Source organism: Sideroxydans lithotrophicus ES-1, from assembly GCF_000025705.1.
Classification (GTDB): domain Bacteria; phylum Pseudomonadota; class Gammaproteobacteria; order Burkholderiales; family Gallionellaceae; genus Sideroxyarcus; species Sideroxyarcus lithotrophicus.
On sequence record NC_013959.1, the window covers coordinates 473,362 to 529,181 of the forward strand.

General features: G+C 59.4%; 59 protein-coding genes, 2 tRNA genes and 1 pseudogene (2 of these 62 only partly in view). 30 read left to right on the top strand and 32 right to left on the bottom strand.

All coding sequences use genetic code 11. The features are described 5' to 3' along the window. From lnt to SLIT_RS02345, 7 genes are all read left to right on the top strand, one after another. Positions 1-275: the 3' end of an apolipoprotein N-acyltransferase gene (lnt, locus tag SLIT_RS02315; RefSeq protein WP_013028606.1), read on the top strand. Its footprint begins 1,216 nt before the window's first position; only the last 275 of its 1,491 coding nucleotides appear in the window; the start codon falls outside the window, past its left edge; the stop codon is at positions 273-275. A 95-nt stretch (positions 276-370) separates the two neighbouring features. After that, the gene (locus SLIT_RS02320; RefSeq protein ID WP_013028607.1) at positions 371-634 is read left to right on the top strand and encodes a GIY-YIG nuclease family protein; all 264 of its coding nucleotides are present in this window, start codon (positions 371-373) and stop codon (positions 632-634) included. Positions 635-689: 55 nt separating this feature from the next. Beyond that, the gene (gene glyQ / locus SLIT_RS02325) at positions 690-1,652 is read left to right on the top strand and encodes a glycine--tRNA ligase subunit alpha (protein WP_013028608.1); all 963 of its coding nucleotides are present in this window, start codon (positions 690-692) and stop codon (positions 1,650-1,652) included. Continuing rightward, a complete protein-coding gene (gene glyS, locus SLIT_RS02330) occupies positions 1,649-3,799 on the top strand; it encodes a glycine--tRNA ligase subunit beta (protein ID WP_013028609.1) in 2,151 nt (716 codons plus the stop codon). The genes glyQ and glyS overlap by 4 nt, the downstream gene beginning before the upstream one ends. 15 nt (positions 3,800-3,814) lie before the next feature. Then, entirely contained in the window at positions 3,815-4,348 is a 534-nt protein-coding gene (gene gmhB, locus SLIT_RS02335) for a D-glycero-beta-D-manno-heptose 1,7-bisphosphate 7-phosphatase (protein ID WP_013028610.1), read from the top strand. Continuing rightward, entirely contained in the window at positions 4,345-5,049 is a 705-nt protein-coding gene (locus tag SLIT_RS02340) for a lysophospholipid acyltransferase family protein (protein WP_013028611.1), read from the top strand. Before gmhB ends, SLIT_RS02340 begins: the two co-directional genes overlap by 4 nt. Before the next feature lie 144 nt (positions 5,050-5,193). Beyond that, the gene (locus SLIT_RS02345) at positions 5,194-5,931 is read left to right on the top strand and encodes a M48 family metallopeptidase (RefSeq protein WP_013028612.1); all 738 of its coding nucleotides are present in this window, start codon (positions 5,194-5,196) and stop codon (positions 5,929-5,931) included. A 244-nt stretch (positions 5,932-6,175) separates the two neighbouring features. Here SLIT_RS02345 and cyaY read toward each other — a convergent pair whose 3' ends face one another. Next, the gene (cyaY, locus tag SLIT_RS02350; RefSeq protein WP_013028613.1) at positions 6,176-6,487 is read right to left on the bottom strand and encodes an iron donor protein CyaY; all 312 of its coding nucleotides are present in this window, start codon (positions 6,485-6,487) and stop codon (positions 6,176-6,178) included. Further along, positions 6,474-7,799 carry an aspartyl protease family protein gene (locus tag SLIT_RS15770; RefSeq protein ID WP_013028614.1) on the bottom strand — a complete coding sequence of 442 codons (1,326 nt, stop codon included), beginning with the start codon at positions 7,797-7,799 and terminating at the stop codon, positions 6,474-6,476. The genes cyaY and SLIT_RS15770 overlap by 14 nt, the downstream gene beginning before the upstream one ends. Positions 7,800-7,829: 30 nt before the next feature. On the opposite strand from SLIT_RS15770, the gene lptM reads away from it, so the two are divergent. The 3 genes from lptM (at position 7,830) to SLIT_RS02365 (ending at position 9,770) form a co-directional block, all read left to right on the top strand. After that, the gene (lptM, locus tag SLIT_RS15775) at positions 7,830-7,994 is read left to right on the top strand and encodes an LPS translocon maturation chaperone LptM (RefSeq protein ID WP_223293812.1); all 165 of its coding nucleotides are present in this window, start codon (positions 7,830-7,832) and stop codon (positions 7,992-7,994) included. A 2-nt stretch (positions 7,995-7,996) separates the two neighbouring features. Next, a complete protein-coding gene (lysA, locus tag SLIT_RS02360) occupies positions 7,997-9,298 on the top strand; it encodes a diaminopimelate decarboxylase (protein ID WP_013028615.1) in 1,302 nt (433 codons plus the stop codon). A gap of 166 nt (positions 9,299-9,464) precedes the next feature. Next, positions 9,465-9,770, top strand: coding sequence for a histone H1-like repetitive region-containing protein (locus tag SLIT_RS02365; protein ID WP_049870946.1), 306 nt, complete (start codon positions 9,465-9,467; stop codon positions 9,768-9,770). A 356-nt stretch (positions 9,771-10,126) separates the two neighbouring features. Here SLIT_RS02365 and SLIT_RS02370 read toward each other — a convergent pair whose 3' ends face one another. Then, a complete protein-coding gene (locus SLIT_RS02370) occupies positions 10,127-10,999 on the bottom strand; it encodes an HDOD domain-containing protein (protein WP_013028617.1) in 873 nt (290 codons plus the stop codon). Positions 11,000-11,208: 209 nt separating this feature from the next. Between SLIT_RS02370 and SLIT_RS15025 the strand changes: the two genes are divergently transcribed. Beyond that, complete coding sequence (locus SLIT_RS15025) at positions 11,209-13,464, top strand: putative bifunctional diguanylate cyclase/phosphodiesterase (RefSeq protein ID WP_013028618.1); 2,256 nt, start codon at positions 11,209-11,211, stop codon at positions 13,462-13,464. An 11-nt stretch (positions 13,465-13,475) separates the two neighbouring features. Here SLIT_RS15025 and mgtE read toward each other — a convergent pair whose 3' ends face one another. Continuing rightward, on the bottom strand, positions 13,476-14,930 hold the full coding sequence (gene mgtE / locus SLIT_RS02380; RefSeq protein WP_013028619.1) for a magnesium transporter: 1,455 nt from the start codon (positions 14,928-14,930) through the stop codon (positions 13,476-13,478). A gap of 121 nt (positions 14,931-15,051) precedes the next feature. On the opposite strand from mgtE, the gene SLIT_RS02385 reads away from it, so the two are divergent. Next, positions 15,052-16,383: a CorA family divalent cation transporter gene (locus SLIT_RS02385; RefSeq protein WP_013028620.1), complete on the top strand. Its 1,332-nt coding sequence runs from the start codon at positions 15,052-15,054 to the stop codon at positions 16,381-16,383. A gap of 96 nt (positions 16,384-16,479) precedes the next feature. On the opposite strand, the gene mtgA is transcribed toward SLIT_RS02385, so the two are convergent. The 4 genes from mtgA to SLIT_RS02405 form a co-directional block, all read right to left on the bottom strand. Next, entirely contained in the window at positions 16,480-17,175 is a 696-nt protein-coding gene (gene mtgA / locus SLIT_RS02390; RefSeq protein ID WP_013028621.1) for a monofunctional biosynthetic peptidoglycan transglycosylase, read from the bottom strand. Then, on the bottom strand, positions 17,172-17,978 hold the full coding sequence (gene aroE, locus SLIT_RS02395; protein WP_013028622.1) for a shikimate dehydrogenase: 807 nt from the start codon (positions 17,976-17,978) through the stop codon (positions 17,172-17,174). The genes mtgA and aroE overlap by 4 nt, the downstream gene beginning before the upstream one ends. Before the next feature lie 94 nt (positions 17,979-18,072). Next, positions 18,073-19,410 (bottom strand): ATP-binding protein, encoded by a 1,338-nt coding sequence (locus SLIT_RS02400; RefSeq protein ID WP_013028623.1) that lies wholly within the window; start codon positions 19,408-19,410, stop codon positions 18,073-18,075. A gap of 1 nt (position 19,411) precedes the next feature. Then, on the bottom strand, positions 19,412-20,140 hold the full coding sequence (locus tag SLIT_RS02405; protein ID WP_013028624.1) for a response regulator: 729 nt from the start codon (positions 20,138-20,140) through the stop codon (positions 19,412-19,414). 150 nt (positions 20,141-20,290) lie between these two features. Between SLIT_RS02405 and SLIT_RS02410 the strand changes: the two genes are divergently transcribed. Then, positions 20,291-20,758: a Spy/CpxP family protein refolding chaperone gene (locus tag SLIT_RS02410; RefSeq protein WP_083774992.1), complete on the top strand. Its 468-nt coding sequence runs from the start codon at positions 20,291-20,293 to the stop codon at positions 20,756-20,758. A gap of 154 nt (positions 20,759-20,912) precedes the next feature. Here SLIT_RS02410 and SLIT_RS02415 read toward each other — a convergent pair. From SLIT_RS02415 to SLIT_RS02515, 22 genes and pseudogenes are all read right to left on the bottom strand, one after another. Further along, a pseudogene (locus SLIT_RS02415) lies at positions 20,913-21,932 on the bottom strand (IS630 family transposase). A gap of 102 nt (positions 21,933-22,034) precedes the next feature. Beyond that, positions 22,035-23,126, bottom strand: coding sequence for a hypothetical protein (locus tag SLIT_RS02420; RefSeq protein WP_013028626.1), 1,092 nt, complete (start codon positions 23,124-23,126; stop codon positions 22,035-22,037). Between the two features lie 2 nt (positions 23,127-23,128). Continuing rightward, positions 23,129-24,367 (bottom strand): DUF3869 domain-containing protein, encoded by a 1,239-nt coding sequence (locus SLIT_RS15780; RefSeq protein ID WP_150102921.1) that lies wholly within the window; start codon positions 24,365-24,367, stop codon positions 23,129-23,131. A gap of 225 nt (positions 24,368-24,592) precedes the next feature. Then, a complete protein-coding gene (gspN, locus tag SLIT_RS02430) occupies positions 24,593-25,333 on the bottom strand; it encodes a type II secretion system protein N (RefSeq protein WP_013028628.1) in 741 nt (246 codons plus the stop codon). Continuing rightward, on the bottom strand, positions 25,330-25,833 hold the full coding sequence (locus tag SLIT_RS02435; RefSeq protein ID WP_013028629.1) for a type II secretion system protein M: 504 nt from the start codon (positions 25,831-25,833) through the stop codon (positions 25,330-25,332). The genes gspN and SLIT_RS02435 overlap by 4 nt, the downstream gene beginning before the upstream one ends. After that, positions 25,830-27,038 carry a type II secretion system protein GspL gene (gspL, locus tag SLIT_RS02440; RefSeq protein ID WP_013028630.1) on the bottom strand — a complete coding sequence of 403 codons (1,209 nt, stop codon included), beginning with the start codon at positions 27,036-27,038 and terminating at the stop codon, positions 25,830-25,832. Before gspL ends, SLIT_RS02435 begins: the two co-directional genes overlap by 4 nt. Beyond that, entirely contained in the window at positions 27,035-27,952 is a 918-nt protein-coding gene (gspK, locus tag SLIT_RS02445; RefSeq protein ID WP_013028631.1) for a type II secretion system minor pseudopilin GspK, read from the bottom strand. Before gspK ends, gspL begins: the two co-directional genes overlap by 4 nt. Beyond that, the gene (gspJ, locus tag SLIT_RS02450; RefSeq protein WP_013028632.1) at positions 27,949-28,554 is read right to left on the bottom strand and encodes a type II secretion system minor pseudopilin GspJ; all 606 of its coding nucleotides are present in this window, start codon (positions 28,552-28,554) and stop codon (positions 27,949-27,951) included. The genes gspK and gspJ overlap by 4 nt, the downstream gene beginning before the upstream one ends. Continuing rightward, complete coding sequence (gene gspI / locus SLIT_RS02455) at positions 28,551-28,925, bottom strand: type II secretion system minor pseudopilin GspI (RefSeq protein ID WP_013028633.1); 375 nt, start codon at positions 28,923-28,925, stop codon at positions 28,551-28,553. Before gspI ends, gspJ begins: the two co-directional genes overlap by 4 nt. Next, complete coding sequence (locus SLIT_RS02460) at positions 28,922-29,527, bottom strand: prepilin-type N-terminal cleavage/methylation domain-containing protein (RefSeq protein ID WP_083774994.1); 606 nt, start codon at positions 29,525-29,527, stop codon at positions 28,922-28,924. The genes gspI and SLIT_RS02460 overlap by 4 nt, the downstream gene beginning before the upstream one ends. An 8-nt stretch (positions 29,528-29,535) precedes the next feature. Next, on the bottom strand, positions 29,536-29,976 hold the full coding sequence (gene gspG, locus SLIT_RS02465; protein ID WP_013028635.1) for a type II secretion system major pseudopilin GspG: 441 nt from the start codon (positions 29,974-29,976) through the stop codon (positions 29,536-29,538). Positions 29,977-30,144: 168 nt separating this feature from the next. Next, positions 30,145-31,368, bottom strand: a complete 1,224-nt coding sequence (gene gspF / locus SLIT_RS02470; RefSeq protein WP_013028636.1) for a type II secretion system inner membrane protein GspF — start codon at positions 31,366-31,368, stop codon at positions 30,145-30,147. Between the two features lie 269 nt (positions 31,369-31,637). Next, a complete protein-coding gene (gene gspE, locus SLIT_RS02475; protein ID WP_013028637.1) occupies positions 31,638-33,128 on the bottom strand; it encodes a type II secretion system ATPase GspE in 1,491 nt (496 codons plus the stop codon). Then, positions 33,125-35,197: a type II secretion system secretin GspD gene (gspD, locus tag SLIT_RS02480; protein WP_013028638.1), complete on the bottom strand. Its 2,073-nt coding sequence runs from the start codon at positions 35,195-35,197 to the stop codon at positions 33,125-33,127. The genes gspE and gspD overlap by 4 nt, the downstream gene beginning before the upstream one ends. Continuing rightward, on the bottom strand, positions 35,194-35,769 hold the full coding sequence (locus tag SLIT_RS15035) for a hypothetical protein (protein WP_013028639.1): 576 nt from the start codon (positions 35,767-35,769) through the stop codon (positions 35,194-35,196). The genes gspD and SLIT_RS15035 overlap by 4 nt, the downstream gene beginning before the upstream one ends. Before the next feature lie 79 nt (positions 35,770-35,848). Next, positions 35,849-36,595: a metal ABC transporter permease gene (locus tag SLIT_RS02490; protein WP_013028640.1), complete on the bottom strand. Its 747-nt coding sequence runs from the start codon at positions 36,593-36,595 to the stop codon at positions 35,849-35,851. A 2-nt stretch (positions 36,596-36,597) separates the two neighbouring features. Next, the gene (locus SLIT_RS02495) at positions 36,598-37,500 is read right to left on the bottom strand and encodes a metal ABC transporter substrate-binding protein (RefSeq protein WP_013028641.1); all 903 of its coding nucleotides are present in this window, start codon (positions 37,498-37,500) and stop codon (positions 36,598-36,600) included. Between the two features lie 25 nt (positions 37,501-37,525). Continuing rightward, entirely contained in the window at positions 37,526-38,737 is a 1,212-nt protein-coding gene (locus SLIT_RS02500) for a TonB-dependent receptor (RefSeq protein ID WP_013028642.1), read from the bottom strand. A gap of 61 nt (positions 38,738-38,798) precedes the next feature. After that, a complete protein-coding gene (locus SLIT_RS15785) occupies positions 38,799-39,104 on the bottom strand; it encodes a hypothetical protein (protein WP_150102922.1) in 306 nt (101 codons plus the stop codon). Between the two features lie 108 nt (positions 39,105-39,212). Next, complete coding sequence (locus SLIT_RS02505) at positions 39,213-40,370, bottom strand: NHL domain-containing protein (protein WP_013028645.1); 1,158 nt, start codon at positions 40,368-40,370, stop codon at positions 39,213-39,215. 476 nt (positions 40,371-40,846) lie between these two features. After that, positions 40,847-41,719 carry an energy transducer TonB gene (locus SLIT_RS02510; RefSeq protein ID WP_013028646.1) on the bottom strand — a complete coding sequence of 291 codons (873 nt, stop codon included), beginning with the start codon at positions 41,717-41,719 and terminating at the stop codon, positions 40,847-40,849. After that, on the bottom strand, positions 41,716-43,566 hold the full coding sequence (locus SLIT_RS02515) for a ribonuclease catalytic domain-containing protein (RefSeq protein WP_013028647.1): 1,851 nt from the start codon (positions 43,564-43,566) through the stop codon (positions 41,716-41,718). Before SLIT_RS02515 ends, SLIT_RS02510 begins: the two co-directional genes overlap by 4 nt. 320 nt (positions 43,567-43,886) lie before the next feature. Between SLIT_RS02515 and SLIT_RS02520 the strand changes: the two genes are divergently transcribed. Continuing rightward, the gene (locus SLIT_RS02520) at positions 43,887-44,375 is read left to right on the top strand and encodes an EF-hand domain-containing protein (protein WP_013028648.1); all 489 of its coding nucleotides are present in this window, start codon (positions 43,887-43,889) and stop codon (positions 44,373-44,375) included. A gap of 34 nt (positions 44,376-44,409) precedes the next feature. Here the strand turns inward: SLIT_RS02520 and SLIT_RS02525 are convergent, their stop codons facing one another. Continuing rightward, positions 44,410-44,721 carry a c-type cytochrome gene (locus SLIT_RS02525; RefSeq protein WP_013028649.1) on the bottom strand — a complete coding sequence of 104 codons (312 nt, stop codon included), beginning with the start codon at positions 44,719-44,721 and terminating at the stop codon, positions 44,410-44,412. Positions 44,722-44,872: 151 nt separating this feature from the next. Here SLIT_RS02525 and SLIT_RS02530 point away from each other — a divergent pair, with 151 nt between their 5' ends. The 16 genes from SLIT_RS02530 to SLIT_RS02605 all read left to right on the top strand — a co-directional run bounded on the left by SLIT_RS02530 (position 44,873) and on the right by SLIT_RS02605 (position 55,436). Continuing rightward, positions 44,873-45,604 (top strand): YebC/PmpR family DNA-binding transcriptional regulator, encoded by a 732-nt coding sequence (locus SLIT_RS02530; RefSeq protein ID WP_013028650.1) that lies wholly within the window; start codon positions 44,873-44,875, stop codon positions 45,602-45,604. Positions 45,605-45,649: 45 nt separating this feature from the next. Then, a complete protein-coding gene (gene ruvC / locus SLIT_RS02535; protein WP_013028651.1) occupies positions 45,650-46,201 on the top strand; it encodes a crossover junction endodeoxyribonuclease RuvC in 552 nt (183 codons plus the stop codon). Beyond that, complete coding sequence (locus tag SLIT_RS02540; RefSeq protein ID WP_013028652.1) at positions 46,198-47,139, top strand: prenyltransferase; 942 nt, start codon at positions 46,198-46,200, stop codon at positions 47,137-47,139. Before ruvC ends, SLIT_RS02540 begins: the two co-directional genes overlap by 4 nt. Positions 47,140-47,308: 169 nt before the next feature. Then, positions 47,309-47,887: a Holliday junction branch migration protein RuvA gene (ruvA, locus tag SLIT_RS02545; protein WP_013028653.1), complete on the top strand. Its 579-nt coding sequence runs from the start codon at positions 47,309-47,311 to the stop codon at positions 47,885-47,887. A gap of 25 nt (positions 47,888-47,912) precedes the next feature. Beyond that, complete coding sequence (ruvB, locus tag SLIT_RS02550; protein ID WP_013028654.1) at positions 47,913-48,968, top strand: Holliday junction branch migration DNA helicase RuvB; 1,056 nt, start codon at positions 47,913-47,915, stop codon at positions 48,966-48,968. Continuing rightward, on the top strand, positions 48,961-49,365 hold the full coding sequence (ybgC, locus tag SLIT_RS02555) for a tol-pal system-associated acyl-CoA thioesterase (protein WP_013028655.1): 405 nt from the start codon (positions 48,961-48,963) through the stop codon (positions 49,363-49,365). Before ruvB ends, ybgC begins: the two co-directional genes overlap by 8 nt. 4 nt (positions 49,366-49,369) lie before the next feature. Next, positions 49,370-50,047 carry a protein TolQ gene (gene tolQ, locus SLIT_RS02560; protein WP_013028656.1) on the top strand — a complete coding sequence of 226 codons (678 nt, stop codon included), beginning with the start codon at positions 49,370-49,372 and terminating at the stop codon, positions 50,045-50,047. Positions 50,048-50,158: 111 nt separating this feature from the next. After that, positions 50,159-50,545 carry a protein TolR gene (gene tolR, locus SLIT_RS02565; RefSeq protein ID WP_223293813.1) on the top strand — a complete coding sequence of 129 codons (387 nt, stop codon included), beginning with the start codon at positions 50,159-50,161 and terminating at the stop codon, positions 50,543-50,545. Beyond that, the gene (gene tolA / locus SLIT_RS02570) at positions 50,542-51,276 is read left to right on the top strand and encodes a cell envelope integrity protein TolA (RefSeq protein WP_013028658.1); all 735 of its coding nucleotides are present in this window, start codon (positions 50,542-50,544) and stop codon (positions 51,274-51,276) included. Before tolR ends, tolA begins: the two co-directional genes overlap by 4 nt. A 12-nt stretch (positions 51,277-51,288) precedes the next feature. Further along, positions 51,289-52,548 carry a Tol-Pal system beta propeller repeat protein TolB gene (gene tolB / locus SLIT_RS02575; protein ID WP_013028659.1) on the top strand — a complete coding sequence of 420 codons (1,260 nt, stop codon included), beginning with the start codon at positions 51,289-51,291 and terminating at the stop codon, positions 52,546-52,548. Between the two features lie 15 nt (positions 52,549-52,563). Continuing rightward, the gene (gene pal, locus SLIT_RS02580; protein ID WP_013028660.1) at positions 52,564-53,091 is read left to right on the top strand and encodes a peptidoglycan-associated lipoprotein Pal; all 528 of its coding nucleotides are present in this window, start codon (positions 52,564-52,566) and stop codon (positions 53,089-53,091) included. Positions 53,092-53,102: 11 nt separating this feature from the next. Continuing rightward, positions 53,103-53,858, top strand: coding sequence for a tol-pal system protein YbgF (gene ybgF, locus SLIT_RS02585; protein WP_013028661.1), 756 nt, complete (start codon positions 53,103-53,105; stop codon positions 53,856-53,858). Positions 53,859-53,872: 14 nt separating this feature from the next. Then, positions 53,873-54,529, top strand: coding sequence for a 7-carboxy-7-deazaguanine synthase QueE (gene queE, locus SLIT_RS02590; protein WP_013028662.1), 657 nt, complete (start codon positions 53,873-53,875; stop codon positions 54,527-54,529). Next, on the top strand, positions 54,529-55,206 hold the full coding sequence (queC, locus tag SLIT_RS02595; protein ID WP_013028663.1) for a 7-cyano-7-deazaguanine synthase QueC: 678 nt from the start codon (positions 54,529-54,531) through the stop codon (positions 55,204-55,206). Before queE ends, queC begins: the two co-directional genes overlap by 1 nt. A gap of 64 nt (positions 55,207-55,270) precedes the next feature. Continuing rightward, positions 55,271-55,346 (top strand) — tRNA-Lys (locus SLIT_RS02600). A gap of 14 nt (positions 55,347-55,360) precedes the next feature. Then, positions 55,361-55,436, top strand: a tRNA-Thr gene (locus tag SLIT_RS02605). 55 nt (positions 55,437-55,491) lie between these two features. On the opposite strand, the gene SLIT_RS02610 is transcribed toward SLIT_RS02605, so the two are convergent. Then, positions 55,492-55,820 carry the 3' portion of an NAD(P)-binding domain-containing protein gene (locus SLIT_RS02610; protein WP_013028664.1) on the bottom strand. The gene runs 967 nt beyond the window's last position, so 329 of the gene's 1,296 nt are visible here — the last part of the coding sequence; the start codon falls outside the window, past its right edge; the stop codon is at positions 55,492-55,494.

Sequence of the window (55,820 nt, forward strand, 5' to 3'; positions counted from 1 at the left end):
CGCATGCCGCGATGCAGCATGCCCAGCTGTCGCAGATGCGCGCGCTGGAAACCGGGCGCATGATGCTGCGCGCCACCAATACCGGGGTGACTGCCGTGATCGGCGCGGATGGGCGTATCCAGGCCATGCTGCCGCAACATGAGGAGGGGGTGTTGACTGCCCAAGTGCAAGGCTATGTTGGGAGTACGCCGTATGCGGTGTGGGGGAATGGGGGGATGCTGGCGTTGATCGGGTTGATGCTTGGGTTTGTGTGGAAGCAAGGTCGGCGGAGGTAGCCCGATAGCCAGACCGCTCGGTTTTGATCCCCTCGCCCTCCGGGAGAGGGGATAAGCGATGCTCAGCACGAACGGCCATCAGGTAATCCACACAAATGAAATCACAGAACAACAACACCTGGACCTGCTACCTCCTCCAATGCGCCGACAACACCCTCTACTGCGGCATCACCAACGACCTCACCAAGCGCCTGGCTGCCCATAACGCCGGCGAAGGCGCCAAATACACACGCGGCCGGACACCGGTAAGGCTCCTCTATTCCGAACCCTGTGCAGACAAATCCGCTGCCTTGAAGCGCGAACTGGAGATCAAGGCCTTGCCGCGCACCGGCAAACTGGCGCTATGCGGCGTGACGTAACAGGCGGGAACCCGTAAAATGCGGCCTTTCGCAAATTCGGGCGGTTACTGAGCATATGCAAACCATTGGTTCCGACATAACCTCCGCAAGCGGAGGTAAGTCTTCACCGAAAGTCGGCCAAGGTCCGACTTTTCAGCAAGTCATCCTGACGCTGCAGCAATTCTGGGACAAGCAGGGCTGCGCGCTGCTGCAACCCTACGACATCGAGGTCGGCGCGGGCACCTTCCACACCGCCACTTTCCTGCGCGCGATCGGCCCAGAGCCCTGGCGCGCGGCCTACGTGCAGCCCTCGCGCCGTCCGAAAGACGGGCGCTACGGCGAGAATCCCAACCGCTTGCAGCACTACTACCAATACCAGGTGGTGCTGAAGCCTTCTCCCGACAATATCCAGGAACTCTATCTCGACAGCTTGCGCGCGCTGGGCATCGACACTGGCGAGCACGACATCCGTTTCGTCGAGGACGATTGGGAATCGCCGACTTTGGGTGCCTGGGGGCTGGGCTGGGAAGTGTGGCTGGACGGCATGGAAGTGACGCAGTTCACTTATTTCCAGGAAGTCGGTTCGCTCACCTGCAAGCCGGTGCTGGGCGAGATCACTTACGGGCTGGAACGCCTGGCCATGTACCTGCAGGGCGTCGAGAACGTATTCGACTTGGTGTGGGCGAAGAACGGCGATACGGTCATCACCTACGGTGATGTGTATCACCAGAACGAAGTGGAACAGTCGAAGTACAACTTCGAGCATTCCAACGTCGAGATGCTGTTCCGCCATTTCAACGAGTATGAGGGCGAAGCCAAGCGGCTGATGGACGCTGGCCTGCCGCTGCCCGGTTTCGAGATGGTGATGAAGTGCTCGCATACCTTCAATCTGCTGGATGCACGCGGTGCGATCTCGGTGACCGAGCGCGCGGCCTACATCGGCAGGGTGCGCGCCCTGGCGCGGCAGGTGGCGCAGGCCTATTACGATTCGCGCGAAGCGTTGGGTTTCCCGATGGCTAAAGTCGGGGGCAAGAAATGAAACAGACCTTATTGATCGAATTGCTGACCGAAGAGTTGCCGCCGAAGGCGCTGGAGAAACTCTCCACCACGTTCGCCAATGAAGTGTTCGCCAGCCTGAAAGAGCAGGCGTTGCTCAATGAGAACAGCGTGTGCACACCTTATGCGACGCCGCGCCGACTGGCGATGAGCATCACCGAAGTCGAACAGCAACAACCCGACCGGGTGATCGAGCGCAAGGGCCCGGCTGTTGCGGCGGGACTGGATGCCGAAGGCAAGCCGACCAAGGCGCTGGAAGGTTTCATGCGCTCGGCCAATGTCACGCTGGGGCAATTGCAACGCGTGGGCGAGGGCAAGGCCGAATACTTCGTGGCGCGCATCGAACAGAAGGGCAAATCGCTGGACGAGCATCTGCCGGAGATGGTGACGCAGGCGCTGAAGAAACTGCCGGTGCCCAAGCTGATGCGCTGGGGCGATTTCGAGCATCAGTTCGTGCGCCCGGTACATGGCCTGACCATCCTGCATGGCAAGCGCATCGTGCCGGCCGAGGTGCTGGGGCTGAGCAGCGGCAACGTCACCAGCGGACACCGCTTCCTCAGCAGCGAGCGGGTCACCATCGAACATGCGGACGACTACGAAGCGACACTGGCGCGCGATGGGCGTGTGGTCGCCAGTTTCACGCAGCGGCGCGAAAGCATCGTGGCGCGGCTGGACGACCTGGCGGAGCAGAACAAGGCGATCTGGGTGGGGCATGCCAATTTCGACCTGGAGAAACTGCTGTCCATGTCCAACGACGAGCGCGGCGTGCTGAGCAACCTGCTGGACGAAGTGACGGGGCTGGTCGAGTGGCCGGAAGTCTATGTCGGCCAGTTCGAGGCGGAATTCCTCGATGTGCCGCAGGAATGCCTGATCCTCACCATGCAGCAGAACCAGAAATACTTCCCGCTGCTGGATGCGAGTTCCGGCAAGCTGCTGAACAAGTTCCTCATCGTCTCCAACATGCAGGTGAGCGATCCGCACCACATCATCGAAGGCAACCAGCGCGTGGTGCGACCGCGCCTGGCCGATGCGCGTTTCTTCTTCAACCAGGATCGCAAGCAGAAGCTGGAGTCTCGCGTCGAGAAACTCGGCAATGTCGTGTACCACAACAAGCTGGGTTCGCAACTGCAACGCGTCGAGCGCATCACCACGCTGGCGGGCACCATCGCGCGGCTGCTGGAGGCGGACAAGGCCCAGGCGGAATTGGCGGCGCGCCTGTGCAAGGCCGACCTGCTCACCGACATGGTTGGAGAATTCCCCGAGCTGCAGGGCATCATCGGGCGCTATTACGCTTTCCACGACGGCGAGGATCTGGAAGTGGCGAACGCCATCGAAGCGCACTACCATCCGCGCTTTGCCGGAGACTCCATCCCCATGGGTGCTGTGGCATGCTCGGTGGCGCTGGCGGACAAGCTGGAAACCGTCGTCGGCATCTATGGCATCGGACAGGTGCCGACCGGCGACAAGGATCCGTTCGGTTTGCGCCGTCAGGCACTGGGCATCTTGCGCATATTGATCGAGACACCACTCGACTTGCCGTTGCCGGCGTTGCTCAAGGCGACAGCGGACAATTTCCCGGCCGGGATGCTGAGTGCGACGGTGGCTGCCGATGTGGAAGGTTTCATGATGGACCGCCTGCGCGGCTATCTGCGCGATCGCAGCTTCGACGTGTCGCATATCGAGGCGGTGCTGGCCGTGCTGAACGGACGCTTGCACGAGGTGCTGCCGCGCCTGCAGGGCGTGCGCGCTTTTGCCGCGATGACTGTGGCGAAAGATCTGGCTGCCGCCAACAAGCGCGTGCAGAACATCATGCGCAAGAATCATGAAGAACTGGGCGCCGCGATGGCGAACGCGGTGTTCGATGCCAAACTGATGACGGACGAAGCCGAACGCAACCTGCACCAGGCGATGACAGACATCGCGCCGTTCGCGCAGGGTTATTTCAGCCGCGGTGAATACGGCCAGAACCTGAAAACGCTGGTCACGCTCAAGCCCTTCATCGACGACTTTTTCGATCAGGTGATGGTGATGGCGGACGACCAGAAACTGCGCATCAACCGCGCGTTGCTGCTCAGGCAGCTTGCGAACCTGATGAACCAGGTTGCGGACATTTCCAAGCTGGCGGCCTGAGGATAGCCGGTTTCCATGAACAAACTCATCATTCTCGATCGCGACGGCGTCATCAATTTCGATTCCGACCAGTTCATCAAGAACCCGGAAGAGTGGAAGCCTATCCCCGGCAGCCTGGAGGCCATCGCGCGCCTGACCCAGGCGGATTACCGTGTGGTGGTGGCGACCAATCAGTCCGGCATCGGGCGCGGCCTGTTCGACATGCCGACGCTGAACGCCATCCATGACAAGATGCACAAGGCCTGCGCGCTGGTCGGCGGGCGCATCGATGCGGTGTTCTTTTGTCCCCATACCAACGACGCCAACTGCGGTTGCCGCAAACCGAAGAGCGGCATGCTGGAAGATATCGCCATGCGTTACGGCGTCAGCCTGAAAGGTGTGCCGGCGGTGGGCGATTCCCTGCGCGATCTGGAAGTGGCGGCACGCGTGGGTGCGCAACCCATCCTCGTGCTCACCGGTAAAGGCGTGAGAACGCAAGAAAAAGGCGGTTTGCCCGAAGGCACCCTGACCTATCCAGATCTGGCCACGGTGGTTGCGACACTGGTATGACATTCATCCGCTCGCTGGTCTTTTTCCTGGTGCAACTGGTCTGGACGCCGATCTATGCCACCGTATTCCTCTTTACCTTTCCGCTCAAGCCGCACTTGCGCTATCGCGCGGCCACCGGTCTTGCCTGGAGCACGATGTGGCTGTTGCGCGCCATCTGCGGCATCCGCATGGAAGTGCGCGGTAGGGAGAACATCCCGCAAGAACCCTGCATCGTGATGTGCAAGCACCAGTCGGCCTGGGAGACCTTCTCGCTGCAGACGGTCTTTCCCCCGCAGGTGTGGGTGCTCAAGCGCGAATTGCTGTGGCTGCCGTTCTTCGGCTGGGGACTGGCGCTTACCAGCCCCATTGCCATCGACCGCAGCAAGGGCAAACAGGCGATGCGGCAGTTGCTGGAGCAGGGCCGCGACAGGTTGAAGCAGGGGTTCTGCGTGGTGATCTTCCCGGAGGGTACGCGCATGCCTTATGGAGTGCGCGGCAAGTACAAGATCGGCGGTGCCCTGCTGAGCGAGAACTCCGGCGCCTCCGTGGTACCGGTGGCGCACAATGCCGGGAAATTCTGGGGACGCAATTCCTTCCTGAAACATCCCGGCACCATCGTCATGAGTATCGGCCGGCCTATCGGTCCGGGAGGACTCAAAGCGGAAGAGATCAGCCGCCGCGTGGAGGACTGGATAGAAGGCGAGATGGAGCGCCTCGGCTGATGGATACTTCTAAAATCCCAAATTTCGTCGCAATACGGCGTTGCTCACAAAGAAATTCTCCTCACATATTACATATATGCGTCGTCGAATTTTTTTGCTCACGCCTTGTCTTGCTTGGAACTTTGAGTTTTTAGAAGCACCCACATGCTCAAGCTGCGCCGCACCGTCCCCGCACCCGCTGTCGAACAACGCAACATCCATCTTTCCGGCAAGGAAATCAGTTATACCCTCAAGCGCAGCGGCAAACGCCGCAGCATCGGTCTGCGCATCGACGAGCGCGGACTTACCGTCAATGTCCCGCTGCGGGCATCCGAAAAATGGCTGCACAGCGTATTGCAGGACAAGGCCGACTGGGTATTGAAACAACTCGATAGCTGGCAATCGAAAAAGGTCGCACCGATCTTCTGGGCCGAAGGGGCGCGCATCCCGTTTCGCGGCGAGGAGTTCATTTTGACGCTGACACCACGAACGCGCGGCGCTGTGTCGCAATTGCATGGCGAGATATTGCATGTGCCTGTCGGCATGGAGGCTGAAACTGTGCAGATCGCAAAGGCGGTGACCGAGTGGTACCGGGCCGAGGCGTTGCGCGTGTTCGGGGAATGCGTGGAACACTTCGCACCGCTGCTGCAGGTTGCGCCGCGCGAGGTCAGGCTGTCCGCTGCACGCACCCAATGGGGGAGCTGCACCGTGCACGGTGTGGTGCGGCTGAACTGGCAACTGGTGAAGATGCCGCTGCATCTGATTGACTATGTGGTGGTGCATGAGCTGGCGCACCTGGTCGAGATGAATCATTCAGCAGCTTTCTGGCGTGTGGTGGAAAACGCATGCCCGGACTATAAGCAGTGCCGGACCGAATTGCGGAGTTACGGGGTTGCCGAGTAAAGCAGGAAGGACTTGCACGGGCTTTGCGGTGAATGCTCATATCCTGCTTCAGCCGAATGTGAGGCCGGAGCCACAATATGCCTCTATGCATCCGCAGACCGCAAGGCCTGCGACAATATGCCGCATTCCCAAACTGAAGGATAGCAATTAGAGTTCGTCCTGCCAGGTGGACGAGGACGCGATTCCCAGTGGTCTCCTCCCCCAGATAACTGAATATTGGACCTTCTCCGCCTGGCCCCTTCGCTTAAAAGTCCAGTTTCTTTCCCGAGCCGAGCTGGACCAGCTCACCCAGTTTGTCAAAGAGTTCACTGCCATCGCGCTGGCTGAGCCAGCTGCCATCCTGCAGGGCGTAATGGAATCCGCCAGATTTCGCGGCGAGCCAGATCTCCCGATTCGGCACATGGCGATTGACGATGACCTTGCTGCCATCCGCAAACTCCATTTCCAGCACGGTGCCGTTGCTGTCGTAATCGATGCCTGCATCGCTGTCGTCGATCGCCAGTTCGATGCGCTGGAATACGGCATCGGCCACCTCATTGAACTCACTTTCTGTCATGTTTCGTCCCTGATTGATGTCTTCCGATCAGCATGCTGCTGCCGTTCTGTTTCACCTGAAAATTACGCAGTGCGTTGGCACCGAGCAGGTTGGCCTCCAGGTTCGGTATCACCGCGACGGTGATGTTCTCCAATTTGAAATCACCCAGCGTCATGTGCGGCACCAGGGCGATACAGCCGGCAGCCGCACCGTTGGCGGTCAGGGATTGTACCTCCTTGCAATTGCGTATATCCGCGTGGAGCGCAAGGTCGCTGGAAATGGAAGTGACCGGGGTATCGGGGTCCACCTTGAACATGGCGGGTACGCTTTCTACCGTACCCGGCAGATAGAAATGTCCGTCAGTTTGCCGTTTGATCTCCATGTTGCCGTCACTGTTCAGGATCGGGGGCGGCGGCATCTCGGTGGCCGCTTTGGCGAACAACTGAAAATCCTCCATGCCCGTCCCGGATGTGCGCATGGCGAGCTGCACGGGTTTGCCTATTTGCACCGTCAGCGGTTTGCCGAACTTCAGCAAATGACCTTCCGAGAAACCGCTGCGCGGATTGCACCATGTGTTGCCGACGCTGAACATCATGTCGTATTTGCCGGGTGGCAGGTGCAGGGTGGAGCTTTGCCCGGCATGAACCAGGATCGATGCCGAGGGAGTTGTACCGTGCAGTACGGAGAAGATCAGCAGCACGGGATGGGTATGTTCGTTCTGCAGGATGACCTCGGGATCGTCCGGATCGTCAGTACGCAGGTTGCTTCCGGGAAAGAGCGCGATGCTGCCATTGGTCGGGAGTGCTCCCTGGCAGGGGTAGTGCAATTTGTTGAGTGACAATGTGGGCATCTGCGCCGGGGCGGTGCCGGATTCATGCGGTTGCATCAGTCGCAGCACGATCCAGAAAACGATCGCGGCAGCCGGCAGCAGGATGAGCATGATGCGCAACAGGCGGTCATTCCGGGTTGCACGCGAGGCGGCGGGAGAGGGGGGCAAGGCGGCTTGCCTTGGGCTGGGCGCACGCGCATTGAGCGGGTTGCTGGCGATGGTTTGTTCGATCAACTCGCGCAATCTGACCATGAGTTCACCCTGGTCGTGTGCGTGCCAGGTGCCATCGCGGTGGGCGAATTCGGTACCGCCGGAACGTGCAGCCAGCCACACGTTGTGTGTGCGCGGATCGATATTGACGAGGATGCGCTGCCCGTCGGCAAACTCCAGGCGCAACGCATTGCCGTTCTGTATCTGGCGGATGTCCACGCCGTGCTCGTCCACCATCTGCCGGATACGGGCGAACAGCACGCCGCCCGGTTCGTTGCCTGGACTTTCCGTCATATAATCGCGCCCGTTCCGATTCCAAACATTGTGAAAGATAAAGACATGCGCATCCTTGGCATTATGTTGCTGTTGACCGTCATCCTGCAAGGCTGCGGACGCAAAGGCCCGCTGTTCCTGCCGGCCGCGCCGACTGCGAATCCGCAAGCCGCACCTGCGCAACCCTCGCTCGAAAAACCTGAAAGCAAGAAGTGACCATGACTGAATACTTCCATTACCAGCAAGACCAGCTGTATGCCGAGAAAGTTGCGTTGAGCGAGATCGCCCAGCGCTTCGGCACGCCATGTTACGTCTACTCGCGTGCGGCATTGACCGATAGCTATCGCCAGTTCGCCGAGGCGCTCAAGAGCCGGGATCACCTTATCTGCTATGCGGTGAAGGCCAATTCCAATCTCGCCATCCTCAATCTGTTCGCCCGCCTGGGGGCCGGCTTCGACATCGTCTCCGGCGGCGAACTGCAGCGTGTGCTGGCTGCGGGCGGGGCGGCCAGCAAGGTGGTGTTCTCCGGCGTCGGCAAGAGCGAGGCCGAGATGCGCCAGGCGCTGGAGGCGGAGATCCTCTGCTTCAACGTCGAGTCGGCGCCCGAACTGGACCGGTTGAATGCGCTGGCAGGCAGCATGGGCAAAGTGGCGCCGGTCAGCCTGCGCGTGAATCCCGATGTGGATGCCAAGACTCATCCATATATCTCCACCGGGCTGAAACAGAACAAGTTCGGTGTGGCTTATACCGAAGCGCTGGAGCTGTATCGCAAGGCTGCGGCGATGCCGAACCTGCGCGTCACCGGCATGGATTGCCATATCGGTTCGCAGCTCACCGAGACCAGCCCGTTCATCGCGGCGGCGGAGAAAGTGCTGGCGCTGGTGGATAAACTGGCTGCGGCGGGCATCACGCTGGAACATCTCGATCTGGGCGGAGGCCTCGGTATCCGCTACGACGACGAGACGCCCCCTTCCATCGCCGAGTACGGTAAAGCCCTGCTGGCAGTGCTGCAAGGCCGTTCCGAGAAGCTCATCGTCGAGCCGGGTCGAGTACTGGTCGGCAATGCAGGGGTGCTGCTGACGCGCATCGAATACCTCAAGCATGGCGAAGAAAAGAACTTCGCCATCGTCGATGCGGCGATGAACGACCTCATGCGCCCGGCACTTTATGATGCCTGGCACGCGATTTTGCCGGTTCAGCGCAGGCAAAATGCCCCTCTCTCTAACTCTCTCCCGCAAGCGGGAGAAAGGACAAGCGAGAAAAGCAATTCTCAAATTTATGAGGTGGTCGGGCCGATCTGTGAGACCGGGGATTTCATCGGTCATGCCCGCGAGATGGCCGTGGATAAAGGAGATGCGCTGGCCGTAATGTCAGCCGGAGCATACGGAATGAGCATGAGTTCCAACTACAATACGCGTCCGCGGGCTGCCGAAGTGATGGTCGACGGAGCGGTCGTGCACCTGGTGCGGGAGCGCGAAACGGTGCGCCAGCTCTACGCTTCAGAGAAAATCGTCGCGTGAAAATATTTCGCAAATAATGCATAAAAGTGTTGCGCAATTTTTTTAATCGCGCATAGAATGCCGTCACCGTGCGTGTTGGGAGATTTCGAGCAGTGGAAAGACGCATCGGGAGTGCAGTTGGTGCACGCAATGTTGTAACTGGTTAGTCCATCAATTTTTATAAGGAATGAAAATGGCTGCAACAACCAAAGCAAAGAGCACCACTACCAAGAAGGCTGCTGCTAAGAAGCCGGCTGCGAAGAAGGCGGTAGCTGCCAAGAAACCGGCAGCGAAAAAAGTAGCCGCCAAGAAACCGGCAGCGAAAAAAGTAGCCGCCAAGAAACCGGCAGCGAAAAAAGTAGCCGCCAAGAAACCAGCAGCGAAAAAAGTAGCCGCCAAGAAACCGGCAGCGAAAAAGACTGTAGCGAAAAAACCTGCCAAGAAAGCAGCAGCGAAACCAGCTGCAGCAGGCAAAGGCATCCTCGGCGCCTAAGCTTCGTAGATTGGGGCGGGCGCCGGGCCGTTGCGTTTCGCCCTTTCTGCGGACTCCGTTTTTCGGAGTGCAGTATGTTTCACCTTGTGTTTGTTGATCTGTTCAGCGAACCGTCGTAGCTTACCCTCTAAAAAACCTGCCTCCTTCGAATGCGCATGCATATCGTTTGCATCGTTCTGTCATCTGTTTCGGAAGTTGATCCGGAAGGGCGTAAGCGCCAGCGATCGTGAGTGACAGCTCTTTCTGGTACTACCAGCGGGTACATCCTCCGGCAGTGTATTCTTTGTGCTGGATTTATCGGGGTGTGACGAGGCGCAGGCCGAATGGCCTGGTCGCACTGCGACGATAGATACGCCTCAATCTGGTGTGGCGACGACCTGCCTGGCCTCGGAATACAGGAATTCCATATCGTCTTCATCGATCTGAAGCATCTCCAGCGAAGCGGTGCTGAATTTTGGCCATTCCTGCGTGGTATCCATGCCGAGCAGTTGCTGCGTGAAATGCTCGGCCAGATTCGCAGTGGCGATGAAGCGGCGGGAAGATATGGGCAGGGGCGAATCCGGATCCAATGCCGTCAGGTCGTGATGATGACGGATGGCCAGCCACATGTCTTTCGCCAGCCACCAGCTTTGAGCCAGTGCGCTGCCGACTATGGCGTGGTTGGTATGCAGCAGGGAATCCTCCAATGCGGTGAATTCGTTTTTTTCGTCGAGGTTCGCCTGCCCCAACACATCCTTGTAGTCAGGAATGCGCACCATCAGCACCGGAATGCCGCAATCGTGGAACAGGCCGAATGTGTAGGCGTCGTCGGCGTTGAGGCCGGGGGTATCCAGCTTATGGGCGAGCCAGGCGCAAAGTCGTGCTGTGCGAGCCGATGCATCCCAGAAACGGACCATGTTCGGCGTGCTGGGGAAGAGGTTGCGCAGGATGATGCCCGCGATGGTATGGCTAGCGACCCTGAGGCCAAGTATCGATAGTGCATCATGGACCGTGCGGGCTCTTTGTTGGCGGGCAAAATATGGCGAATTGGTCGTCTTGACCAGACCTGCGGCAAGCGCGACATCGGCGCTGATGATGTTGCTCAGCCGATGATAATCGGGCTCTTCCTTGTGCATCTCGTCCATGATGCGTATCAGAATCTCCGGACAAGGCGGAATCTCGATATCCAGCAAAGACCGTTCGAGATGTGGGTCGATTTTCGGGGGCGGACTGGATGTGCTATCGGTCATTTCATTGTCGAGTGCATGATAAGATTGCTGCCAATGATGCGTATGTTCGCTGGGTCACCATGGATGCAAAATAACACACGTCAGGTTTTGCTGGCTATGGATTTCTGGCAAAAAGCAGGCATCAGTGTACCGGACAATAATCATTGCATTTGCAGGCGACCCGATGGCAGGCAACCTGTCACCGTTCGGGCAGGAGAGATTCGCAATCTATGGAAAACTACGGGTCATTCAATTTGAATCTCTCCAAAAGCGAACGGGGTGAAAGATACAAAGTCGCCTTCCTGAACAGCGTGTTCCTGCTCGCCGGTATCGTGGCTTTTGGGATGGGCTTCATCCGTTGGCAAACCAGCGTGGCCATGGGCGAGATCGATTTCGGGTTTGCCGGACTATGCTTTGTGTTGCTGGCCTATCTGCGCCGGCACCGGAGTCAGGCCGATATGTTCGCTTCGATCGTCCTGGTGCTTTGCTATGGCCTGTTCCTGTCGATCTATATTTCCGCGTCGTACAACACGATGCGTCTGTCGCTCTTTTTCCTCCTGGCAGCAGCAGCTTTCTTTCTCAAAGGACGAATCGCCGGGCGCATCTGGCTGGCATTCATCCTGCTGACCATCGTGATTGTCCATGTGTTGCCATATTTCGAGACCGGCTACTCGCACATCGACATCTTCACTACCTGCCTGTACCTGCTGGCGCTGTTCATCATCTTCGAGAACTACGAGACGTTCAAGGAATCGCAGCATACGAGCGAAGAAGAACAGGCACTGCTGCGCCTGACCGAGGAGCGCTGGCGACACGCACTGGAAGGGACGGGAGATGCAGTCTGGGACTGGCGACCGGAAACGGGGGAGTTCCATTATTCCAGGCGCTTCAGCGAGATGCTGGGGTATGCGGAGGGTGAGCTGGGGAAGCACGCAGAACATATCTTCAATATCATCCATCCCGACGACGAGCCGAGGGTTCGGGATGAATTGCATGACTTTATTCAGCGCCGTGCCGGCAACTATGTTTCGGAGATGAGGTTGTCAGCCAGGGACGGCAGCTGGAAGTGGATGCTGTGCCGGGGCAAGGTCGCACAACGTGACGACGAACATTCTGCTGGATTGATGGTGGGCACCTTTTCGGACATCACCCTGCTCAAGCAGCACGAGAGACAACTGGAGCATATTGCCCACTACGATGCTTTGACTGGCATACCCAATCGGGTGTTGCTGGCCGATCGCCTGCAACAGGCTTTGGCGCACAGCAAGCGCGAAGGAACGATCCTTGCGGTCTGTTACCTCGATCTGGACGGTTTCAAGCTGGTCAACGACACGATGGGCCACGAGGCCGGCGACAAGGTGCTGATCGAAGTGACCCAGCGCATCAAGAAATCGATTCGCGGCGACGACACCGTCGCGCGCCTGGGCGGAGACGAATTCGCGGTATTGCTGCTCGGCTTGCACGCCCCCGAAGAGTGTTCCGCCAGCCTGAACCGACTGCTGGAGGAGATCAGCCAGCCGATCGAGATCAAGAACCGGTTGTTCGAAGTCAGTGCCAGTATCGGCGTCTCCATCTATCCCGGCGACGATCACGATGCCGATACCCTGTTGCGGCATGCTGACCAGGCGATGTATACCGCCAAGCAATCCGGCAAGAACCGTTATTACCTCTACGATACCGAGAACGACCAGCGCGCCCGTTCCCATCACGAATTCCTGCGGCGGCTTGCCCTCGCATTGGGCAGGAACGAATTCGAGCTCTATTACCAGCCCAAAGTCGACATGCGCACGCTCCAGCTGGTTGGCGCGGAAGCGCTGATCCGCTGGCACCACCCGGAACGCGGATTGCTTGCCCCGGGCGACTTCCTGCACGCGATCGAAGGGACGACGCTGGAAGTCGAGCTGGGAGACTGGGTCGTGGCGACAGCCCTTGCCCAACTGGAAGCGTGGCATGAGGCTGGCTTGCCGATGGAGCTGAGTATCAACATTTCGGTGCGCCATCTGCAGGCGAACGATTTCGCCTGGAAATTGAAACGCAAGATGTTGCGCTATTCGCATCTGCCGAAAGGCTGTTTGCAGGTGGAGGTGCTGGAAACCGCGGCGCTGGAAGACATTCCCAGGGTGAGCGACACCATCGAACGTTGCCGCAAGATCGGTATCAGCTTCGCCCTGGACGATTTCGGTACCGGGTATTCGTCACTGTCATACCTGGGGCGCTTGCCGGTCGATGCGCTCAAGATCGACCAGTCCTTCATCCGCGATATGCTGAAAGACAAGGGCGACAGGGCCATCGTGCAGGGCGTCATCGCGCTGGCCAAGGTGTTCAATCGCAAGATCGTGGCCGAGGGGGTGGAATCGGAAGAGTTGTTCCGCGACCTGGTGGAGATGGGGTGCGAATACGGGCAAGGTTATGGCATCGCCCGGCCCATGCCGGCCAGTGAACTGCCCGCATGGCTGGAGAAGTGGAACAGCAAACCTTTCAGCTGAGCACCGCCAACCTAGCGGATCAGGAAGATCGTCGCCAATCCCAGAAAGATGAAGAAGCCGCCGCTGTCGGTGATGGCGGTAAGCAGGACGCTGGAGCCGATGGCCGGGTCGCGGCCCAGTTTCTGCATGATCATCGGGATGCCGATGCCGACCAGAGCCCCCAACGTCAGATTGAGCAGCATCGCGCTGGTCATCACCAGACCGAGTGCAACATTGTGATAAAGGAAATAAGCGAACAATCCGGCGATGCCGCCCCATACCAGGCCGTTCAGGCCGCTGATCGCCAGTTCCTTGATCATCAGCCGGCGCGCATTGGCCTGCGAGACCTGGCCGAGGGCGATGGAGCGGATGATGATGGTGGTGGTCTGGTTCGCCGAGTTGCCGGCGATGCCCGCGACGATGGGCATCAGCGTCGCGAGCGCGACGAACTTCTCGATCGTGTTCTCGAAACTGCCGATCACGCGTGAAGCGAAGAATGCCGTGCACAGGTTCAGCGCCAGCCAGGTCCAGCGGTTCTGCGCCGACTTCCACACCGAGGCGAAAATGTCCTCCTCTTCGCGCAGACCGGCCTGGTTCAGCAGATCTGTTTCCGATTCGGCGCGGATGAAGTCCAGCACCACGTTCACCGTCACCCGTCCCACCAGTTTGCCTTCCTCATCGACCACCGGCGCAGACACGAGGTCGTAGCGTTCGAACGACTGGGCTGCCTGAACGGCTTTCTCATCAGGGTTGAGCCGAATGGTGTCGGTCAGCATCAGTTTGCCGACCACCGTCTCGGGCTCGTTGACCACGATCAGGTTGATCGGCAACACACCCTTGAAGCGGTCGTCGCGGTCCACCACGAACACCTGGTCGGTGTGGTCGGGCAGTTCCTCGAAACGGCGCAAATAGCGCGATACCACCTCCAGCGTCACGTCCTCGCGCACATGCACCATGTTGAAATCCATCAGCGCGCCGACCGAATCCTTCGAATACGACATGGCGGCGCGCAACTGTTCGCGCTCATCGATGGAAAGCGACTTGAACACGTCGCGCATCACGTTCTGCGGCAGGTCGGGGGCGAGATCGGCGATCTCGTCGGTGTCGAGCTTTTCCGTCGCCTCGCGCAACTCTTCGCGGCTCATGGTCGCGATCAGCGATTCGCGCACCGCATCGGAAACCTCGATCAGGATATCGCCGTCGCGATCCGCCTTCACCTGATCCCAGACCATCAGGCGCTGATCGATGGGCAACGCTTCCAGGATAAAGGCGATATCGGCAGGATGCAGCTCTTCCAGCTTTTCGCGCAGCTCCGCCAGGTGGCGCTTGTGCAGCATCTTGTCCAGCAGCTCGTGGCGCTCGTCGCGCGGCAACTCCTGCCGATGGGTCACCGTTTCCACCAATGCATGCTTTTCCAGCAAGTGGAGCACCTGCTGCAGGTGGTCCTGCACATTCTCGGTGTAGTGATGCTCGTTGCGTTCGGTCATGGCGTCTACCCAGTATGGCTTTGACTATTGTAAACAAATCGGCAAAATTTCTGGCACTAAAAAGCCGCTAAACGGCCAAATGAACATGATCCGGCAACATTTGTGAGGCTATAATCCGCCCATGTCGAACGAGCCCAGCCTCCAATTCCAGAACCACCGTCAAGCCGTGCTGACTCTGCTGGAAAAGCGCAGAGTGACCGAGGAGATGGTCAAGAAACAGGATATTCCCCATCATGACCTGGTGGAGACCCTGGTGCGTAAACAGAACCTGGCGCGTATCCAGCAATTGCTGAGCGAGATGCCGCCGGTCGAGATCGCCGCACTCCTCGAGGTGTTGCCTGAAGCAGACCAGTTGTTCATCTGGGACCAGGTCGAAGAGCGGCGCAAGGAACAGGTGCTGCCGGATGTCTCTGTTTCCATCCTGAATGCCCTGGGCAAGCGGGCGTTCAAGAACGATCGCGCCCGCATCAAGGCATTTGAGCTGTTCGAAGGACGCTTGCGCGAGATACTCATCAATACCCAGGAAGACCTGACGAACGCCAAGCCGATCTGGATCGACCTGGTCGACCCTTCATTCGAGGAGCGCGCCTGGGTCGGCGATGCATATGATATCGAACTGCCCGACCCCGACCGGGCGAGCGATCTTGAAACCAGCGCCCGTTTCTACATGGAGGAGAACGGCGAGATCCACCTGCGCTCCGATTTCCTGCTCGACAAGGAAGACATATCGCACAACGTCGGGGTGAGCTTTACGCTGCACCAGGACATCCTGTTCTCGGTGCGCAAGGAAGAGTTGCCGGTGTTCCGGCTGCAGCGGCTGCGTGCGCTGTCGCAACCGAACTACGTTTCCGATGCGCGCGACGTGCTGCTGGATCTCTACGCGGCTGATGTGGAATATTCCGCCGATGCGCTGGAAGACATCTATCAGGGGCTGGAAAGGGTCGGCAGCCATGTGCTGAGCAAACAGATGACCGACGAGGAGGCCGCCAAGATGCTGGCTGACATCGGCCAGGAGGAAGACCTGAACGGGCGCATCCGCCGCAATGTGCTGGACACGCGCCGTGCCGTCTCCTTTCTCATGCGCAGCAGGGTCATCGAACGCCACCAGCTGGATGATGCGCAGCAGATCCTGCGCGACATCGAATCGATGGACGGGCACACCACTTTCCTGTTTGGCAAGATCAACTTCCTGATGGATGCCACCGTTGGCTTCATCAACATCAACCAGAACAAGGTCATCAAGCGGCTGACCGTGCTCAGCGTCGTGTTCATGCCGCTCAATGTGATCGCCGGCATCGGCGGCATGTCCGAATTCTCGATGATGACACAGGGCATTCCATGGCCGATCTCCTACACGGCCTTCACCATCGGCATGGTCTTTGTCGCCTGGATCACCTACGAACTGCTGCGCCTTGCCGAGAAGCGCGAGAAGCTCAGGATGACGAAGAGTTGATCCAGACGTGCGGCGCGCTTTAAGTTAAAGCGGTCAAACCCAAGACGGTTTTCTGCGGTAATTGCGAGTCCGGGCACTTATCGTGCCGGAAGCGGCTCAAGGTATGTCCGCGTCCGGCATGCGATCGAGGATGACGATGGTCTTGGCCAGCATGCCGTGCGCTTCGCGGTGACGGTCGTAGTAGCGCGGGTTGGGCACCATGGCGGCCAGTTTGGCTGCCTGTTCCGGGCTGAGTTGCGCGGCGCTGACGCCGAAATAATGCTGTGCCGCCGCTTCGGCGCCGAACACGCCGTCGCCCCATTCGATCACGTTCAGATAGATCTCGAAGATGCGCTGCTTATCCATCACCGTTTCCAGCATCAGGGTGATGATGGCCTCTTCGCCTTTGCGCCAGGGCGTGCGTTTGGTGGAAAGGAACAGGTTCTTTGCCAGCTGCTGGCTGATGGTCGAGCCGCCGGCGACGATCTTGCCCTTCTTCAGGTTCTTCTCGTATGCCTTGGCGATGCCTTCCCAGTCGAAGCCCTCATGATCGACGAACTTCGCATCCTCGGCGGCGATCAGTGCGCGCTTGAGGTTGTCGGAGATCCTGTTGTAAGGGACCCACTTGTACTTCAGTCCGGCTTTCGGGTTCTTGTCCTGCATCACTTCCAGACGGTCTTCCATGAAGGCGCTGGTCGCCGGATTGAACTTGATCCACCAGCACACATGGGCGAACAACCAGAGCTGATAAAGCACCAGCAGCAGCAGCAGCGCCATCACCATGCGCCAGAACAGGTGTTTCACTTTTTTCATTTGCGCAACTTGTCGAGTACAGCCCGGGTATCCGGGCGCACGTCGCGCCACAGGCAGAACGCCTCTGCGGCCTGCTCAACCAGCATGCCGAGTCCGTCTGCGACCACCGCCGCACCTTGTCTGCGGGCGAACGCCATGAACGGGGTCTCGCGTCCGTACACCATGTCGTAAGCCAGCGCACCGGGTTTGAACAGGCCATCCGGCAGCGGCGGCAGCTCGTCCGACAAGCCGCTGGAAGTCGCGTTGATGACCAGGTCGTACTTCCTTCCGGCCAGCTCTTCGTAGCTGCGCGCATATACGGTTCCGGCTCCCTTGAATTCATCGGCCAATGCCTGTGCCTTATCCACGGTGCGATTGGCGATATCCACACCCGCTCCGGCATTGAACAGCGGCCACAGTACGCCTGCCGCGGCACCGCCCGCGCCGAGCAACAGCGCGTCCTTCCACATCAGCTTGAAGCCGAGGTTGTTCTCGATGTCGGCGAGCAGGCCGACACCATCGGTGTTGGTGCCGAGGATCTCGCCGTCCCGGAAGATCAGGGTATTGACCGCCTTCGCTTCGCGCGCCCGGCTGCTGAGCTGGTCGCACATGGCATAGGCCTCGAATTTGAACGGCACGGTCACGTTGCAGCCTTTGTAACCCTCGGTGCGCAGACGCTGCACGGTGGCAGCGAAGCCGTCCAGCGGCGCTTCGATGGCTTCATAGCTCATGTCCTGTCTGGTCTGTTCGGCGAACAGTCCATGGATCAGCGGCGATTTGCTATGCGAGATGGGATTGCCGATAACGGCGTAACGGTCGGTCATTTAAATAGTTCAGGGTGCTGAGTATCCAGTACTGAGTCTGGGCGGCGAATTATAACTTCATGCAGCACTTCGCACTCAGTCCTCGGCATTGAAATTAAAGCGGCAATATTACATGGACTTGCAGCCCGCCATCCGCATGGTTGCTCAGCGTCAGTTCGCCGTTGTGGCGCAGCACGATGTTGCGCGCGATGCTCAAGCCCAGGCCGGTTCCGCCGCTCTCGCGCGAGCGCGAATGCTCGATGCGGTAGAACGGGGTGAACACGGTCTCCAGCAGTTCCGGCGGGATGCCGGGACCGAAATCGCGGATGCGGACATGGCACTGCCGTGCATCCCGGCGCAGCGAGACTTCGGCGCGCTGGCCGTATTTCACGGCATTGTCCAGCAGGTTGGAGAATGCCCGGCGCAGGGCCAGCGGCTGCGCCTTCAACTGCACGGCAGTACGCTCCCGGTAATATATCTGCTGCCCGGCCTCGACCGCATCGCTGCACAGGCTGTCCAGCAGCGAATCGAGATCGAGCAACTGCATGGCCTCGCTGGAATCGAGGCTGCGCGACAGTTCCAGCCCTTCCTGCAGCATCTGCTGCATGGCCTGCATGTCGCCCACCAGTTTGTTGCGCAGAGCCTCGTCCGGCAGTTTTTCCAGGCGCAGCCGCAGCCGCGTCAGCGGGGTCTGCAGGTCATGGGTGATCGCGGCCAGCATGCCGGTGCGTTCGCGCACGTCTTCGTAGATGCGTTTCTGCATACGGTTGAAGGCGCGTGTGGCCATGCGCACCTCGCTGCTGCCCTGTTCCGGCAGCGGCTCGCCGGCGCGGGAGATATCGAGCTTGTCGGCGGCATCGGCCAATTGCCGCAACGGGCGGGTCGCGATGCGCGCCACCACCCAGGCCAGCAGGCCGATACATACTGCGAACAACAGCATGGCGCTCCAGACCGGCGGCGGGTAGGACTGGTCGCGCATCGGCGGCATGGGAATGACCAGCAGGAGTCCGCTGCCGTCCGGCAATGCGATATGGATACGCTGGCACTGCAACGGCTGATGCAGGCGCCGCGACCATCTGATGAATTCATCGCCGCACGCCGCATAGTTTGGTGATTCCGCCGCGATACTCGCCACATTCAGGCGCTGCTTCAGTGCATCCTCCATGACACGGTCCCTGGCGGCGAAAGGCGGTACGATGACTTCGCTCAGGTGTCCGTGTATGCCCATGCCGTGCGGTTCATGCAAAAAATCGTCGCGCAACGGCAGGGGCGTGATCTCGAGCGTCTCCACCAGTTCGGTGATGTCGGTGGCCAGGTGCTGGGCGCGTACCCGCTCGTACAGTTCCTGCTGCCGGGAATGGGTGAGCAGTACGGTGCCGATGGAGGTCACGATCATGCCCACCAGCAGGATCAGGAACAGGCGGCCATGCATGGAATGGAAGATGGCGAACATGTCATTGTCCCCGCTTCACTGTGGCCGCCAGCAGATAACCTTCGTTGCGCAGCGTCTTGATCAGCCGCGGCGCGCGCGCATCGTCGCCCAGTTTCTGGCGCAGGCGGCTGATGTGCAGGTCGATGGAACGGTCGAGCGGGTCGGTCTCGCGGCCCTGGGTCAGGGTCAGCAACTGGTCGCGGTTGAGCGCGCGGTTCGGGCGTTCCAGCAAGGCCTGCAGCAGGCGGTATTCGCCGCCCGACAGCATCACCACCAGGCCGGCACTGTTCTGCAATTGCCGCGTGTTCTCGTCCAGCGTCCAGTCGGCAAAGTGCCAGAGCGTCGATGTGCCGGGAACCACCCTTGCCGCCGAACCGCTGCGGCGCAACACGTTGCGGATGCGCACTAGCAGTTCGCGCGGCTCGAACGGCTTGCACAGATAGTCGTCCGCACCCATCTCCAGACCGAGGATGCGATCCAGCGGCGCACTGCGCGCGGTCAGCATGATGACCGGTATGGCGGAACGCGCGCGCAGGTCGCGGCACAGCGTCAGGCCGTCGCTGCCCGGCAGGGTGAGATCCAGCACGATCAGGTCGATCGGCGTGCTGTCGAGCACCTGCTGCATGGCGGTGCCATCCTGTGCGGTGCTGATCAGCCAGCCCTGTTCGCCGAGATAGTCGGCCAGCAGGTTGCGGATGTCTTCATCGTCGTCGACGATCAGTATGCGCGGCGATGTGGCGGGTGTCGTCATGGTGCCGACATTACAACGAAAACGGCGATTGCGGGCAACCGATACAAATCTGTACAAAATATCCGCCGGCTGACATATGCCGGATACACGACTCGGGTTAAATGGGCACCGTGCTTCAGGCACTTCATACAACCAACGTGATGGAGAACGATGATGAGCAAGACAGTGAACAAATCGGTGAGCATGCTGTTGGCGGGGGTGGCGATCGTAGCCATGTCCGCGAGTGCATTTGCGCGCGGCGGCGAGGATTGCGAATACCGCGAGCATGGCCGCATGGGCATGAACCCCGAACGCATGGAGCAATATCGCGAACAACACCTGACCAAGCTGCATGACAAGCTGAAGCTGACCCCGCAGCAGGAGACGGCATGGAAGAAATACGCCGCCCAGCAGCCGGTGCTGGACAAATCGATGCGCCCCGATCCCGACGAAATGGCAAAACTGAATGCGCCGCAGCGTCTGGAAAAAGGCCTGGAGCGCATGCGCGCGATGGAAGCGAGAATGTCCGATCATCTGGCCGCATTGAAAGAGTTCTATGCGGTACTGACACCCGAGCAGCAAAAGACATTCGACGACCAGATGCCGAGGTTCGGGGCGCGCTGGGAGCGTCGCGGCTGATATTCTGTGACGCAGCCTTGACTGGCTACGCTCTTTCGCTTGGAAGAAAAAAAGTCCGCTATCCATTGCAGAGCGGACTGTTATTTTGAATAGCGGAGAAGGGCAGAAGTTAACCTAAATCGGATTTATTGATCCGGCCACTTTTATCCGTGAATCATGCAGCATATTTCACGCGTGAATCCTGGAAGAATTTTTTGACGCGTTCAGGTGACTTTTCCAGCACCTGCATGTGTTCGGTAGCGGCGGTCTTCAGCTTGGCTTTCGTGCGTGCCGGAACTTGGTAGAGATGGCATGCTTCAAATCAGCATTCAGCCGTTCTTCCGGATTCAGTTCTGGGCTGTAGCTGGGTAAATAGAACAACTCAATTTTGTCCTTACGTTCTTCGACAGGCTTGCTGTGATGCACTCGTAGGTTGTCGAGAATCAGGAACACTTTCTTCCCCGCATCTTTGATCAGCGCTTCCAGAAATTCGATCAGTTTGTCCGAGTTGAGCGCCTCATCAATAATCATCCAGCGGGTCTTGCCCTGGTTGGTGACGGTGGCAATCATCGATAGTTTCTGGCGCGTGCCGCCTACCGCATAGGTCACTGGTGTTTTACCAGCAGGGGCGTAGCTTCGACCTCGCACATCGGTATTCACGACCGCTGTTTCATCTCCCCAGTGAATTTCGGCTCCTTCTGCCTTGGCGCGCTACTCAATCGCCGGGTAGTCTTTGTTCAACCATTCCTGTACCGCTTCAGGGCGCTGCTCATACGCCTTCTTTATCGGCTTTTGCGGGGTGAAGCCCCAGCGTTTCAGATAGTTGCCAACGCCGCGCACTGAGAGACTGATTCCACATTCGCGTTCGATCAGTTGCGCGACCGCAGAACGATTCCACAGCGCAAATTCCATCTTCAGTTGCTCCGGTCGCTTGTCGCAGATGATCTGCCGAACCGCCGCTTCTTGCGCTTCGCTCAACACTCGACCGCTGCCAGGCTTTTTGCTTCGCGCATCAGGCTTAAGCGCCGATGCTCCTGCTTCCGAATATCGCCGGATCGCGGCATTCACCGCGTACCAGCTGAGCCCGCTATGCTCAACTATTTGCATCACCGGCATCCCCTTCCGGTGCATGCGAATAACTTGCTTGCGCCGTTCGTGAAGTGCCTCCCTTGTTTCTTGCGTCTTCTTTTTCCATGCGCAATCGGACACATCAACCTCAGCAAAGTTCACGGATAATTCGTGCCGCGTCTATAGTGGTTTTTCCATACCGGACATCCAAACTAATTATCAATTAAAACTATCTTTCTTTCCTTTTCTCGCTATTTTCGTGTTCATACTCGGTGCGTTTAAGCACATACCTCAAATCGAAATCCAAAACCCGTGCTGCAAGACGGTCAATAGTTAAGCGCGTAACCGTTTTGTGTTCGGTCGTGTCCTCGTTATCCTCATCATCGTGGTCGAGGTATTTGTGTTCCCGCCCCAGCATGTTACGCATCGTTTCGATCTGTTCTTTGCCCGCCTTGCTATTGTTAAGACGAAAGGCGTTGGTGGCGGATACGAGGTGGCGATCCAATTGCGCTGCGAATGCAGGGTCTAGAAGCTGTTTGGCCGGCCAGGTTGCTACCTGGCTGCGGATGCGGTCGAGAAGGATCGCGGTGTCGAAGGGTTCAGGAACCGCGATGGTTGGGACAGCGGCGTTTCGAGGGACGAAATTGTTATGCGTTAGCTTGTCCAATTGATCTGAGATTTCCCCAGAGGGGCCTTCATCGACAAAACCAAACACAGGAGTGTTTCCCTGAAATTGAACAATTCCAATACCCGGAATATCTTTACTGGAAAAGCCAAATCCATCTTGTGTTGATCCTGCTATTAATCCAGCGTTAGGTGCTTCCAATGAAGCAAACATCCAACCAATGCGTAGTCCCACTGTATCACTTATCCAGACACTACCAACCCAATTTCTAGGTGTATAAATTGCGGCCAGAGCAATTTTATTGAACGGATCAAGATCGCTGACAGTAATACTTTGTCGGAGCTTTGGCAAAGGGGAGGAAGAATTAATATCGCTGACAGGGTCGATAACGAAATTAGCCAAAGACTGTCGGCTGTTTGTGCTGTTTTTCACTCGATATGAATAGGCAACAATATCCATTCCGCGTAGCCGGAAAGTCGAACCTATAACAGGATTAATCTTGGTTGCAGGTACAAATATAGCCTGTCTCAAGGGTTTGTTTTTCTTGTTTCCCGGACTGCCCTCACCAAAGTAAGTAATCTGATAGTTGCCAGTATTGGGGTCGAGGACGATGCTTTCTCCGGGAAATCCATAAGCTTCGGAGAAAATAGCCAAGGTCACAATAACGGCACCAGTCGCCTGAAATAGAAAATTCATGGTTATTCCTTTCTGTTAAGCAATCGCGTATGAAAATGTTGATTAACGGGGTCGCCAATGTTTTCCAATCTTGCGTCTATACCCATGTTTGCTGCAATTTTTATGAAATTTTTAATAAGACTTGATGGAATCGCTCCTGGATTGGAATTGGCACGTATGTCAATAACCGAGCCTCGCCTATGCTCTTTATGTGGAGTATCCCAGTCGCCATCTTTGTCAAACAGGCCACCCCACTTAAGGCTCGCATCATTCAAATGCAACAGTGTCGGGCTCGCCAAGCCTGTTAGCACCTGATAGTCGTAGAAACCTTTCGCCAATTGCCAAAGCTGTAATTGGGCTTCGCTGACTACATAATGGTTGCTGCTATGTTCGGACGTGCTTCCGATAAACGCGTAATACGTGGAAGCAGCTATCGGCCATAAATTCGGCACCTTCACATCCACATTCACCGTTGCCGTATTGCTGCACCCGTCGCAGGTGGCCGTGATGGTATGCGTGCCAGAAGCGACGGTTGGGTTGAAGTTGAACGCTACTGTGCCGTTCACGGTTGGATTCGACCAACATTCTGCGTCAGAGGAGCAACTCTCCACGTTGGCAATACCACCTCGTGGCCGCGTGCTGTCGCCGTGATCATGCCCGCCACTGGTAGGATCAACCTTAAGGCTGACGTGTACTTGGACGGGGTTCGTAGGCGGTTGTCCGGTATTTTGATCAATAACGGTGGCGATGAATGGCAGAGTGTTTATCGTCGAGCCGCTGGATGGTTCGACTTCGTTGCCGCCTAAGAGGGTGATAACTAAACTGTCTTGCACATTTCGTGAACACGCATAAGGGTGGTTAAGGTCACTGTTTGACCAAGCAAGGCCATACGGAATTGACGGATTTACAATTGGAACAGGGCAGTTATAGTGGATTCTTATAGCCCAAAAATTTCCAGTTTGTACACTCCCATCTGGGTGTGTGGCCGTTCCACTGCACATAGCATCACCATTGATATCCATTCCTGGTTCACAAGAAGTAACTGCCCATTTTATGGAGGAGTACACAACATTAAATGCGGCAGCTGAAGCTTCAGCTGCCGCTAACTTGGTGGGGTATACACAAGTTTTTAATCCTATATAGCTAACCCAGTCACTAGCACACCAAGATTCGACATAAGGAACAATTTCCTTCGCGGCTTGTGCACCAAAGGATGCAACTAGGGAAAATATGATAAACAGCCGTCCTAACCATCTTGTCATTCGATGTAGCAGTCTCCTCGCATCCATTATTTTGCACTCCTTGAGTCGTGAACAATGCGAGTGACTATACCCATGAACATTGCATGGTCAATATGCCATTTGGTCTAGATAGTGGCCTATGCTGCTAAAAGATAGTCACAAATAGCAAGTAGTTAAAACGCAATTTCAATGATGTTTGTTAACAAACGGGGAGTTAATAATTCGTCAACAGAGCCCGGCTACGGACTAAGGCATCAGTGCCAGTGCGAACACGCCGGGGCTGACCTCGGGGCCGATGTGATGCAGCAGTTCGTTCAGTTCCATGGCGCTGTCGCCGGGTGCGGCCTGTGCTGTGCCATTGAGGCGCAGGCCGCTAGCGCTGTCATAAGTGCCATTCGCAGATAATTGCAGCTTGCCGGAGAGTGTGGTGAGTTGCCCGTCCACAGTCGAACCTTTGCCTTGCAGCACGATGCGGTAATCGCCCAACGGGCGTATCTCGGACAAGGCAGAAGCGGCATGCGCCCATTCCACGGTGAGCTGTCCGTCCATTCCTGAGATGTCCAATGTCAGGTGTTGGCCATGCACGTCAAGCATGCCTTGCAGTTGATAGGGGCCTAACTGCGGTGCGGCAATTTCCAGCATGGATGCGGGCAGGTCGAGCTGGATATCGTCGATGGCGATCTTCCGGGAAAAGGGCAGATAGCGCATCGACATCGGAGGATGTTCTTCTGCCTGTACTTGCAATGATGCATCCGCCAATCGCAGTTGCCAGCGATAGTTACCCAGCGTCTGGAATCGCGCGTGTTGTCGCAACAGCACTACGCCCGAGCCTTGCCACAAGCTGCCCGTGGTTTGCGCAAGAGACAGCGTTTTTCCGGAGGCGCGTTCGAGCGCATAGCCCATCAGCGAGGCTGGAGCGAAGACGAGCAATCCGAGGAAGAACACGCCGCCGAATATGAGCGCCAGCAGCGCACGGCGATATGTCACTGATCAGCTCCATTGGTCAGCGTGGCCTGCACTTTGACCATTCCGGTTTCAGTCGTCGCAACCAGCATCGCGGACGATACGCGGATGTGATGCGTCTGCTCCAGTGAACGTTGCCATTGCAGCCATTGCGCGAAGGCGATGCTGTCGGCGCTGATGCGCACGCTGTTCGGTTCGCCTGGCACGATCTGCAGCGGCAGGTTGGCCTCACTCGCCGCCTTTTCCACGGCGATCTTCAGTGCGTCACTGTCGAGCACGGCAGGTTGTGCCTGTTGGCGCAGCGATTGCACCTGCCCGGCGAGCGACTGCATCTGTGCAGCTTGCGCGCGCAGTTGCGGCAAAGCGGTTTGCAGTTTGGGCAGCGCCTGATGTGCGGGTTGCCAGAGCAGGCCATACATCAGCAGCGGCAGCAGTATCCATGCGCCGCGAATCACGGTCTTCTGCTCCGTGGCACCGAGAACATCCCAGTGGCGTGCTTTCAGTCGGGCAAGCAGGGCCTTCATTGCGCACCTCCGGTCGAGATGCGCAGCTGGATGTTGAGCACACCACCACTATCGCGCTTGTCCAGCACTTGTGCGGTCAGACCGGTTGCGGCGATGCGCTGCAGCAAAGTGTCGAGCGCAGAAGCGCTGGCGAGCGCCATCTCGATATCCAGTTTGCCTTCGCCATAGCGCAGTGTACGCAGGGTGCTGCCGGGTACGGCATCCAGGACGCCGGAAAGTTTTTCCAGCAACGGCGAAAAATCCGCGTCGTCGCCGACTCCGGCTGCATGGCGCAAGCGTGCCACGTTGCGGCGCATCTGCAAAGGTGCATCGACGATGACGGCATCGGCGCCGAATGTCTCCCTGAATGTTTCCGTCATGCCGTTCATCAACTGGCGTTTCTCATGTGCGAGCATTGCCCATTCCACATTGCTCACCGCGACTTCCACACCGAACAGCAGCAGTGCTGCCATCAGCGCCGGGCGCAACCACGGCCATAATTCGCTGATGCGCGGCGGCGGGGCGAATTTTCCCCACAGCAGGTTGGGTGCATCGGCAGGGATGTCTGCTTTGCGCCAATCGAAGCTTTGCTTCTCGTAAATGACGGGAACCTTGATGCCCCAGTCCGGCTGGCGTATCTCGCTGCCGAGGGCGAACAGGCGCAATGCGGCAGGGGCACCCTGTTGCAAACGCAATTGCAACGCGGCGGGTGCACGCACTTCGCTGCCGCTATCCAGCATGCCGCCAAGGTGGTCCGCGGTCGCCAGGAAACCCTGCGCGCCATCCCACGCCAGGCTCCATTCGTTGGTGCGTGTTGGCAACAAGCAGAACTCGGGCACGATGCGGCGCACGCGTATCCTGGCGGCAGTGCTTGCGGCGAGGAAGCGCGACAGCCAATCTTTGTTCACTGCGTATAGCACGCTGCGTCCGTCCGGCAATTTCGTGCCGGGGGTGACGTGCGCCTCGCTCGCATCGTCGATCAGGATGTCTTCCAGTGCGAAGGGCAGCGCGGTCTCCAGTTTGCTGCGCTTGATCCTGGGCAGTGCGGCAGCAGTCGCCAGCACTCGATCGGCTGCGACGATGACAGTGGCGTCGTCGCACTGCGGCATCGCAGCCAGGTTGCCGTTGCCCGATTCGCGTACGTTGCCGGTATCGTCCAGCACTGACCAATCGCATGGCGAGGCGGCATCCTGCCAGTGTGCGGTGAGATGGATGCGCAGATTCATTGCAGACTCTTCCTCACTTGCGTCGCCCAGATGCCGCTGCGGTGCAGCAGCGCATGCACCGACGAGGCACCGTCACCCTGGGTGGCATACCCAGTCACCATAAAATACTGGCTGCTGACGCTAAGGCTCATGGTGCTGTCCTGTGACACGCTCTTGGGTAATTGTTGCAAAAAATCCGCCATGGTCTTGTAGGGTGTCGTCCTGATTTTTGTAGCCATCTGCCGGGCATTCTGCAGTGTCAATCCTGGCAATATTGCCACCAACACTTCCGGCGGGGCAAAGTTCACATTCACCGCCGTGTTCGATTCCGGCAGTACGCTCACGAACGGCTGCAGCCGCTTGATGATGCCGGCATCGAATCCTTTCACCCATGCCAGCTCGCCGATGTCGGAGAGCGGACGGTTGGCACAGCGGTAGGGCTTGGCGAGGCTCAGGTAATAGCCGTCCTCAGCGCCGTTCTCTGCAGTCTCGCTGTCCGCATCCATCCAGTCAGCCAGCGCACTGCCCAGCTCCTGCGGCAATCCCAGCGCCGACAGCAGGCGCTGGAAACGGGCCAGGCTGGCCACGCTCGTCACGCCGTTGTTCACCAGGTTGTTCAAATTGAACACCCCCTGCTGGTCGACGATGGTGCCTTGCACCTCGCCGCCTTCCACCGGGATGGCGGGCAACTTCATCGCCCACATCTCGTGACCATGGTCGAACTGGTTTGCCGCCGCATCGTCCGCCAGCACCGCACGTGCCCAGTCTATTCCGGCTTCGGCGATGCGCCGCGCCTGGGCACGGTCGCGTCCGTTCTCCACCGCGCGCTGCCAGAAGCCCTGCTGTTGCGCCATGAATGCGGCGATGGTCGTCGCCATGGCCACGATCAGCAGCACCAGCACCAGCGCTACACCTTGTTGCGTTCTGATCTTCATCGCAGTGAAAAGAACCGGGTCAATTTTTCGCCGCTCTTCAGCACCAGTTCCACTTCCACTTCTCTGGGCAGTGCGGCATCGGCGACTGCGGGCGGCCATTGTTTCTCCCAGGTCAGGCGGCTGTTCAGGTAACGCAGGTTGAATTCGCTGACATCTTCCAGCAGGGTGTCCACCGACGGCACATTGTACGGGGCGCTATCCAGCGCAGTCCAGCGCAGCAGTTCCAGCCTGTTTTGCCGCAGGCGATAACCGATGCGCTGCGGCGGTAGCGGCACACCATCGGCGTCGATGCCGCCGCTGCGTGTGAATGCCAGTTGCACATCTTCCAGACTTCCTGTGGCGAATTGCGTGCCAGCAAAGGCAGGGGCTTCCGCGCCGTTCGCCGTTCGCACCGGACGTTGCAGCACCTGCGCCGTCTCTCCATCCAGTCGCGCAAAGAAACGATCGAGTGATTGCCACTTGCGCGTCTCCTGCCCGGTACGGTCACGCGTCTGCGACACCGCGTTCAGGCCGCGATAAGCGGTGACGGCCAGGATGGCGAATACGAACAGTGCGACGAGCAGTTCGATGAGGGTGAAGCCCCTGATGGTACGAACCGTCATCGCGGATACTCCGCCAGAAAACCGGTCAGTTCGCGCAACACATGCTTCGCGTCATCCGGTGCGTACACGCTGACGACGATGCGGCGCATGGTGGGGTTGGGGGTGGCGATGACTTCTTCCTTCCATGGGTAGCTCAGGCCAGCCTGTTTTTCTTCACCGCTCTGGATGCCGGGTGCGGGCCAGTCGTTGCGCGCCTGATGCAGTGCCAGCCGGTTCTGGGCGACCCATCCGGCGATCACGCGGGTGCGCAATGCCTCGACATGCTGGATGCTGGAACTGGCGGTACGCGATACGGCGGCCATGGCGATGGCGAGGATGGCGAGGGCGACGAGGACTTCGAGCAGGGTGAAGCCTTGAGAACGTTTGCTCATGGCGCCTTCCCTGCCACGACTTCGACCTTGCCCAGTCCATTGCCGACGACATCGGACACCAGATCGTCACTGAGCAGGCTTATCCGGAAATCCTTCGCCGCCAGTTCCGGGCTAAGCATGACCAGTGCACCGGGTTCGATGCGGCGTCCGTTGAAGCTCACTTCGCCGATGCGCACTGCTTGCGGCAAAACGCGCGGATGCAGCAGGTTGTCATGATCGATGCGCACCCATTCGCCTTCCCTGGTGCGCGTCCAGAAGCGGTAGCTGTTGCCGGTGCCGGACCATGCCAGCGGCTGGCCGCCTGCCTGCGAACTCGTCGCGCCGCCTTCCATCAGCAGGGCGAGCCGCTGCGATTCCTCGTGCAACACCGTCTGCGGATTCGGCATCAGTTGCAGCGTCGCTACCGTGAGCATGATGCTGGCGATGACCAGCGCAACGAGCATCTCCAGTAGCGTGAAGCCGCATACTCGATCAAAAGGATTTGTTGAGGGTGTAGGAACTCGCCAAACAGCCGTTCTTGTCGAGCCTGTCGAAACATGAATGGCCTTTTGGCCTTCGACAAGCTCAGGCCGAACGGAGTCAAGGTTCGTTCCGTTGCGCATCGATCTCTTCAGTCCTGCCACGATCCGATGTCGGCGTCGTTGCCTTCACCGCCGCTGGTCTTGTCCGCACCCAGGCTGAACACGTCGATCGCGCCGTGCACGCCCGGCTGCAGGTACTGGTAAGGTGTGCCCCACGGATCTTTCGGTACGCGGTCGAGGTAGCCTTCGCTTTTCCAGTTGGCCGGAATGGGCGAGATGGTGGGTTTCTTCACCAGGGCGGTCAGCCCCTGTTCCGTGGTGGGATAGCGCTGGTTGTCGAGTTTGTAGAGGTTGAGCGCCTGGGTGATGGTGGCGATGTCCTGCTTGGCGGCGGTGATGCGCGCCTCGTCCGGACGGCTCATCACCTTGGGTACGATCAGCGCTGCCAGCACGCCGATGATGAGGACGACGACCATGATCTCGATCAGGGTGAAGCCTTGCGCAAGGCGGGTTGAGAAACGAGTTTTCATTACTTTCCTTTCTTTAGAAACAAAGTTTCATCCCCTCTCCCGCGGGCGGGAGAGGGTTAGGGAGAGGGGCGTTGCGAACAAGCAAAATGGCTTCAATGTAACGACCCTCATCCCCAGCCCTTTCCCCGCCTGCGGGGGAAGGGAGCAAGTCGGTTAAGGCTTTCATCATCACTTCACCATCTGGTTCATCTGGATGATGGGCAGCAGGATCGCCAGCACGATCAGCAACACCACCGCCCCCATGAACAGGATGAGCACAGGTTCGAGGATGGAAGCGAGCGTACTGGTGAAACCGGAAACTTCCTGCGTCTGCTGCTTGGCGACGCGGTCCAGCATGGTGTCGAGGCGGCCGCTTTGCTCGCCGCTGGCGATGAGGTGGACCAGCACCGGCGGGAACAGACCGGAGGCGGCAAGTGCGCGGCTCAGCGTCGCACCTTCGCGTACTTTCGCTGCGGCATCTTCCAGCGCTCGGCGCATCGGCAGATTGCTGACCACGCCGCAGGCGGCGTTGAGTGCGGTGAGCAGGCCGACGCCGCTGCCGACCAGGATCGACAGCGTGCTGGCCATGCGCGCGGTGTTGTTGCCGCGGATCAGCTTGCCGACGATGGGCAGGCGCAGCAGCTTGAGATGCAGCTGGAAGCGCAATGTCTCCTGCTGCAAGGCACGCTGCACACCGAAGCCGCCGAGAACGAAAAAGACGATCAGGTAAAGCCAGGTGGCGGAGAGCAGATCGCTCAATCCGATCAGTGCGCGGGTGAGGAATGGCAGCGCCTGATGCGTCTGCTGGAACACTTCCACTACGGGCGGCACGACGAAGATCAGCAAGCCGCCGACCACGAGCACGGCGACTGTGACGACGATGGCGGGGTAGATCATCGCCAGGCCGATCTTTTGCTGCAATGCCTGCTGTCCCTCGGAATAGGTGGCGAGCCTGTCCATCACCGTGGCGAGTTCGCCGGACTCTTCACCCGCATTGATGAGTGCGCGGTGGATCTCGGGGAAGGTGTCGCGATGCTTTTCCATGGCGCGCGCCAACGTGTTACCGGCGAGCACTTCCGAACGCATGGTGGCGAGCACTTGGCGCATGGCGGGGTTGTCGCCCTGCTCGATCAGTACCGCCAGCGCCTGCTCCAGCGGCAAGCCCGCTTCGAGCAGTGTGGCGAACTGGCGCAGCATGAGGCTGACTTCGGACAGCGAGATGCGTTTGCGGAACGGCAGGTTCCAGCTGCGCGTACCGCTCGGGGCGAGAGATTCGGACAGAGATTGCAGCTCGACCACGAACAGGCCTTTGTCGCGCAACTGGGTGCGCGCGAGGCGGGCCGAGTCGGCTTCGATCATGCCGGTGCTGGTTTTGCCTGCTGCGTCTAGCGCGTTGTAGTGGAAGGCGGCCATGGGTTGGATATTGTAAAAATCAAAAACAAAAATTAGCCACAGAGTACACAGAGTACACAGAGAAAGTATGTACCGTCATTCCGGCGCAGGCCGGAATCCAGCTTGTCAAAAACCGGCGCGCTTTGCGCGCCACTGGATGTCGGCTTGGCCGAAGGTCAGTTTATCCTGAGCCTGTCGAAGGGTCGGTATGACGGGGTTCGCAGTGTTAGTTCAGGTTTTCTCTGTGATCTCAGTGTCCTCTGTGGCAAACAGGTTCTGGGTTTTACGAATCAATCCCGCGTCACGCGGATCACTTCTTCCAGCGAGGTATCCCCCGAAACCACCCAGCGCATGCCATCGTCACGCAGGTTCAGCATCCCATTCTTCATCGCATAGTCGCGCAAGTGCTGCTCGCTTGCGCGCGAGTGGATCATGCTGCGCAGCGAGTCATCCACTTCCAGCAACTCATAGATGCCGGTGCGGCCGCGATAGCCGGTCTGGTTGCAATTGGCGCAGCCGGCCGGGCGGTAGATCACTGTCGGCTTACCGTAGCGTGCGAGCAACGCCAGTTCCGCTTCGTCCGGTGCATAAGCCTCGCGACAATCCGGGCACAGGCGGCGCACCAGCCGTTGCGCTAGCACGCCGACGATGCTGGAAGAGAGCAGGAAGGGTTCCACGCCCATGTCGGTGAGGCGGGTGACGGCACTGACGGTATCGTTGGTGTGCAACGTGGCGAGTACCAGGTGGCCGGTGAGGCTGGACTGCACTGCGATCTGCGCGGTCTCGAGGTCGCGGATCTCGCCGATCATGATCACGTCCGGGTCCTGGCGCAGGATGGCGCGCAGGGCTCGCGCAAAGCTCATGTCGATGCGCGGGTTCACCTGGGTCTGGCTGATGCCGTCGAGGTCGTATTCCACCGGGTCTTCCACCGTCATCACGTTGGTGACGGTCGCGTCGATGCACGACAACGCCGCATACAGGGTAGTGGTCTTGCCTGAACCGGTCGGCCCGGTGACCAGCACGATGCCGTGCGGCTGGTTGGTGAGCCGCATCATGGCTTCAAGAGCGGCCGCACTCATGCCTAGTCTGGTGAGGTCGAGGCGTCCCGCTTCCTTGTCGAGGAGCCTCATGACTACGCGCTCGCCATGCCCTGTGGGCAACGTCGAGACGCGCACATCTACGGGGCGACCTGCCAGACGCAAGGCGATGCGGCCGTCCTGCGGCAGGCGCTTTTCGGCGATGTCGAGATCGGCCATGACCTTGATGCGCGACACCAACGCGGCATGCAGTGCGCGGTGCGGCTCGGCGATATCCTTCAGGGTGCCGTCGAGACGGAAGCGCACCACCGAGCGTGTCTCGAATGGCTCGATGTGGATGTCGGAAGCGTTGTCGCGCACGGCCTGGGCCAGCAGCGCATTGATCATGCGGATGACCGGCGCGTCGTTCTCCGATTCGAGCAGGTCGGCGGATCTGGGCAGGTCGTGCAGCAGCATGGACAGGTCCATGTCCTGCTCGGCATCGTCGAGCAGCGTGGCGGTGGATTCATCGGCCTGCGAATAGGCACCGCTCAGGATGCGCTCGAACTCTTCCGTATCGACCAGCGTGGCGTCGAGCGGCAACGCGAGCTGGCGCATCACTTCGGCAATGGCTTCCGGCTTCGCATCGCGGCGCACGGCAAGTACCGCGCGTTCATCGCAATCGGTCAGCACCACGCCTTGCGTCCTGGCGAAGGTGTAGGGCAGGCGGCGCGCAGCGCGGCGATTGATCGCGGTCTGGCTCACGGCTGCGGGAGTCGATCGGGGGGAGACGCTGCGACCGGTGCGCTGGCGGATTGGGTCGGTGCGGCTGCAGGTGCGCTCGCGGCTTCGGTAGAACTTGCAGCAGAGACCGGCTTTTCCGGCAGGGGCGGCAGCGATTTGTCCTTGTCGTCGTTCGGTAATATCCAGTGGTCTGGCATGCGCGCGTCCTCGCGCTTCTTGTTCATCTGTTCGTAAAAGTTGTCGGTGAGCTGCTGGTAGCTGTTCTGCTGATACATGATGTAGGGGCGGATGAACACCATCAGGTTGGTCTTGGTGTGCTGCCGTGTGTCGTAGCGGAACAGGCTGCCGAGAATGGGAATGTCGCCGAGCAGCGGTGTCTTGCTCTGCACATCGTTGACCGAGTCCTGGATCAAACCGCCCAGCACCACGATCTGGTTGTCGTCCACCAGGATGTTGGATTCGATGGAGCGTTTGTTCGTGATCAGGCCCGAGGTCGAGGAGGATGAGGAAGGAAGCACGCTCGACACTTCCTGGTAGATCTGCAGCTTCACCGTGCCGCCCTGCATGATCTGCGGCTTGATCTTCAGCGTCAGGCCGACGTCCTTGCGTTCGATGGTCTGGAACGGTGTGGCGGTGGTGGCAGAACCAGTCTGCGCGTACTGGCCGGTGATGAAGGGGACGTTCTGGCCGACCACGATCTTGGCCTCTTCGTTGTCCAGGGTCATCAGATTGGGTTCGGACAGGATGTTGGCGTTGGTGTCCGTTTCTAGCGCACGCGCCAGCATGCCGAGATTGAGCACGGTACCGACACCGGGGATGGTGGTGGTGCCGTTCACGATGCCGATGTTCAGCCCCTGGTTCACCGTACTCAGGTTATTTGCCGCATCGATGATGTTGTTGCCGCTGGCGACGCTGCCGAAGTTGGTGCCGCCGATGATGTGTGCGCCGCTCTTGGATGCACCCACCAGATTCTGCCACTGCACGCCGAACTCGGCAGCCTTGTCTGCAGTCACCTCGACGATCAGCGCTTCCACGAATATCTGCGGGCGGCGCACATCCAGTTTGTCGATCACGGAACGGAGGTTGTTATAGATCGGTTCCGAGGCGGTGACGATGAGCGCGTTGGAAGAGGGGTCGGCCTGGATCATGCCGGTGCTGGATGTTGCGACACCGGCTGACTGCGGCACAGTGCTCGGTGCAGCGGGCGGGGCCGTCTCGCCACTCAACACCGAGCGCAGGGTCTGTGCGAGTTTGGTCGCATCGGCATTTTTCAGTTGCACTACATGGATATTGCCGGGTGTGTTGGCAGCGCTGTCCAGTTTGGTGACCAATTCCTTGACGCGGGCGATGCGGCCGGGGTTGCCCGAGCGCAGCAGCAGTCCGTTGGTGCGACTGTCTGCCAGCAGCACGAAACGCTGGTTGTCGTCGCCGCCGGATTGGGAAGCTGCCGCCTCGGGCATCAGGCGATTGATGATGTTGGCGAGATCGACCGCGGAAGCGTGTTTGACGGGAATGACGATAGGCGCATCCGCGCTGGGCTGGTCGATGGAGTCGATGAGCTTGTCGATACGCCTGACGCTGCTGGCATAGTCGGTGACCACCAGCGCATTGCTGGCAGGATAGGCGACCACCACGCTGTTCGGCGAGATCATCGGACGCACGACGTTGACCAGTTGCGAAGCAGATTCGTATTTCAGCACGAACACATGGGTGACCAGCTTGTCGCCGCGGCCCTGTGCCAGCGAATCGATATGCTGTTTCGCTTCCGCCTCGGGAATGATCTGGGTCACGCCATTGGATTCCACTGCCGCATAGCCCTGCAGGCGCAGGGCCGAGAGCAGGATGTCGTAGCCCAGCGCGGGCGAGACTGGGGTGGCGGAAACGATATTGATGGTGCCTTTCACGCGCGGATCGACGAGGAAATTCTTCTTGGAGATCTGCGAGATGGCGCGGATGACTTCCTGGATGTCGGCATTGACGAAATTCAGCGTGACCAGTTCGTCTTCCTTCTTTTCCGCATGGCAGGGTGCCGCGACGAAGATCGCCAGGCTGAATATCAGCAATGAGCGCAGCGCGATACTGTTGATCAATGTCTTCCCCTTGTCATGTCTTGCTGCTGTTGCTGCAGCATCGCCCGTTGTTCGGGTGTGAGCCGGTCCAGCACCCGTTGTTGTATTTTTGTCGCTGGCGACAGGTCGTCGCGAAGCCGGTTGTTATCCTGCACCGGGGTGATGCCGCCGGTTGCGGTTGGAATCTTGACCAGGTCGACACGCTGCCGTGCACCGTTGCGCTCCAGTATCACATAGTCTGCATGCGTTTCGGCCAGGCGTATCCCCGGCACCACTTGGTTTCCTACGGCCACACCGACCTGTCCCGATTCGGTCTGCATGACGGCAAAACCGTTTTCCCCGGCAGCGAAGATACCGACGGGACGGATGCCGTTAAGCGAAGCGGACGATGTGGAGGTATTGACCGTGCCGAACAACTGTTCGGCATGATCCGATCGGGATGCGATCGCCGAGGCGGGAACGGCATGTTCGGCAGGGGCGAACAGCACCCAGGCATGTTTTGCCAATAACAGCATTGCCAGCAGGCCGCCCCAGAGCGGCCAGTTCATCCAGAGTCTGGCAGGTGCTGCAAAAACCTTGCTGGCCAACGACATGCGGCATCCCCTCGTATGCGGACGGCGAATATAGCATACCTGCAGACGGCGAAAGCAGGCTGGCCGGGCGTGCGAGGGGTCAGCGCAGCTTGTTCGCCAGCAGCATGATTCCGCCGCTCAACATCATCGCCCAGACGATGGCAGCTCCCGTCGGCAGGTCGAACCAGACCGACAGCAACAGGCCCAGTGCATAGCCCGCGATGCCGACCGCAAATGCGTAGTGATACCGCCTTCTGCTCTGGCGCCAGGTCACCACCGCGGGCAGGATCAGGCTGGCGAACACCAGGTAGATGCCGACCAGCTGCACCGAGGCGGTGATGGCGATGGCGAACAGCGCGTAGAAACCGAAATAGCCCAGACGCTGGCGGGAGCCTTTCCAGATGGCGAGCAGGACGACCGTGAGCAGTGCGGTGGCGATCAGTTGCGTGTCGTTCACCCAGAGTATCTGGCCGACCAGCAGGTCCTTCAGGTGTTCGCCGGCATGCACGTCATGGCTCATCAGCAGGATGCCGAGCGTGGCCGAAAGCACGAAGGTCAGGCCGATACAGGCTTCTTTCACGTCCGGCAAGTTCCGCTCGATCCATGCCAGCAAAGCCGCTCCGCACAGCGCGCTGGTGGCGGCGATGAGCTGCACCAGCAGCGGATGTTCGGTGAGGTCGAGCAAGCCGGCGATGATGACGCCGAGTCCGGCGATCTGCGCCACGGCGAGGTCGGCGAAGACCACGCCGCGCTGCAGCACACGCATGCCGAACGGGATGTGCGTGGCGAGCACCAGCAGACCCGCGATGAAGGCGGGCAGGACGATGTCGAGTTCGATGCTGTTCATGGCTATCCTTGTTTCAATCCTGCCAGCAGGCGCTGGATGGTGTCGTCAAAGAATGCGAACAGGTCCGTCGCTTGCGGCGTGCCGCCCACGGTGAATGGCAGCATTACCGCAGGAATGTGCGCGCGCTGCGAGATCCATTCCGACGGGCGCTCGTTCTGGTAGGCGGCGCGCAATACCATGCGTGCCGGGTGCTGCTGCAGATCGTTCAGTACCTCTCCCAGGTGCGCGGCGCTGGGTTCCATGCCGGGCTTGGGCTCCAGCTCGGCGACTTCCTTCAGTCCCAGCCAGTCGTTCAGGTAAGGGAAACCCTTGTGATGCACGACGATCGATACCCCCTTGAGCGGGGCCGCCTGCTTTTCCCATCTTGCGATGGCGGCACGCCACTTCTGGTCGAAGTCCTTGTATCGCTGCTGGTAGAGCGCCGTGTTCGCCGGGTCGAGCTCGATCAGTTTTTTGCTCAGCGCCGCCGCGACCGGCAGGAAATTGCGCGCGTCGGTCTGGATGTGCGGATTGCCTTCCGCATGTACGTCGCCATCGGCACGATCCAGGCGGGACGGTACTTCCAGCATGGTCACATATTTGGCCGCCTCGAAGTTCCCGTCGCTGCCGGGCTGTATCCTGCTGTTGGCGGATTCGCGCAGTACCACCGGCATCCAGCCGATCTCGAGCTCCGCACCGGTGCACACCAGCAGTTGCGCGCCGCGCGCCCTGGCGATCAGGCTGGGGCGAGCCTGCACCTGGTGGGGATCCTGCAGTGCGCCGGTGGCGGTGTAGATGTTGGCCTGGTCGCCCGCGAGCTCATGCGTGAGTGCCGCCCATTCCGGTTCGCAGGCGAACACGTTCAGTGCGGCGTGTGCGTTGCCGCTCAGCAGCAACATCAAAAGCGTGAAGATTATCTTGTTCATGAGTTTTCCTTTTGAGTGGTGCGTATCAATACTGGTGCGCGCCGTGCGCGCCCATGGCCATGATGTATTGCACGAATAACTGGTTGTCCGCCAAACCCTGGCGCGAGTTGTCATGCGCCAGTTGCAGGCGTATGCGCGCGAACTCGCTGGTGTTGTAGTCCGCCATCCAGGTGAAGCGCGAAGGGTTGTAGCCGTAATTGGCGATGACCTTGCCCGCGAGCGCCGCGCCCAGGCTGACGGTGCCCGGATCGAGCCGGTCGTAGCGTATTCCGCTGCGCCAGTTCGGCGTGAACTGATATACGCTCTGCAGGTACCAGCCGCTTTGCGTGCCGGTGTAACTGCCGGTGAGGTTGGCCCCGGCGGTGTCGTAGGTCAGCTGTCCGCTGTCCTTGCGGCGGAAATATTCGCTCTGTACCTTCAGGTAGCTCTCGCGGAAGTTGCCGTTGTGCGAGTATTTCCACACGAAATCCAGACCCGCCGTATTGCTGCTGCCGGTGAAACTGTCGCTCACTCCGCCCGGGGTGTTCAGCTGGTCGGGCACGCCAGTGCTCAAAGCGCTCGTCTGCCTGGTCTGGTGCAGCGACAGGCCGGCGCGCCAGCTCTGCTCGATGCCGATGTCGTCGCCGATATGTACGAACAGCGTGCCCGCGCCGCTGCCGTTCTTGGCCGTGTTCGTACCCGGGAAGTTGCTGCCTTTGCCGACCTCGCCGCCCACTTCGACGAACAGGTCCGTCGGCGCCAGCCATTTGAGCTGGATGCCGTCGTCCTTCAGCTGGTCACCCCAAAGCACCGAATACACCAGCGGCTGATCGACGAAGTCCCAGGTGTGCGAGTGCTGCTCGTTGAGGTAGCCCAATGCGGAGAAGAAGCGGCCGAACTTGAGGTTGACTCCGTTCTCCAGCGCAGTGGTCTGCACGAAGGCGTTCTCTACGCTGGAGCCGCCGGAGGGCAGCAGCGATATCGTCGCCACGCCGCGGAATTGCGGGTCGATGTCCGCAGCGAGCCCCAGTTCCGATTCGCCCAGATTGAAACCTTGCTGGTGCCCTGGAACGGGATTCATGGCGAAACCGGTGACGGGCACCGTGGGGTCGCGCTGCAAGTTGCCATAGGTGCCGACCATGATGAACGACACAGCCGGATTGAAAGCGTTGTCGCTGGTTGCACTGGCGGCAGAGGCACCGACGGAATGACACAACAGTACGGCGACAGCCGTATTGGAACAGATTCTCTTTAACATTTTTTACTCCGAAAAAGCACGCAGAACCCCGCGCGTTTGGCAGCGGGGAGTCGATAAAGCTTTAAACGGAGTAAGGCGGTGCGCGTGCCGCGAACGCGATGAACGGGGCAGACTGGAACGAGGACGAGTGGGTGGTGAGGGTCTCTTCGAATGACGAGGCGAAATCGAAATGGATATGGCTGACGCCTATGGCGCTGCCGATCTGCGCATAGGCCGCACACAACTCGCAGTGCTGGTGATGGGGCAGCGACTGGTCCTGCGACTGCTCGGCAAGCACATGCGAGATGCTGTGCGTGACCGCGCCTTGCTGAGCGAACAGCAGGGCGAGGACAAGGAATAACGGCAGAAACAGGCGAGGCGATCTCATGGCGGGTGTCACCTTAGCAAAGGCGAGGGAGTACGGCAAGCGTGGCTCCGGGCGAAACTATGGAACCGTTCGCAACGGCAGGTGGCTCGGCCTGCCCGGCCGAGCAGGCTACAGCTGGACCTTACGGATGCTGCCATTGGTGTAATCCGCGACGTACAAAGCACCATTGATGTAAATGATGCCGAATGGGTGATTGAACCTTGCCGTCGGCCCGGCTCCATCGGCTGTTCCGGGAACGAGTGCCGCTCCGGCAGGAGTGGTAACGTTGCCAGTCGCGATGACGATCTTGCGGATGGTATGGTTGTTGGTGTCTGCCACATACAGATTGCTGCCATCGGTAGTGATGCCCATCGGTTGATTGAATCGGGCGTTTGCACCGATGCCGTCTGACGAACCGACCCCGGAACTGGCGAGCGTGGAATTACCCCCGGCGACGAGTGTGGTCGCACCTGTCGAGACATCTATCCTGCGCACGTCGTTATTGAGTGTGTCGGTCAGGTACAGGAAGCTGGCGCCGTCGGTGGCGATGCTCGTGGGTGAGTAAAACACCGAGGAAGCTCCAGTCAGGCCATTGAAATAGCCGGTGCTTGGCGGGGTGCCCGCCAGCGTGGTGACGGCGGCACTCGCACTGGCAAGGTCGATCTGGCGGATGGTGCTATTGCTGGAATCGGCCACGTACAGGTTGGTTCCGATTCGGCTGAGCCCCATGGGATAGCGGAAACTTGCGAGGGTGCCAGTGGCGTTGTCTGCCGATCCGGGCGTTCCCACCGTCCCGGCAAGCGTAGTGACCACCCCTGTGGCGATGACGATCTGACGGATGGTGTGGTTGTAACCGTCAGCCACATACAGTTTGGTGTTCGTCGCATCGATGACGATGCCATAGGGGTTGTTGAACAGGGCACTTGTGCCGGGACCGCTGGGTGCGTCGGTAACGCCCGAAGCGCCAGTGATACTGCCTGCGAAAGTTGTCACCTGCCCGGTGGCAATGACGATCTTGCGGATGTTGTTGGCGTACATGTCGGTAACGTACAGGTTGGTACCGTCACTGGCGATATAAGCGGGAATCTGGAAGCGGGCGGTTGCACCGATGCCATCGGTGATGGCATGCGATCCCGAAGTGCCGGCAAAGGTGCTGACCAGGACGGAAGCGGGTGCGCTACCTCCGCCGCCACCGCCTCCTCCGCAACCGGTCAAAGCCAGCGCGACGATCGCGGCAGACATGATGCTGAGTTCAGTGAACTTGCGCAGATATTCCTTGATGTTCATGCCGCCCCTTTCAATATGGCTAACGATGATGGAAAGCACCGGAGTGTCGCCGGCCGGAAACTAGAAGCGGCGCGAGTCTACTGGGAGTGGATATGGGTGAACATATGCCGTTTGGCATATGGTTTGATCTTGGGGGATGTGTTAATGGTGCTGCATCGCGGATGCTCACACCCCGTAAACGGGGCCTCGCTGATCGGCGATTCTTATTGAGCTTGCGAAATTAGAATGCCGCCTGCCTTTGGTGCGCAGCCCGGGTCAACCACCTCAGTGAGGGTTGTATTACTCATGGCACAGTGGGTTTGGTGGTGGCGTTGGTCGCGGACGTTCACACCCCGCAAGTGCAGTGCAAAGGTGCAGCTCCAGCGGTTGCCTCAGCGAGGATCGAGCAGCGCATGGTGCACGTGTTTCGGCAACGGCCGCCACTCGCGGACACTCCCATCCCCGCTGGGCGGGGCCCCTGTTCGCTGCTCGGACGGCTACTCGCTTTCCAACCTGTCCGTGCTGGTGAAGGTCCAGGTGCGGGTGATGCTGAGGACGTCGGTGTCCTTGCGGATGTCGGGCGGGAAGGGCGAGAAGGGCGCAGAGAGTTTGACGATGCGGATGGCGGAGGCGTCGAGGATGCGCTGGCCCGAGGGGCGGTTGATCTCTATGCTTTCCACGCTGCCGTCGGAGCGGATCGAGACGGTGAGGGTGAGGCTGCCGTAGATCTTCTGGCTGCGCGCGACCTCGGGGTAGTTCATGTTGCCGACGCGTTCTACCTTGGCTCGCCAGTCTTCGACGTATTGGGCGAACCGGTATTCTTCCGTGCGTGCGCCGATGTATTTCCGCTTGGGCATCTTTTCATACATGCTCAGGCTCTTGCTGATCTGGGCTTCCAGCCGCACGATCTCCAGCGAGCGCTGCACGAGGTCGTGTCCGTCGGCCCCCGAGTCGCTGGGCTGTTTTTGCGCCTTGTTCACGGCTACGCTGTAATCGCCTTTCAAGCGCGTCAGCAGTCGTTTGTTTTCCTGCTGCAACTGGCGCAGACGCTGGGTGGTCTGTTCCGGGGTGAAGCGTTTTGCATCGCCGAGTACGGGGAAAGGCGTCTTGGCATGCCGGTCGTCTTCGGTGTTGCCGCCGCCGTCGAGATTGCTTTGCGCGTAGGCGTTGGCGTTGTCGGGACGGCTGCTCGATTTGCTGTTGACCAGGGTCACTTCCAGCGGCTGGCTGACGATGGGGATGTCTTTCCAGTCCGGAATGACAAAGGCGATACCGAACAGGATGAACGCGTGCAGGCCGAACGAGAACAGCACGGCGAACGACAGGCGCGGTGCAGGCTGTTGCAGGATGGTGACGGAAGGATATTTCATGCCGGGACTTCCATGCTGGACAGATAGCGGGCATCGAAATCCAGGTCGAGCAGGTCGATCGAGGTTATCTCGAGCGTCACCCTGGTGTTGGGTGGCATTTCCGGCAACGACGGGATGCGTCCGATCAGCGGGATGTCGGCGAACTTGACCAGGTTCTCGCGCAGCACCAGCGCATCGGCCTGCTTCACGTCTTCCTGCAATAGCCAGCGCAGGCACCAGTAGCGTTCCATGCCGCGCTGGAATTCATTGTAGGTGGTATAGGCGGTGTCGAAGTCGCGCAGGATGGAGAACAGCGCGGTATCGTTCCTGGCGTAGACCGGCGGTTCGGCGCGCAATACGCTGATGATCTGGCGCTGGTTCACCAGGTCGACGTAGCGGCGCAACGGCGAACTCGACCAGGCATAGTGCGCCACGCCCAGCCCCTGGTGCGGCGCGGCGACGGTGCTCATCTTCACCTTGCCGTTGTTCTGCGTGCGGTAGATGCCGGCGACATCGTGGTCGTCGAGCAATTTCCCCCAGCTGCTGTTGGCGAGGATCATCAGTTCCGACACCACCTTGTCGATGGGCGAGCCGCGCAGGCGGTGGCCGATGGTGATGCGGTCGTTCTCCACATGGAAGGTGTAATCGATCTGCTGGGTGCTGTTGTCGGCGGACTTGCCGCGCGCCGCTTCCAGCTTCTGCACGAAATCCCACAGCAGCCTGAGTTCGGGGGCGTGATCGTAATCGAGTTTGCCAGCCGCCAGCGTCTCCTCGTTGAATAGCGGTTCCAGCGTATCGTGGCGCAGGTTGGAGGCGATGTGCAGGCGCTCGACGCGGCTTTCGCTGCCCACGATGGCGAGCGTGGCGGCATCTGCTTCCACATACAGCGAGAGCGCGGGGCAGACCTTGTCGGCACACAGCGTGAAGGCTTGCACCACGCTGTCCGGCAACATGGTGATCTTGTCGCCCGGCATGTACACGGTGGACATGCGCTGTGCGGCGATGGCGTCGATGGGCGAATTGGGTGCGATGCCCAGCGCGGGCGCGGCGATGTGGATGCCGATGCGCCAGTTGCCGTTCGCCAGCTTTTCGACCGAGAACGCGTCGTCGATCTCGGTGGTGCTGGCGTCGTCGATGCTGAAGGCGTTGACGGCTGCCAGGGGCAGTTCGGGGTGTGCCTCCACCGTGACATCCGGGAAGCCGGTGCCGCGCGGGAAGTTCTCGAACAGGAACTTGTTCAGGTGATAGTCGTGCGTGGAGGGCAGCGCGCCGCAGTGTTCCAGCAAGTGCGCCGCGGACAGGTGCGTGGCGGCGCAGGCAGCTTCCACTGCCTTGACTTCGATGGTGTTGCGATCCGGTTTGTACAGGATCATGCTCAGGTGGTCGGCAAATTCGGCAGGCAACTGGAAAGTGCTGAGTTGCTCGGTGTAGCGGGTTTGCAGCTCCGCCTGCAGGCGCTTTTTCTCGACGCTGGCGAGTGCCGACTTCAGCGCATCCGGCGGTGCCGCCTTGTAGCGCCCTTTGCCTTTCTTGTAGAAATGCATGGGCGAGGAGTGCAGGCGGATCAATGCGCCTGCCGCCTCGACGGGATTGGGGACGTGGCCGAAATACTCCTGTGCCAGCGTGCCGAACTCGAACTCGTCCGGCGGCGAAGCTTCCCACAGGAACTCAACGTCGATGTCGGCGGCCACTTGCTCCGCCTGGGTCAGGAATTCGGACAGTCCGGGCTGGGCGAAACGCAGCATGACGTTGGCTGATTTGATCTTGCTGCGCTTGCCGTGGGTGTTCTCGACCTGCAGGGAGGTGGTGTTATCGGCAAGGATATTGCCGACCTTGAAACCACCGTCTTCTTCGTAAAATATGTTCATTAATGTGAAACTCGCAAAGCGTTCGTTTGCCTCCTCGCCCGCAGGATGTGAAGAAGGCCTTTCTCGTTCGCCCTTTCTCCCGCTTGCGGGGGAAAGTTGGATAGGGGGGCTTTCCTCCGGGAGAGGATTGAGGAGAGGGAAATGGGCATGGCAAGTTTAATTTTCAGGGATGGCATTCAATATTGGTCATGCCCATTGGCAAGTGCTGAAAAAATTCCGGACGATTATAACCTGCCGACCCGCCGCCGGACCTGCTTCATGCTAATCTGTCTGCAAGGACGCTGACCGACAGTCAAGTTCATAAATACAGGAGAGAAAGCATGAAAGTGATTCCGGGATTGATGGTGGCGGGCAGCCTGCTCGTTGTTGCTCCGATGGTGCATGCCTGCGATGTGCGACATCCGGGTGGCTATGGCGGCATGTTCTTCCGGGAGATGGACAAGAACGGCGACGGGGCGATCAGCAGGAAGGAATTCGATGCGTTCCAGCGCGAACAGTTCAAGGCGCTGGATGCCAACCACGACGGCAAGATCACCCGCGACGAGATGCCGGCCGCGCATGGAGCGATGGCCGATAAATGCGATACGAGTTTCGACCAGCGCTTCGACGAAGTCGACATCAATCACGACGGTTTGTTGAGCAAGGATGAGGCAGAGATCGGGATGCCGATGATATTCGGCCATTTCGACGAGTTCGATGCGAACAAGGACGGCAAACTGAGCAAGGAAGAGATTGCTGCGGGCATGCAAAAGCTGCATGAAAACATGCCGGCCAGGCCGGCCGAAACGATCAGCCCCGCGAAACCGTAAGTTCCGGCAGATCGTTCCATTATGGAAGAGATGTCTACTTCAGGGTGAGGATGTAGGTGATCGCAGCCTTGAGGTCGGCGTCGCTCACGGTAGCGGGAGCCGGTGCCATCGGGATCGTTCCCCAGTTGCCCGCGCCGCCGGTTCGCACCTTTTTCGCCAGTTTGTCCACGATGCCGGGTTGTCCTTTGTATTTTGCCGCGATGTCCTTCAGCGCCGGTCCGACGAGCTTCTTATCCATTGTATGGCAGGCGAAGCAGCCGCTCTTCTTAAGCAGGGCTTCGTCGGCAAGCGCGTTGCCGGCTAACAGCAATCCGGCGGACAGAATCAACAGATGGTTCATCTTCATGGGCGGCTCCTTAAGGATTGGGATGACAGCGTGATGCCGCAGGTTCATGCATTTCCCGCCGCGAGTCAATCGCCTGTTGCGGCTGGCGGTTTTGGTCAATATGGCGCGAAATGTTACCATCCGGCTTATTTGGCATTTTCGGGGAAACCTCATGGCTGGACACAGTAAATGGGCGAACATTCAACACCGCAAAGGGCGCCAGGATGCCAAGCGCGGCCAGATATTCACCCGCCTCATCAAGGAGATCACCGTTGCATCCAAGCTGGGCGGCAGCGATCCGGACATCAATCCGCGCCTGCGCCTGGCGATGGAAAAGGCCTATGACCAGAACATGCCCAAGGACAACGTCGAGCGCGCCATCAAGCGCGGTGCGGGCGAACTGGAAGGCGTGGACTACATGGAGCTGCGCTATGAGGGTTACGGCATCAACGGCGCGGCGGTGATGGTCGATTGCATGACCGACAACAAGACACGTACGGTGGCCGATGTGCGCCACGCCTTCACCAAGTACGGCGGCAATCTGGGTACCGACGGTTCGGTGTCTTTCCTGTTCAAGCATTGCGGCCACATGATCTTCGCTCCGGGAACCGACGAGAACGCGCTGATGGAAGTGGCGCTGGACGCTGGTGCGGAAGACATCGTCAATAACGACGACGGCAGCATCGAAGTCATCACCTCGCCGCATGATTTCGTGGCGGTGAAACAGCGCCTGGAGGCAGCGGGTTTCAAGCCGGAGATGGGCGAAGTCACCATGCGGCCGGAAAACGAGGTGGTGTTCACTGGCGAGGATGCGGCGAAGATGCAGAAGCTGCTGGATGCGCTGGAAGACGTTGGGGACGTGCAAGAGGTCTATACCAACGCCGTCATGGAAGGCCAGGATTGAGGATTTTGGAATCAGGATTCAGGAAAGCCATGCTGAGGCATTGCAATGCCTAGCTCAATCCCAAATCCTAAATCCTCAATCCGAATTTTAGGCATCGACCCCGGCTTGCGTATCACCGGATTCGGGGTCGTCGATAAAGAAGGCCAGCAGTTGCATTACGTCGCCAGCGGCTGCATCAAGACGCCGGACGGCGAGTTGCCGGAACGGTTGAAAGTGATCCTGGCTTCGCTGGGTGAGGTCATTGCGCAGCACAAGCCCGAGCAGGTGGCGGTGGAAAAGGTGTTCGTCAACGTGAACCCGCAATCGACCCTGTTGCTTGGGCAGGCCCGCGGTGCGGCGATCTGTGCGGCGGTGCAGGCCGATCTGCCGGTGGCTGAATATACGGCACTGCAAGTGAAGCAGGCGGTGGTCGGCAACGGCCACGCCGACAAGGAACAGGTGCAGGCGATGGTGCAGCGTTTGCTGAAACTGTCCGGCACGCCGAGCCCGGATGCGGCGGATGCGCTGGCCTGTGCGATCTGTCATGCGCACGGCGGCATGGGCATGGGTGCACTGGCGACCAAAGGTTTTCGTGTACGGAAGGGGAGACTGGTATGACGCAACCGCTGGAGCCGACGCTGGCCATGTTTCAGAACCCGTTTGCCCGTTATTTTGCCGCGACACGCCCGGCCTTCCTGACGGCCAGCCTGATGGCGTGCCTGATCGGGCTGGCCGTGGCCTGGCACGGCGGTGCCGCATTCGACGTGCCCATGGCCCTGGTCACCTTGCTGTTCGCGTTGCTGGCACAGGCCGGCGTGAATGTGCTCAACGATTACTATGACGCGCTCAACGGCACCGATGCGCAGAACACCGAGCGCATCTTCCCCTTCACCGGCGGCAGCCGTTTCATCCAGAACGGCGTGATGACGCAGGCCGAGATGCGCAACTTCGGCTTTGCGCTGATGGCAGGCGTGGCGGTGGCCGGGTTGTGGCTGATGGCGCGTTCCGCGCCGCAACTGATGTATGTCGGTCTGGCCGGGCTGTTCATCGGCTGGGCGTATTCGGCGCCGCCGTTCCGTTTGAACAGCCGCGGCCTGGGCGAGCTGTGCGTGGCGGCGGGTTTCCTCGCCATCACCGTCGGCACCGATTTCGTGCAACGCAAGGGGTTCGCCGCTGCGCCATTCATCGCGGGCTTGCCCTATGCACTGCTGGTGACGAACCTGCTCTACATCAACCAGTTTCCGGACCGCACTGCCGACACGGCTGCGGGCAAGCTGCACTGGGTGGCGCGGCTGCCGATACAATCGGCGCGCTGGGGCTATTCGCTGATCGTGGCGCTTGCGTATGCCTGGCTGTTGTTGGGCGCGCTGCTGGACTGGCTGCCGCTGTGGTCGCTGGCTGCATTCCTGGCACTGCCGCTGAGCATCAAGGCGGCGCGCCTGCTGTTGCAGCATGCCGCGCAACCGCGGCAACTGGGTGAGGCGATCAAGCTCACTATCGGCGCGATGATGGTGCATGGCACGCTGCTGTCGCTGGCGTTGTTGTTGAGCAAGTGAGCCGGGAAAGATGCCTTGCCTGCAGGCCGGCAGAGACGGACACCTTCAGGCGATTGGCCTGAACTGCGCCGAATGACGGGGTTCTTCGCATGTATGCTTTGCAGATCGCCGTTTTACGGGGCTTGCGGGCATTCCATTTTTGGCAGGATGACTTGAGTAAGGGAAACGAATGATCGGAAGACTGAGCGGCACGTTGCTGGAAAAGAACCCGCCGCAGATCGTGCTGGATGTGCAGGGCGTGGGCTACGAGGTCGATGTGCCGATGAGCACGTTCTATAACCTGCCTGCGCTGCATGAAAAGGTCGTGCTGCACACGCAACTCATCGTGCGCGAGGATGCGCACCTGCTGTTCGGATTCCTGACGCACGAAGAGCGCGTCGCTTTCCGCCAGTTGCTCAAGATCAGCGGCGTCGGTCCGAAACTGGCGTTGTCGGTGCTGTCCGGATTGAGCCTGGCCGATCTCGCGCTGGCGGTGGCCAACAAGGATGCATCGCGTCTCACCAGGATACCCGGCGTCGGCAAGAAGACAGCCGAGCGTTTGCTGCTCGAACTGCAGGGCAAATTCGCGGTGGCCGGTGCAGGAGCAATGGCAGGCTCCGTTCCCTCGTCATCCAGCGACATCGTCAATGCGTTGCTGGGATTGGGCTATAACGAGAAGGAGGCCGATTGGGCGGCCAAACAGTTGCCCAAGGAGGCCGGTGTCGCGGACGGCATCCGCCAGGCCCTCAAGCTTTTGTCCAAACCATGAATACGCTTAAGTTATCATCCGGAGCATGATCCACAACGACGACCTATCCGCCGAACCGCGCATCATCTCCGCCGCGCCGGCCTCGCCACAGGAGGAGGCGCTGGACCGCGCGCTGCGCCCCAAGCAGCTCGACGAATATGTCGGGCAGGAGAAGATACGCGGCCAGCTGGAGATATTCATCCAGGCCGCAAAGAAGCGCAAGGAACCGCTCGACCACGTGCTGCTGTTCGGCCCGCCCGGTCTGGGCAAGACCACGCTGGCGCAGATCATCGCGCGCGAGATGGGCGTCAACATCCGCCACACCTCCGGCCCGGTGCTGGAGCGCGCGGGCGACCTCGCCGCGTTGCTGACCAACCTCGAACCGCACGACGTGCTGTTCATCGACGAGATCCACCGCCTGTCGCCGGTGGTGGAAGAGATACTCTATCCCGCGCTGGAGGATTACCAGATCGACATCATGATCGGCGAGGGGCCGGGCGCTCGCTCGGTGAAGATCGACCTGCCGCCGTTCACGCTGGTCGGCGCGACCACGCGCGCCGGCATGCTGACCAATCCGCTGCGCGACCGCTTCGGTATCGTGGCTCGGCTGGAGTTCTATACGCCGGAAGAATTGCAGCGCATCGTCACGCGCTCGTCCGGTTTGCTGGAACTGCCCATCTCGCCGGACGGTGCGCTGGAGATCGCCAGGCGTTCGCGTGGCACGCCGCGCATCGCCAACCGCCTGCTGCGCCGCGTGCGCGATTACGCCGATGTGCGCGCCGAGGGCAATGCCACACGCGAAGTGGCGGATGCCGCACTGACCATGCTGGATGTGGATTCGCGCGGGCTGGACGTGATGGACCGCAAGTTGTTGCAGACGGTGATCGAAAAATTCATGGGCGGACCGGTCGGGGTGGACAACCTCGCCGCTGCGATAGGCGAAGAGCGCGACACCATCGAGGATGTGCTGGAGCCCTACCTCATCCAGCAAGGCTACCTGCAACGCACGCCGCGTGGCCGCATGGCGACGGCGAACGCCTATCAGCACTTTGGCTTGATCCAGCCGCGCAATGGCAACAACAAGGAACTGTGGGATGAGTAAGCACAAGCTGTTCTCGTGGCCGGTCCGGGTGTATTTCCAGGATACGGATGCGGGCGGCGTGGTCTATCACGCCAGTTATGTGAACTTTATGGAGCGTTCGCGGACTGAGTGGCTGCGCACTTTCGGTTACAGCAACGCGCGCCTGATGCAAGAGCTGGGCGTGGTGTTCGTGGTGCGTTCGCTCAAGCTGGACTACCTGAAGCCTGCCTTGCTGGACGATCTGCTGACGGTGACTTCGCATGTCAAGGAGATCGGGCGTAGCCGCGTGAGCATCCTGCAGACCGTTGTGCGCGGTGAAGATTTGCTGGTGCAAGGCGAGGTGCATCTGGTGTGTGTGGACGTGAAGTCTTTCAAGCCGGTGAGTGTGCCGGATGTTTTACGCAAACAGTGGGATTGAACAAATGGAACTGATCCAGGATCTGTCATTCATGCACTTGGTCACCAACGCCAGCTTGCTGGTGCAGTTGGTGATGGGCTTGTTGCTGCTGGTGTCGCTGATGTCGTGGTGGTACATCTTCCTCAAGATGTTTGCAGTGCGCTCGGCGGTAAAACAGGCACGCGAGTTCGAGGATGCGTTCTGGGGCAATCCGAATCTGAATGCGCTCTACCAGCAGGCGAACAGCCAGGCTAGAACCGATGTGGGTGCGCTGGAGCGCATCTTTGCAGCGGGTTTCGCCGAGTTCGTCAAACTGAAGAAGACCCATGGCGTGGATGGTGCGGCCGTGATGGACGGCACCCGCCGCGCGATGCGCGCCAAATACCAGCGCGAGATGGACCATCTGGAATCGCATCTGTCCTTTCTTGCCACCGTCGGCTCCGTCAGCCCGTATGTCGGTCTGCTCGGGACGGTATGGGGCATCATGAACGCGTTCCGCGGGCTGTCCAACGTGGGGCAGGCGACATTGGCTCAGGTCGCGCCGGGCATCGCCGAAGCGCTGGTGGCGACTGCGATGGGCCTGTTCGCGGCGATCCCCGCGGTGGTGGCCTACAACCGCTATGCGCATGACATCACCCGTTTGTCGTCGCGCTTCGAGAGCTTCATCGAGGAGTTTTCGAATGTGTTGCAGAGGCAGCCATGACGGTGTCAATTCTGCACGAGCGAAGCGAAGTGGCAGATTGCCTGCCTTTGGTGCGGTGCGCGATAGCGATGGGTAACTATGAACAATAGCCGGCGATCTTCCCATCCGCAGATGAGTCAGATCAACGTCGTGCCTTATATCGATGTGATGCTGGTGCTGCTGGTCATCTTCATGATCACGGCACCGCTGATGAATCCGGGACAGATCGACCTGCCCAGCGTGGGCAAGTCGCTGGCGCCGCCGGTGGCGCCGCTGGAAGTCATCATCAAGAAGGACACCACGCTGGCCTTGCGCGACCATGCCAGGGGAGGCGTGGAGTTCCCGGTGTCGCGCAATGAGTTGGCTGCACAGCTGCAACAGAGTCTGAAGAAGAATCCGGATCAGCCGGTGGTGATCTCTGCGGACAGGAATGTGCGCTATGAAGAGGTGGTGAACGTCATGGACATGCTGCAACAACAGCATATCAAGAAGATCGGTCTGCTCGCCAAGACTCGATGAGTATGGCACTGGCATATCGCGAACCCCATCGTCTGTCTGCCGGGTTGCTGGCGCTGACGGTGCATCTCGTGTTTTTCACGTTGCTGTACTTCGGTGTGCGCTGGCAATCGCAGCCGTCGGAAAGTTACAGCGTGGAGATGTGGGACAATCTGCCGAATACCGAGGTAGTTCCCAAACAGGAACCGGCGCCTGCTCCGCCCCAGCCTGCCAAGGTGGAACCGGCTCCTCCAGCCAGGGTCGTACCGCCTGTGCTGCCGCCGGTGAAGGCAGATATCGAGATCCGCGACAAAAAAAGCAAAAAAGCCGAAATGAAGACGAAGGCAGCGGCCAAAGCAAGGCAGGAGGCCGAGCTGAAAGCGCTGGAGGCTTATACGCAGAAGCAGAGGCAGATCGACAAGGCGCGGCAGGCCGAACAGGCGCGGATCCGCGCCGAGGTGAGTGCGGCGACGCAGGTGCTGATCGAGAGTTATCAGGACAAGATCCGCAACAAGATCAGGCGTAAGATGAAAATGGTATCGGACGTGCCGGATACTGCCGAGGCGATCTTCAAGGTGACCTTGTTGCCTGACGGTATGCTGATGGATGATCCGGTATTGGTAAAGAGCAGCGGTTATCCCGCTTACGATGATGCCGCAGAGCGTGCCATTCTTTCGGCGGAGCCGTTGCCGGTGCCGACCGATGTCGCTTTGCAGAAGATGTTTCGCGAGCTGAAGTTGTCGATAAGACCGTAGGAGTGAATGTATATGCGTTTTCTGGGTGTCATCGTTTTGTTGTGTGTGGCGTGCTCTGCGCGTGCCGAGTTGAGCATCGAGATCACGGGTGCGGGCGAGCATCAGGTTCCGATATCACTGGTGCCTTTCGCCGGGGATGAGAATCAGGGTGGGCAATCGATCAGCACAGTGGTGTCCAACGATCTGCTGCGTACCGGGCTGTTCAAGCTGGTCGACCCGGCCGGCAAAGCGCCGCATGAACCGGGTGAGGTGAACTATGTGGAGTGGCCCGGAGTGGACGCGCTGCTGATCGGCAAAGTGCGGAACCTGGATGGCGGGCGTCTGGAGGTGAGGTTCCGTTTGCTGGACATGGTCCGCCGCACCGAACTGATCGGCCTGGCGGTGACGGCCAAGAGCGAACAGCTGCGAGCCATCGCACATCGTGTCTCCGATCTGATATATGAAAAACTGACGGGTGATCCCGGGGTGTTCAGCACGCGCATCGCCTATGTGAATCGCGACGGCAAGAAATACCGTCTGGTCGTGGCCGACAGCGATGGCTACGGCGAGCAGACCCTGCTGGCGCTGAACGAGCCGATCATGTCGCCGGCATGGTCGCCCGACGGCAGCCAGCTTGCCTATGTGAGTTTCGAGCGCGGGCATGCGTCGGTCTTTGTGCAGTCGCTGGCGACACGCAAACGCACGGTGCTGGCCGATTTCCCGGGAAGCAACAGCGCGCCGGCATGGTCGCCCGACGGCAAGCAGCTTGCGTTGGTATTGTCGCGCGATGGCTACTCGCAGCTTTATCTCGTGCGCAACGACGGCAAGGATCTGCACCGCATAACGTTCAGCGAGACCATCGATACGGAACCGGTCTTCACCCCGGATGGGAAATCCCTGCTGTTCACTTCGGACCGGGGCGGCAGCGCGCAGATTTATCGGGTACCGGTGGAAGGCGGCTCGGCCGAACGGCTCACTTTTGACGGCACGAACAATTTTTCGCCGCGTCCCAGCCCGGATGGAAAGAGCTTCGTTTTCTCGCATTTCGTTGATGGGGTTTTCTATATCGCGGTGCAGGATTTTGAAACCAATCAGATGCAGGTATTGACCGGCGGCGGATGGGAAAAGAAACCGAGTTTCGCACCCAACGGCAAGCTGATCTTGTTCGCAACCGAGTCGCAAGGTCGTGGTATATTGGCAACCGTATCCAGCGATGGAAGAGTGAAGCAAAAGATGATCGCTCAGCGTGGTGACATACGCGAACCGATCTGGGGTCCTTTCCTTAAACAATAAATAATGGAGATCACGATGAAGAAGATTATCTTGAGTATCATATTGGTCAACCTGCTGGCTGCCTGCGCAACCGAAAAACCGAAAGAAGCGGCTACGGAACCTACCCCGGCCGCAACCACAGAAACCACGGCACCTGCGACTGCGGCGGCTGAGCCGGCCCAGACTTCCACTGCCGCTGAAGCTGCTGCGAATGCCGAAGCAGCCATACCGGAAATCCGTAGCGTGTATTTCCCGTTCGACGTGGATGCAGTGCAGGATGGGGATCGTGCAGCCATCCAGGCTCATGGCGCATATCTGGGCAAGAACGATAGCGTCAAGGTGCGTGTCGAGGGCAATGCCGACGAGCGCGGCAGCACCGAATACAACTTGGCACTGGGTCAGCGTCGTGCCAACAACGTGAAGAAGCTGCTGGTCCTGTCCGGTGCCAAGGCATCGCAGGTCGAGACAGTGAGCTTCGGTGAAGAGAAGCCACGTTGCGCTGATCACATGGAATCGTGCTGGTCGCAGAACCGTCGCGCCGATATCGTCTACATCACCAAGTAAACCGTCAGTCCATGCGTTTCTGGTTGTTGCTCTGTTTGTGCGTTGCGAGCAGCCATGCCTCGGCAGGGTTGTTCGCTGACGAGGATGCGCGCAAGCAGGTGCAGCAACTGGAAGTGCGTATCGTCAAGCTGGAGCAGGCGCTGGCTTCGTCCGATGCGGACAAGGAACAGACGATCCGCTCGATGCTCGACATGCAGATGCAAATGGAAGCGTTGAATACCGAGTTGCGCAAGCTGCGCGGGCAAAACGAAGAATTCGCGCATGAACTGCAGGATGCAGAGAAGCGCCAGAAGGATTTCTACGTCGATCTGGATACCCGTCTGCGCCGTATCGAAGCCGGAGGAACCACCTCCGCGCCTGCCGACAGTGGCACCGGTGCCGCTGCGGGCCAGGGTGGCGAGGAGCGGGCATTCGACGCTGCCTATTCGTTCTACAAAGCCGAAAACTATCAGAACGCCGTCACTGCATTCGGCGGTTTCCTGAAGAACTACCCGCAATCTGCGCATGAGGCGAATGTCCTGTACTGGATGGGCAACTCCTATTTTCTGTTGAAGGATTACAAGAGCTGCGTGAGCAGTTACGAGTCGCTGGCGGGTAAATATCCGGATCATCCGCGTGTAGCTGAAACGATGCTCAATACGGCTGAATGCCAACTGGGATTGCGGAACAAGACGGCGGCGAAGAGAACGCTCAAGCTGCTCATTTCCAAGTTTCCCGGCAGCGATGCTTCCGACAAGGCGAAGAAGCGCCTTGCCGCCATCAAGTAGTTTTTCCGAAGTCCATGTCGTACGTCACCAGCGAGTCTTTGCGCATCAGCGAGATTTTCTATTCATTGCAAGGCGAGACCAGTCGCGTCGGTCTGCCGACGGTGTTCGTGCGCCTGACCGGTTGTCCGTTGCGTTGTTCCTATTGCGACACGGCCTATGCCTTCACTGGCGGGCAGAGCATGCAGTTGAGTGCGATCATGGATGAGGTGGCCAGCTATGCTCCGCGCTACGTGACCGTCACCGGAGGTGAACCGCTGGCGCAGAAGAATTGCCTGTTCCTGCTGCGTGCATTATGCGATGCGGGTTACGAAGTTTCACTGGAGACCGGCGGGGCGCTTGATGTGAGCGGGGTGGATGCGCGCGTGATGAAAGTGCTGGATATCAAGACGCCGGGTTCCGGCGAAGTGCAAAAGAACCTTTGGGGCAATCTGCAACATCTGGGCCGGCACGACGAGATCAAGTTCGTCCTGTGCGGCGAAGCGGATTACCAATGGGCCAAACAGGTGATGCAGGAGCATGCCCTGGCGCAGCGTTGTGCAGTACTGTTTTCCCCCGCGCAAGGACAACTGGCGCCCACGGAACTGGCCGAATGGATATTGCGCGACCGCCTGCCGGTACGCCTGCAGGTGCAATTGCATAAACTTTTGTGGGGTAATGAGGCGGGGCATTGATGACGAAGCGGGCTGTGGTGTTACTGTCGGGAGGTCTTGATTCGGCCACGGTGCTGGCGATGGCGCGGACACAAGGGTTTGAATGTTATGCCTTGAGCGTGGATTACGGGCAGCGCCATCACGCCGAGCTCGCTGCGGCGCAACGGGTCGCCCAGTCACTCGGCGCACGCGAGCAGCGGGTGGTCAACATCGACCTCACCGGATTCGGCGGGTCTGCACTGACCGATGCCAATATCGCCGTGCCGGAACAAGCCGGCAGCGGCATCCCGATCACCTATGTCCCCGCGCGCAACACCATCATGCTGTCGCTCGCCCTGGCCTGGGCGGAAGTGTTGAAAGCGCAAGACATATTCTTCGGTGTGAATGCGGTGGATTATTCAGGTTATCCCGATTGCCGTCCGGAATATGTCGCGGCGTTCGAGCGCATGGCCAATCTGGCGACCCAGGCTGCGGTGGAAGGCAAGCCGCTCACTTTGCATGCGCCGCTGTTGCATCTGTCCAAGGCCGAGATCATCCGGCAAGGAGTGCGTTTGGGGGTCGATTACGGGCTCACGGTGTCGTGTTACCAGGCTGATGATGAAGGTCGTGCCTGCGGTCGCTGCGATTCGTGCCGTTTGCGCCGCGAAGGTTTTGCAGCAGCCGGCGTGCCAGATTCCACGCGCTATCGCAGCACATAGCTGTTCGTTCGCAGGTTTGACACTCGAAGTCAAACCCGTATAATGCGCGCTCCCTTTTGGGAGGGGGTCGGTAGCTCAGTCGGTAGAGCAGCGGACTTTTAATCCGTTGGTCGCGAGTTCGAATCTCGCCCGACCCACCAGTTTCAAAATCCCCGCCGCTTTAGCTCAGTTGGTAGAGCAACCGCCTTGTAAGCGGTAGGTCGTCAGTTCGAATCCGACAAGCGGCACCATTCAAGAAAAAAGGCCTGCATTTTTGCAGGCTTTTTTTTCGTCTCGCGGACTGCGTCACTCGGTACCGAACTTGGATTCGACGATCACGCCGATCTTTTTGAGGAATGGAGTCGGCAGAATGCCGCCAGCGCAAACGATGACTGCATCGTTGGGGAACTGCATCAATTTGCCGTCCTGTTCCAGGAAGACCTTTTCCTTGTTGACCAGCTTCACGTTCGATTTCAGGCGCACGGTCAGCATGCCTTTTTCCGACATTTCCTTCAGGCGGTCACGGTTCTTCGGCTTGCCGCGTCCGAATGCGTCACTGCGATAGGACAAGGTGACGGTCGTGCCAGGCTGCTCGGCGATCGCCATGGCCGCCTCGAGTGCGCTATCGCCACCGC

Coding starts and splice junctions, on each gene's coding strand:
- SLIT_RS02320 (WP_013028607.1), top strand. CDS start 371: ATGAAATCACAGAACAACAACACCTGGACCTGCTACCTCCTCCAATGC.
- glyQ (WP_013028608.1), top strand. CDS start 690: ATGCAAACCATTGGTTCCGACATAACCTCCGCAAGCGGAGGTAAGTCT.
- glyS (WP_013028609.1), top strand. CDS start 1,649: ATGAAACAGACCTTATTGATCGAATTGCTGACCGAAGAGTTGCCGCCG.
- gmhB (WP_013028610.1), top strand. CDS start 3,815: ATGAACAAACTCATCATTCTCGATCGCGACGGCGTCATCAATTTCGAT.
- SLIT_RS02340 (WP_013028611.1), top strand. CDS start 4,345: ATGACATTCATCCGCTCGCTGGTCTTTTTCCTGGTGCAACTGGTCTGG.
- SLIT_RS02345 (WP_013028612.1), top strand. CDS start 5,194: ATGCTCAAGCTGCGCCGCACCGTCCCCGCACCCGCTGTCGAACAACGC.
- cyaY (WP_013028613.1), bottom strand. CDS start 6,487: ATGACAGAAAGTGAGTTCAATGAGGTGGCCGATGCCGTATTCCAGCGC.
- SLIT_RS15770 (WP_013028614.1), bottom strand. CDS start 7,799: ATGACGGAAAGTCCAGGCAACGAACCGGGCGGCGTGCTGTTCGCCCGT.
- lysA (WP_013028615.1), top strand. CDS start 7,997: ATGACTGAATACTTCCATTACCAGCAAGACCAGCTGTATGCCGAGAAA.
- SLIT_RS02365 (WP_049870946.1), top strand. CDS start 9,465: ATGAAAATGGCTGCAACAACCAAAGCAAAGAGCACCACTACCAAGAAG.
- SLIT_RS02370 (WP_013028617.1), bottom strand. CDS start 10,999: ATGACCGATAGCACATCCAGTCCGCCCCCGAAAATCGACCCACATCTC.
- SLIT_RS15025 (WP_013028618.1), top strand. CDS start 11,209: ATGGAAAACTACGGGTCATTCAATTTGAATCTCTCCAAAAGCGAACGG.
- mgtE (WP_013028619.1), bottom strand. CDS start 14,930: ATGACCGAACGCAACGAGCATCACTACACCGAGAATGTGCAGGACCAC.
- SLIT_RS02385 (WP_013028620.1), top strand. CDS start 15,052: ATGTCGAACGAGCCCAGCCTCCAATTCCAGAACCACCGTCAAGCCGTG.
- mtgA (WP_013028621.1), bottom strand. CDS start 17,175: ATGAAAAAAGTGAAACACCTGTTCTGGCGCATGGTGATGGCGCTGCTG.
- aroE (WP_013028622.1), bottom strand. CDS start 17,978: ATGACCGACCGTTACGCCGTTATCGGCAATCCCATCTCGCATAGCAAA.
- SLIT_RS02400 (WP_013028623.1), bottom strand. CDS start 19,410: ATGTTCGCCATCTTCCATTCCATGCATGGCCGCCTGTTCCTGATCCTG.
- SLIT_RS02405 (WP_013028624.1), bottom strand. CDS start 20,140: ATGACGACACCCGCCACATCGCCGCGCATACTGATCGTCGACGACGAT.
- SLIT_RS02410 (WP_083774992.1), top strand. CDS start 20,291: ATGATGAGCAAGACAGTGAACAAATCGGTGAGCATGCTGTTGGCGGGG.
- SLIT_RS02420 (WP_013028626.1), bottom strand. CDS start 23,126: ATGAATTTTCTATTTCAGGCGACTGGTGCCGTTATTGTGACCTTGGCT.
- SLIT_RS15780 (WP_150102921.1), bottom strand. CDS start 24,367: ATGACAAGATGGTTAGGACGGCTGTTTATCATATTTTCCCTAGTTGCA.
- SLIT_RS02435 (WP_013028629.1), bottom strand. CDS start 25,833: ATGAAGGCCCTGCTTGCCCGACTGAAAGCACGCCACTGGGATGTTCTC.
- gspL (WP_013028630.1), bottom strand. CDS start 27,038: ATGAATCTGCGCATCCATCTCACCGCACACTGGCAGGATGCCGCCTCG.
- gspK (WP_013028631.1), bottom strand. CDS start 27,952: ATGAAGATCAGAACGCAACAAGGTGTAGCGCTGGTGCTGGTGCTGCTG.
- gspJ (WP_013028632.1), bottom strand. CDS start 28,554: ATGACGGTTCGTACCATCAGGGGCTTCACCCTCATCGAACTGCTCGTC.
- gspI (WP_013028633.1), bottom strand. CDS start 28,925: ATGAGCAAACGTTCTCAAGGCTTCACCCTGCTCGAAGTCCTCGTCGCC.
- SLIT_RS02460 (WP_083774994.1), bottom strand. CDS start 29,527: ATGCGCAACGGAACGAACCTTGACTCCGTTCGGCCTGAGCTTGTCGAA.
- gspG (WP_013028635.1), bottom strand. CDS start 29,976: ATGAAAACTCGTTTCTCAACCCGCCTTGCGCAAGGCTTCACCCTGATC.
- gspF (WP_013028636.1), bottom strand. CDS start 31,368: ATGGCCGCCTTCCACTACAACGCGCTAGACGCAGCAGGCAAAACCAGC.
- SLIT_RS15035 (WP_013028639.1), bottom strand. CDS start 35,769: ATGTCGTTGGCCAGCAAGGTTTTTGCAGCACCTGCCAGACTCTGGATG.
- SLIT_RS02490 (WP_013028640.1), bottom strand. CDS start 36,595: ATGAACAGCATCGAACTCGACATCGTCCTGCCCGCCTTCATCGCGGGT.
- SLIT_RS02495 (WP_013028641.1), bottom strand. CDS start 37,500: ATGAACAAGATAATCTTCACGCTTTTGATGTTGCTGCTGAGCGGCAAC.
- SLIT_RS02500 (WP_013028642.1), bottom strand. CDS start 38,737: ATGTTAAAGAGAATCTGTTCCAATACGGCTGTCGCCGTACTGTTGTGT.
- SLIT_RS15785 (WP_150102922.1), bottom strand. CDS start 39,104: ATGAGATCGCCTCGCCTGTTTCTGCCGTTATTCCTTGTCCTCGCCCTG.
- SLIT_RS02505 (WP_013028645.1), bottom strand. CDS start 40,370: ATGAACATCAAGGAATATCTGCGCAAGTTCACTGAACTCAGCATCATG.
- SLIT_RS02510 (WP_013028646.1), bottom strand. CDS start 41,719: ATGAAATATCCTTCCGTCACCATCCTGCAACAGCCTGCACCGCGCCTG.
- SLIT_RS02515 (WP_013028647.1), bottom strand. CDS start 43,566: ATGAACATATTTTACGAAGAAGACGGTGGTTTCAAGGTCGGCAATATC.
- SLIT_RS02520 (WP_013028648.1), top strand. CDS start 43,887: ATGAAAGTGATTCCGGGATTGATGGTGGCGGGCAGCCTGCTCGTTGTT.
- SLIT_RS02525 (WP_013028649.1), bottom strand. CDS start 44,721: ATGAAGATGAACCATCTGTTGATTCTGTCCGCCGGATTGCTGTTAGCC.
- SLIT_RS02530 (WP_013028650.1), top strand. CDS start 44,873: ATGGCTGGACACAGTAAATGGGCGAACATTCAACACCGCAAAGGGCGC.
- ruvC (WP_013028651.1), top strand. CDS start 45,650: ATGCCTAGCTCAATCCCAAATCCTAAATCCTCAATCCGAATTTTAGGC.
- SLIT_RS02540 (WP_013028652.1), top strand. CDS start 46,198: ATGACGCAACCGCTGGAGCCGACGCTGGCCATGTTTCAGAACCCGTTT.
- ruvA (WP_013028653.1), top strand. CDS start 47,309: ATGATCGGAAGACTGAGCGGCACGTTGCTGGAAAAGAACCCGCCGCAG.
- ruvB (WP_013028654.1), top strand. CDS start 47,913: ATGATCCACAACGACGACCTATCCGCCGAACCGCGCATCATCTCCGCC.
- ybgC (WP_013028655.1), top strand. CDS start 48,961: ATGAGTAAGCACAAGCTGTTCTCGTGGCCGGTCCGGGTGTATTTCCAG.
- tolQ (WP_013028656.1), top strand. CDS start 49,370: ATGGAACTGATCCAGGATCTGTCATTCATGCACTTGGTCACCAACGCC.
- tolR (WP_223293813.1), top strand. CDS start 50,159: ATGAGTCAGATCAACGTCGTGCCTTATATCGATGTGATGCTGGTGCTG.
- tolA (WP_013028658.1), top strand. CDS start 50,542: ATGAGTATGGCACTGGCATATCGCGAACCCCATCGTCTGTCTGCCGGG.
- tolB (WP_013028659.1), top strand. CDS start 51,289: ATGCGTTTTCTGGGTGTCATCGTTTTGTTGTGTGTGGCGTGCTCTGCG.
- pal (WP_013028660.1), top strand. CDS start 52,564: ATGAAGAAGATTATCTTGAGTATCATATTGGTCAACCTGCTGGCTGCC.
- ybgF (WP_013028661.1), top strand. CDS start 53,103: ATGCGTTTCTGGTTGTTGCTCTGTTTGTGCGTTGCGAGCAGCCATGCC.
- queE (WP_013028662.1), top strand. CDS start 53,873: ATGTCGTACGTCACCAGCGAGTCTTTGCGCATCAGCGAGATTTTCTAT.
- queC (WP_013028663.1), top strand. CDS start 54,529: ATGACGAAGCGGGCTGTGGTGTTACTGTCGGGAGGTCTTGATTCGGCC.